This is a genomic window from Streptomyces sp. NPDC048504 (assembly GCF_043200035.1).
Lineage (GTDB): Bacteria > Actinomycetota > Actinomycetes > Streptomycetales > Streptomycetaceae > Streptomyces.
Genome location: NZ_JBICXA010000006.1, coordinates 100599 through 155830, shown reverse-complemented (window position 1 = coordinate 155830; position 55232 = coordinate 100599). Strand labels below are relative to the sequence as shown.

The following is a 55232-nucleotide window of genomic DNA, read 5'->3' as shown; positions in this document are numbered from 1 at the left end:
GCTCCGCGAGAGACATCATCACCGAGGCCGTACGGCAGTTGCAGCGCGACGCCGGAGTCGGCTCGGTCATGGCGGTCGTCGGCATCGCGCTGGCGGTGTGGTCGGCCTCCGGTTACGTGGCGGCGTTCATCCGCGCGGCGAACGCCGTCTACGACATGCCCGAAGGCCGACCGGTGTGGAAGATCCTCCCCGTCCGCGTCGCCCTGACGGTCGTACTGATGGTCCTGGCGGTGATCAGCGCGCTGATCGTGGTCTTCACCGGAGGCCTGGCCCGGCAGGCCGGCACGGCCCTCGGGGTCGGCGACGCCGCGCTGACGGTGTGGTCGATCGCCAAATGGCCCGTGCTGGTCGTCCTCGTCACGGTGATGATCGCGATCCTTTACTGGGCCAGCCCCAACGCGAAGGTGAAGGGCTTCCGGTGGATCACGCCCGGCAGCTTCACCGCCCTGGTGATCTGGCTGGCGGCCTCCGCCGGATTCGCCTTCTACGTCGCCGACTTCGCTTCCTACAACCGGACTTACGGTGCCATGGCCGGCGTCATCGTCTTCCTCGTCTGGCTGTGGATCACCAACCTGGCGCTTCTGCTCGGCCTGGAGATCGATGCCGAGACGGTGCGGCAGCGGGCCGTCGCGGGTGGCCTGCCGCCGGAGGCCGAGCCGTACACGCAGCCCCGCTCCACGCACACGTGGGACGAGGCGGACGTACGCAGGCTGAATGAGGAATGACGCATCCACGGCGCGGGCGCAGTAGGTCCGCCAGCGGGTGCCATCGGTACCGGCCAGAGGGCGCGCCGGTCGACTTCTCCGCTCTGAACTCGCCCGTCGAGGGTACTCGCGCAGTCATCGGGCAGTCGGGACGATGACGCGACCCGGCCCGGGAAACCCATATGGAGGGGAGATGACCGCTGTGTCGAACACACAGCCGCACGTCGCGGACTCCCGCAGCACGGACCGCCCAGGCCAGGAACCGGTGAGTGAGCTGGTGCAACGGGCCTCGCAGCAGTTGACCGAGCTGGTGCGGGGCGAACTGCGGCTGGCGCAGGCCGAGTTGAAGGAGAAGGGCCGGCACTACGGCAAAGGCGGCGGGCTGTTCGGCGGCGCGGGCGTCGTCGGCTTCCTGATGCTCCAGGCGCTGGTCGCCACCGCGATCGCCGCGCTGGCGGTGCCCCTGCCGGTGTGGGCGGCGGCGCTGATCGTCGCGGCGGTGCTGGCTCTGATCACCGGGGTGCTGGCCCTGAGGGGGAAGAAGCAGGTCGGCCGGGCCGCGCCGCCCGTGCCCGAGCAGACGATCGACAGTGTGAAGGCCGACGTGGCCGAGATCAAGGAGAGTGCCCAGCGATGACCAAGCCGTCCCACAACGAACCCACCCCGGCCGCGCCCGACGAACTGCGGGAGCAGGTCGAACAGGTCCGGACCGAGCTCGGGCAGACGGTCGAGGCGCTGGCGGCCAAGGCCGACGTCAAGGCGCGGGCCAAGGCGGAGGTCGCCGAGGTGAAGGAACAGGCCGCCGCCAAGGCCGGCGAACTCAAGGAACAGGCCGCCGTCAAGGCCGACGAGATCAAAGGCCAGGCCGCCGTCAAGGCCAGGGAACTGAAGGCGAAGAGCGCCGACCTGGCCCACCAGGCGCAGGACAAGCTCCCTGACCCGGTCAAGGAAAAAGCCGCTCAGGCTTCCGGGCAGGCCCGCGCCACCGCGGCCGAGGCCGGTCGCGTATGGCAGGAGAAAGCACCCGAGCCGGTGCGGCAGAAGACGGCCCAGGGAGCCCGGCTGGCGCGGGACAACCGCACCGCCCTGCTGGTCGCGGCCGGTGTCACCGTAGTGGTGTGGCTGTCCTACCGCCGGAGGGGGTGAACCGCGGTGAAGGCATCGAAGATCGCCTACAAGCCGGTCGGGCTGGTCCTCGGGGCGGTCAGCGGCATGGCCGCCGGAGCCGCGTTCAAGCAGGCGTGGAAAATACTCGGCCACGACAAGGACGCCCCGGACGCCACCGACGAGGAACGCTCCTGGGGCGAGGTGCTACTCGCCGCCGCGCTGCAAGGCGCGATCTTCTCCGCGGTCAAGGCAACCGTCGACCGCGCCGGCGCCGCCACCACCCGCCGCCTGACCGGAACCTGGCCCGGCTGACGCCCGGCAGAGCCCGGCAGAGGGGCGCGAGGGCGGTACGACACGGCGATGGCGCGGAGGCGGAACCTCATCGCAAGCCCTGCCGCGTTCCCGGCGGGCTTCTTCGCGGGACGAGCCCGAATGTGAACCGGAGTTCTCGCTCAGGAGTCCGCGCTCAGGCGCCGGCCCGGTGGGACAGCGCGGAGAGGTGGTCCCCGAAGCCGCCGCGGGCCCGGGCGCGCAGCCGTGCCGAGGTGAGCACCGGGTGCTGCGCGGTGCGCAGTACCCGGTGCTCCCGGCGTTCCAGGGCCTGGACGAGGGCCCGGTCCTCCCCGACGGCCAGCGGCGGGAACCCTCCCGCGTCCAGGTAGGCGGCGGCGCTCACGCCCAGGTTGGCGCCGTGGACATGGGGGTGGTGCCAGGCCGCCCCGTGAGCGGGCCTGGTCGCCTCGTACAGAGCCCGGTGCCGCGCGGCCAGAGGTGAAGGCGGCAGGACGACAGTGCCGACCACGGCCTCCCATCCCTCGTGGGCCCGGGCGAGCTGGTGGACCAGCCAGCCGGGCGGGACGACACTGTCGGCGTCCGTGGTGGCGATCCAGCCGGGCCCGCCGTCGCGCGCCTGCCGCTCCAGTGCGTGGCGGACACCCGCGTGCCGGGCGAGGCCGGGGTTGCGGCAGTCGGTGACGACGACGAGGGCTCCGGCGTCCCGGGCGAGGGCCGCCGTACGGTCCCGGCAGGCGTCCGCCACCACGACGGTCAGGACCCGTGTGCCGGTGAGCGCGGGGTGACGGGCGGCGGCGGTGATCGCCGCGAGGGCGTCCGGGAGCAGCGTCTCCTCGTCGTGGGCGGGGACGACGACCGCGATGTCCGGGCTCATACCAGGCCCTCCCCGGCCGCGACGGAGACAGGGCGTTCGCCGTCCGGTCCGGTGCGCCGGTGGACCTGGAGAACGAAGTCGTCCTCGCGGTGGTCGACGAGGAGGCCGAGACCGGGCAGCGTGCTCAGCCGACGGGCGATACCGGCACCGGTGGTGAGGTGTTCGGGCACGGGGTGGTCCCAGTGCACGGTGACCAGGGTCCCGCCGGGCTCCAGCACCGCCACCACGCGTTCGAGGAGCTGGTCGAGCGCGGTGGCGTCGAGGTAGTAGAGCAGCTCCGACAGGACGATGAGGTCGAAGGAGCCCTCCGGCCATTCCTCGGGCAGCAGCATGCGCCGTACCTCGACGTGCGCGAGGTCGCGGGTACGGTGCCGGGCCGTCTCGACCGCCGCCTCGACCCGGTCGCAGGCGAGGAGCGCGTCGCAGCGGGCGGCCAGCCGACGGGTGAGTTCGCCGACCGAGCAGCCGGGTTCGAACGCCCGCCGGTAGCGGGGCGACGGCAGTGACGCGACGGTCAGGTCGTATTTGCGCCGCTCGTACCAGCGTCGCGTCAGGCTCCACGGGTCTTCCGTGTCGCGGTACATGCCGTCGAAGTAGCCGGCGGGCGTACGCGGACGGGTCATCCGACCACCACCTCCCAGCCGCGCAGGTGGTGGTCGAGTTCCTCCGGTGGCAGTACGGGGGCGTCCTCCGGGGCGGGACCGAGCGGGTGGATCTGGCTGCCGAACCGGTCGACCGCTGCGCGCTTGCGGGCCTGTACCGCAGGCGGGAGCACGATCCGGGACGCCCGCTCCCAGGGCACCCGCGGGTCGCCGGGTTCGGCCCAGTGCCACAGCCACACCGGATAGAACCGGCACGGTACCGACGTCACGCGGGCGGCCTCCCGTGCCGCCCGACCGACCGCTTCGTGATCGCCGTGGACATCGCCGGTCCAGGGCGCCAGGCACAGCGCGGCACCCGGCAGCAGTTCCGCCAGCTCCGCGGCGAGCCGGGTCTCGTGCGCGGCGACCTGGGTGTCGGGCAGCCCCAGTCGTACGACCCTCGCCTCACCGGCGCCCAACTCCCCCAGCGCGTCGTCCAGTTCGCGGGCGCGCAGCTCGGCGAGCCGGGCCGGGGTGAGTCGGGTGGTGTGGGGGTGGGAGCCCTCCCCGTCCGTCACCGACACCACGGTGACCGCGACTTGGGCCGCCGTCATCAGGGCGATGGCGCCGCCCACGCCCAGCACTTCGTCGTCCGGGTGCGCGGCGACCACGACGACCCGGCCCCGGACCGGCGGCGCGTACGTGGGCATCCGTCTCCAGCCCGCCCAGGAACGCCAGCGCTTCTCATCGGTACCGGGTGCCTGGATCGGATCGGCGTACCTCTCGGCCGCCGCGGCGCGCGGGGCCTTCACCGGTCCGCTCCGGTGCCGCGCGCCACCTCCGCGCCCAGCGCGGCCAGGTCGCGTTCGGCGTGGTGCTGGCGGATGTAGACGGCGAGGTCGGCCGTCGCGCGGGCGTGCCGCTCGTCGTGGCAGAGGGGTCCCGCTCCGGTCGCGCGTCCGACATGGTCCAGCACTCCGGCGCATGCCTCGGCCACCAGGGAGCGCACCCGCAGGGCCCGCAGCCGCGCCGTTCCGCTCCGGTCCAGCGGGTCGGTGTCGATTTCCGCTGCGGCCCGCTGCAGTACCGTGCCCGCCGCGTGCAGACGCAGGTCCACGGCGCCCGCGTGCGCGTCGCCGAACGGGTCGTCGTGCTTCCCGGCCCGCTCGAACAGGATCCGCGCCACCGCCTGCGCGCCGCCGTACCAGCAAGCGGCCACACCGACCCCGCCGTGATGGAAGCCGGGCCGACGCACATACCCCTCCACATCGCCGACCGGGACAGCGGGCACCTCGGTGAACCGTATGTCCGGGCTGTCACTGGCGGCCATGCCGACCGCCTGCCATGTCCCGGGGACCGGCCGGCACCCGGGGCGGGTGACGGGGTCGGTCTCCGACCGGTCGGGCGGGAGGCCGGGGGCGCCGGTGCGGACGGCGAACAGCCGTCGGCCGTCCTCGGTGGAGGCGGTGACCAGGGCGTGCGTACAGGTGCGCGCCCCGGAGCAATACTTCTTGACGCCGTTGAGAATCCAGCCGTGTGGGGTACGGGTGCCGGTCAGCCCCGGGCCCGGCGGTTCGGCGGCCCACACGGCCCAGTACTCGCCGGGCCGGACGGGCTCGCCCCCGAGTTCGGCGAGGATCGCCACCGCGTCGAGATGGCCCTCCACCAGCCGGGCGGCGCACAGATCCTCCCGCGCGACCGCGCTCAGTTGCTCGAAGCGCGCGTCGGTACGTCCGCTGCCGGGCAGGGGGCAGTCGGCTGCGCCGGCCGCCTGCGCGTCGACGTAGCGCAGGAAACGCTCCGCCGCGGCAGACGGCGGAGGGACGGTTTCGGCCAACGGGCCGGGGTCGTCCGCGGCGCCACGACCGGACGCTCGGACGCGGCTGGGGATGCGTGGGGACGTCTGTTGCTGCATCGGTGGTGCTCCTCGCTGTGAGGGGGCCTGCGCCTGCGGGCGGGTGACGGCGTCAGGCCGTCCGGCGGCGGACGGGCGCGTAGGTGAACGCTTCGAAGAAACGCAGGTGGAGGATGGCCCGCTCACGCTCACGCTCAGGCAGCAGGTGCAGCCCCCGCTTGGCCGCATCCCGGCCAACGACGAGGTCGTACGAGAGGTCCGCCTCGCCCGGGGTGGGCACCGTCGACTGCTTTGGACGGGGTGTCGGCATGTCGGTCAGCATGCGTGTTCGCTCCCGAATCACTCAGGACGGGCGCGGACCCGGCACGGGGAACGGCCCGGACGAAATGGCCAAGGGCGCCGCACGGGACCACACGCATGCCGCCGAAGGTGCCTCGGCAGCCGGTGGTTTCCCGCTGGGCACGCGCCTCCGGTCCGAAGCACGACCTTCCGACTGCCCCTCCTTCCCCAGCACAAACTCCCTGTTGATCTCGCGTGGGCGGGACGAGAACGCGACTGCGTATCCCAGGCCCCTCGTCGCGACCCCGGGATGCCGCGCCGGGCAGTCCCGCACCCGTCCGCCCATGCCGGGGGCCGGCAAGACCCAGGGCCCCCTCTCGAACGGCGGCACCGGATCGCGCGGCCATGGCCCGACGTCCTGCGGCAGGTGCTCCCCCGCCCCCGCTGTCACCTCCGCCGACACAGGATTCGACCGATGCGGCGGCCGTCGACACCGTTACGCGGCGAGACCCGCCGTCGGCACGTCGGACAGCCGGATGGTGTCGCCCTGGTCCGCGGGTGCCGGGCGGGTCAGCCCGCTCCCGGCAGCCGGACCATGACCGAACCGTCGGCCTCGACCTTGGTGTCGAAGCGAGGCTGCGGGGCCGTGGCGGGGCCGGCCACGTTCCCGCCGTCCGAGAGACGGAAGACGCTTCCGTGCCACGGACATGTCACGCACCCGTCGGCTGTCTCGCCGCCGGACAGCGGGCCCGCCAAGTGGCTGCACTGATCGGCCAGTACGTGCACCTCGTCGGCCGTGGCGCGGTACACCAGCAACGGCACCTCGCCCAGCATGCGGCGCACCGGCGTCTTGGCCGGAAGGTCGTCGCGGTCCCCGATCCGGTGCCAGCCGGGTTTCACCAGATGCGGCACCGGTTCCGTCTTGTTGGCCCCCGCGCCCTGGCGGTAGGCGAGGTGGCCGCCGATCAGCCCGCCCGTTCCCGCCGCCGCCAGACCGGCGAGGCCGAGCGCCTTGCCCAGCCGCGGTCGGCGGGCGCGCGCGACCCAGGAAGCGGTGTACAAGGACACGGCCAGCGCGTTGCAGCCGGCGTGGACCAGCCCGGTCCGCATCTGCTGCTCGTGCTGCTCCGCCCAGTCCACCCAGCCCGCCAGGGCCGCCGGCACGGCGGCCACCGTACCGAGGCCGACCAGTACGCGGACACCACGGCCTGAGCCGGGCAGGACGTCCAGCACCGCGGACGACAGCCAGGCCCCGATCGGTATCTGGACCAGCGCCGGATGCAGAGGATGGCCCAGCTGCCTGCCGTGCAGAACGTCCCGTAGCGGACCCAGGGGCAGGGCGCGGACGGCCCGCTGCACCGGTGCGACGGCGGAGTCCAGGGACTGAGCCCGCTCCAGGGCGTAGAGAGCGCCCAGCAGCAGGGACTGGCCGCGGGCGGCGAGCCCTGCGGTGCCCGCGGAGGCCGGTACGGCTTCGGTCGGAATGACGCTGCTCGCTTTCATGTGTCCCGACTAGCCCGTTCCGCCGGACGGCAAACAGCCGGCTCGCCGGTTCCCTTCCCGGGCGCCTCCGAGGCCGGGGCCGGACCCCGCCGCGCTGGCCGGCGAAGGCCTGACCCCGGACCCGGCCGGTTCCGCGACTCGTCGGCATGCCGCCTCTGCCGGACGGGCGAGGGCACTGCACCGACATGGTCTTCCCGCCGGTCCCGTTCATCCCGTACGTGTGAAGGGCGCGAACGCCGGGGCCGCGTCGCCTCGCGGTGAGGGCACCGGGAGCCGCTCCCGTCCGTCCCACCTGCCGACCGCCCCGGTCGCGCTCCGGACCTGCCGCGTGGCGTTCCGGGCCTGTGCCGTCGCCGACGTGCCACTGCACGAGCCGGTCAGTCCCGGTCCGGTGAAGAAGCGTCCACGGGGGTACCCGGGCCACATGAACACTGGTGACTCCCACAGCAGCGACGATCACACGCCCGAGCCCGGCACTTCGGACGACGCGGTCGACGAGGCGTTGCGCGAACTGGCCGAACTTCACCGCGAGGACGACACACAGGACCCGGCGGAACAGGAGCAGGGAGTGGGGGACCCCCTGACCACCAGCCGGAACGCCAACCGGCGGATGTCCCCGCAAGATCCCTCCGACTGAGCCGCGCCGCTCCCTCTTCCCGGCCCGCCGACCAGAAGCGGGCGCGTCGCACGTGCCCCGCGCACCCGAGTGGAGTGGCCGGGGCCCGCCCCCAGGGCAACGCCCCCGCTCTCCGCACGGGGGCTCGCGGTGTCACCGGTCGGCGAAGACGCTGGAGTCGAGCTGTTCGAGGAGGTCGGCGGGATCCCGGTACACCGCGTGGGCGCCGGCCCTCTCCAGGTCCGCGCGAGGGATCCCGCCGGACAGCACCGCCACCGGGACCACTCCGTCCCGTACGGCGGCCTTCATGTCCCAGACGGTGTCGCCGACGAACACGGCGCGTTCGCTCGGAACGTCCGCGAGGTCCCTGGCCTGTCGGACGGGGTCGGGGGCGGGTTTGCCGTCGGCGACGTCGTCCGCGCTCGCCGCCCCGAGGATGACGTCGTCCGCGTCGATCGCACGGCGCAGCGCGGCCAGTTCCGCACCGCTCGCCGAGGTAGCCAGGACGATCGTCCAGCCCCGCCCGGCCAGGGCACGCAGCAGGTCGCCCGCCCCATCCAGGGCCGGCAGCCGGTCGAAGCAGGTGGCGTAGAGGGCGTGATGGGCCGCTTCGAGCTGCCCGTCGTCCTCACGGTCGCGGTCCTTGCCGAGGAGGTGCTCGATCAGGTCGTCGCTGCCCAGGCCCACGGCGCGGTGGATCTCCCGCATGGGGATGCGGTGTCCGCCCTGCCTGAACGCCTCCCACCAGGTGACGACGTGCAGGTGGTTGGTGTCGACGAGGGTTCCGTCGACGTCGAAGATCGCGGCGCGTCTCGTGCTCATCCCGGTGTCCTCTCCCGCTCACAGTTCGCGGAGGGCGGGGAGCAGTTTCTGTTCGGCCCATTCCAGGTAGGGCTCCTGGTGCTCGCCGCCGATCTGGACGAGCGCGACCTCGGTGAACCCCGCGTTCACGTAAGGCCGTACGGCCTCGACGACCGCCTCCACGTCGTCGCCGCACGGGATGGACTCGGCCACGTCCTCGGGCCGTACGAACCGGGTGGCACCGGCGAACGCGGTGGGGCCGGGCAGTTCGGAGTTGACCGGCCAGCCACTGCCGAACCAGCGGAACTGGTCGTGGGCGCGAGTGATCGCCGCGTCGCGGTCGGGGTCGTAACAGATGGGCAGCTGGCCGACCTTGGGCTTGCCCGCGCCGCCGTACCGGTCGAACGCGGAGGTCAACTCCGGCCTGGGTTCGGTGGCGATGAGCAGGTCGGCGAGGCGGCCCGCGAGTTCGCACGAGCTGTCGCCGGAGACAGCCACACCGATCGGGATGGGGGTGTCGGGCAGGTCCCACACCTTGGCGTTCTCCACGTCGAAGTGGGCGCCGTGGTGGTTGACGTTCTCCCCGGCGAGGAGTGCGCGGATGATCTCCACGGCCTCCTCCAGCCTCGCCAGGCGGACATGCGCGGCGGGCCAACCGCCGCCCACCACATGCTCGTTGAGGTTCTCCCCCGAGCCGAGACCGAGGCGGAAGCGTCCCTCGGAGAGGAGGTGCAGGGTGGCGGCCTTCTGGGCAACGACCGCCGGGTGATAGCGGGTTGTCGGGCACGTCACGTACGTCATCAGCGGAATGCGCTCGGTGGCCTGCGCGGCAGCGCCCAGCACGCTCCACGCGTAGGGGGCGTGGCCCTGGGACTCCAGCCAGGGGAAGTAGTGGTCGGACGTGACGGAGAAGTCGAAACCGGCCCGCTCGGCACCGACCACATGGCCCACCAGCTCCCGTGGACCGGCCTGCTCCGTCATCATCGTGTACCCGATCTGCACCATGCCGCTCATCTCCCTCACGCGTCACCTGCACGAATACGATCTTCAGCGGTGCGGGTACCCCTCTCATGACCTCCCGCACGGCCGAAGTTCCCGCGACATCGTCCAAGGGGTCAGGAGTCGGAGCCGGCTCCACCCTCGGGCTGCCTCGGCCGGTCGGACCTGCGGTGACTGGTGTCGCACCACGGGTAGGTGCGGCTCCGGCGGCAGGTGCACAGGGCCACGCAGAACCGGTCGGACGACACGATGGTGCCGTCCTCCAGCGTGACGTCCACCGGCCCTTCCACCAGGAGTGGCCCCGCGCGCCGGGCCACTATGCGGCGGCGCCGTTCATCCGAGTCGTACGGCACGAATGACCACCAGCTCTTCCTTCTCGGCGTCATCCTCGATCAGGCCGCGGTCGTGCAGCCAGCCGCTGCGGGAACGCAGGACCGGGCCGAAGGCGACACCGCGGCGTTCCACGATGTCGGCGCGCAGGCCCGCCGCCCGCAACCGCCGCAGCGATTCCTCCGGACGGCTCAGCGCGGACTGGACCACGAGGAGCGCCCCGCCGGGCTTCAGGAGTCCGGGCGCGTCCTGGCAGATCCGGTCCAGTACGAGGCGGCCGTCCTGCCCCGCGTCCCAGGCCCGGGCCATGCCCCGCCGGGGGCACGCGGCGGTGGGGGCCGGCACGTACGGCGGGTTGGACAGGATGAGGTCGAAGGAGCGGCCCGACACGGGAGCCAGCAGGTCGCCGCGTCTGACCCGGATCGGGAGGCGGGCCAGCAGCGCGTTGACCTTGGCGTTGAGAGCCGCTCGCCAGGAGATGTCGATCGCCGTGACGCGGGCGCCGAGCCGGGCCGCCGCCAGAGCGACGGCACCCGTTCCCGTGCCGACGTCGAGGACATCGGCCCGCGGGGGAAGGCGTTCGTCGCGCAGGAGTCGGACGAGCAGGTCGGTGTCGTCCTGCGGGGTGTAGACGCCGGGCAGAGTGACCGTGGTCATCGGGCCTCGTCTCTGGTTCTCGCGGGTACCGGAGAACCTGTTCGTGGTCGGAACGCCGGCCGGGCAGGTATGCGCAGCGACGACTCCCCCGCCCGCCACGCACCGAGCAGGCGTTCGGCGAGGCGGTCTTCGAGATAGGTGGTGGCGTCCGCGCCGAAGGCGACATCGCCGTCGAGGTGCGGTTCCTCTTCGAGCAGACCCGCTACGACGTCCCGGCGGACGACCTGTTCGTGCACGGCGTCGGCCTCGACGTGCTCGTCGTAGAAGTGCTCGGCGGCCGGTCCGGCGCCGGTGCGCCGCATGGCCTGGGCGAGACGCCGTGAACCCGGCGACGAGGTGATCTCGACGGCGGCGAAATGTCCCACCAGGGCGCCTCGCAGGGCGCGGTGCAGGCCGAGGAGGGACATCAGGTTCACGGTGGCGAGTGCCTCGGCACCGGTCGCGTCGAGGTAGTGCCCGTACGCCGTGTTCAGGTCCAGGTCGGCCATCAGCTCGGCGAACAGGCGGGCGTGCACGCGATCCGCGCGGCCTCCGCCGAACTCGTCGAACTCCACGGCCGCCATGCCCGCCTTCGCCCGTCCCCACAACCGGGGCAGCACCCATGCGTGCGGGTCGGCTTCCTTGAGGTGGTAGAGCGAGCGCTGAGCGGCGTACTCACGCACCTGCCACAGTTCTCCCTCGTCCCGGAGGAAGTGGCTGACGCCGCAACCGTCGACGGGTTCGACGAGCAGGTCGTCCAGTGCCTCGTCGGCGTGCCGGTGCACGGTCGCCGCGTCCCGGAGAGTGTCGAGAAACGGCTGTTCCAGTGCAGCCCGAACCTTGAGCAGGTCGGGGGCCCATTCCCGGTCGGCATGGACGTCGGCGAACCCCCGGTAATGCAGCTCGTAGCAGATGTAGAGGGCGAGCTGGAGATCGTCTCCGAGCGGGGCGGCGGCAGACATCGCCCCGTCGTCCGGAAGGGGTCCCGTGTTCCGCAGATATTCGATGATCGCCGCCGAGATCCGGCCACGAGGGGACGGCAGGCTCGGCTCTCGCGAGGTGACATCCATCGACGTGACATCCATGCGCGGCGAGTACCCGTGATCCAGAAGCTCTCACGTGAGCTGTTGTGGGTCGTTCGGGGTGCGATTTCTCTGGTGGGTCGAGGGCTCACCTGAGGGGACCGACTCTTCCCCGGCGGCCGGCGCCACCCGGGCAATCCCTGTGCGCGTCTCCGCCCGGGACGGCTGCCATCACGCTCGGCGCCCTGCGGGCGGACGACGCCGCCGGGGCTCTGGCCGTGTGCCTGATCGTCGCCCGGGTACACGGTCGGTTCCGTATCCCGACCCCTGGAGCCGTCCGTGAGTCCACGCCCCCGCAACGTATTCGTCGTCGGTCTCGACGAGGCCAATCTGCGGACCCTGCGGGCCGTTCCCCGCGCCGAAGAACTGCGCTTCCACCGCCTTCTGACCATCCGCGAGCTCCAGCACGGCGAGGTGACCGTACCGGACCTGATCGACCGGGCCCGGCACGTGCTGGACGACTTCGACGGGCCGGTCGACGCGATCGTCGGCTACTGGGACTTCCCGGTGAGCACGCTCGTCGCGCTGCTCGCGGAGGAGTACGCGACGCGCGCCACCAGTCTGGAGTCGGTGGTCAAGTGCGAGCACAAGTACTGGAGCCGTCTCGTGCAGCAGGAGGTGGCCACGGAACATCCGCGCTTCGGCCGGGTGGATCTCGACGCGGCCGACCCACGGCCGCCGGAGGGCGTGGGCTTCCCGATGTGGGTCAAGCCGGCCCTGTCGTACTCCTCCGAACTCGCTTACGGGGTGGGGGACTTGGAGGAGTTCCGCAAGGCCGTGGACCACGTCCGCCAGGGCATCCACCGTGTCGGCCGACCCTTCGAGTACATCCTGGACCAGCTCGATCTGCCCCAGGAGATGGCGGGCGTCGGCGGCCAGGTATGCCTCGCCGAGGAGACTCTCAGCGGCGTCCAGGTCGCCGTCGAGGGATACGAGCACGACGGCGAGATCACCGTGTACGGCGTCCTCGACTCCATCAACTACCCGGATTCCACCAGCTTCCTGCGCCACCAGTACCCCTCGGCCCTGCCGGATCCGGTACAGCGGCGGCTGCGCGAGGTGTCGAAACGGGTCATGCGGCACATCGGCTGGCGGCAGGCGACCTTCAGCATCGAGTTCTTCTACGACCCTGCCACCGACGGGATCTCGATCCTGGAGATCAACCCGCGTCACTCCCAGGCGCACGCGGAGCTCTTCGCCTTCGTCGACGGCGTGCCCAACCACCACTGCATGCTCGCCCTCGCCCTGGGCCGGGATCCCGCCATGCCGTTCCGGAAGGGTCCGTACGCCCTGGCCGCCAAGTGGTACCACCGCTGGTTCGCCGACGGAGTCGTCCGTGCGGTGCCGTCGCCCGAGGAAGTGGCCCGTATCGAGAAGGAGATACCCGGCGTCCGGATCGACATCGTGCCCGACGAGGGACAGCGCCTGTCGGACGTCGACCAGCAGGACAGTTACAGCTACGAGGTGGCGCACATCTTCACCGGCGGCGCCGACGAGCACGACCTGCGCGAGAAGTACGACCGCTGTGTCGCCGCGCTGCGCCTCGCCCTCGACCAGCCGGCCGACCGTAAGACCGACCGCACGGCCTGAGATACATACACGACCTGAGAGACGTATGCGATACATCGAGAACCTCCCCCACACCACCAAGCAGGAGGACCACGTCAGGATCCCGATGCCGGACGGCGTCCACCTCTCCGCGCGCGTCTGGCGCCCGGTGTCCTCGGACGACTCCCCCGTCCCCGCGATCCTGGAGTACATCCCGTACCGCAAGGGGGACTTGAGCTCGGTCCGCGACTCGATCCACCACCCCTACATCGCCGGGCACGGCTACGCCTGTGTCCGCGTAGACCTGCGCGGTACCGGTGACTCCGAGGGCGTACTCACCGACGAGTACCTGGAGATCGAGCAGAGCGACGCCGAGGCGGTGCTCGACTGGCTGGCCGCGCAGCCCTGGTGCGACGGCACCACCGGGATGATGGGCATCTCCTGGGGCGCGTTCGCCGCGCTCCAGGTGGCCGCCCGGCGGCCCGCGAGTCTGCGGGCGATCGTCATCTCCTCGTTCACCGACGACCGCTACGCCGACGACATGCACTACATGGGCGGCGCGATGCTGTCCGACAACCTCGCCGAGGCGGGCACCATGTTCGCCTACGCCACTTGCCCCCCGGACCCCTCGGCCGTGGGCGAGCGCTGGCGCGAGATGTGGCACGAAAGGCTCGAAGCCGCCGAACCGTGGGTCCTGAACTGGCTGCGCCACCAGCGCCGCGACAGCTACTGGCGGCACGCGTCGGTGTGCGAGGACTACACCGCCGTACGCTGCCCCGTCCTCGCCTCCAGCGGCTGGGCCGACGGCTACTCGAACGCGGTGACCCGTCTGCTCGCCCACCTGGACGTGCCGCGCAAGGGACTGATCGGGCCCTGGTCCCACAAGTACCCGCACCTGGGCGAGCCCGGACCCGCCATCGGCTACCTCCAGGAAGTGGTGCGCTGGTGGGACCACTGGCTGAAGGGGGCGGACAACGGGGCGATGGACGGTCCGATGCTCCGGGCGTGGATGCAGGACAGCGTCCCGCCCTCCACCTCGTACGAGGACCGCCCAGGCCGGTGGGTAGGCGAGCCCACCTGGCCCTCGGACCATGTGCGCGACACCGCGTACGCGCTGCGATCCCGCCACCTCAGCGCCGAGGACGAGGCCCCCGACGACGGAGAGAGCCGGACTCTCAAGTCCCCGCTGTCCGTGGGCCAGTTCGCCGGAAAATGGGCCTCCTACAACGCCCCGCCCGACCTGCCCTACGACCAGCGCGAGGAGGACGGCGGCTCCCTGGTCTACGAGACCGAGCCGCTGACGGACCGGCTGGAGATCCTCGGAGCGCCACGCGTCGAACTGGAGGTGAGCGCCGACCAGCCCGTGGCCATGGTGGCCGCCCGGCTGTCGGACGTGGCCCCGGACGGCAGCGCCACCCGGGTCACCTACGGCGTCCTCAACCTCACCCGCCGAGACGGCACGGACGAACCCGCCCTCGTGGAACCGGGTCAACTCCACCGAGCGACAGTGCACTTGAACGGTGTGGCGCAGGCGTTCCCCCCGGGCCACCGGGTCCGGCTCTCGCTGTCCACCTCGTATTGGCCGTTGGCCTGGCCACCGCCACGGCCCACACTCCTGACCGTCCACGAGCGGCCGTGCCGACTCGTCCTGCCGGTCCGCCCGGCCGACGAAACGGACACCCCAGCCCCCTTCGAGGCACCGGAAGGCGCGGCCCCCGTCACGACGACCCAGGTGACCCCGCCCGAGCAGCGCTGGGAGGTGAGCCGCGACCTGATCGACTACGGCGCGACGCTGAACATCGTCAAGGACCGCGGCACGGTCCACTACGACGCGATGGGCCTGGACGTCGGCTGCCGCGTCCACGAGCGGTACTCCTCGATCGCCGACGATTTCACCTCACCGGCCGGCGAGGCGACATGGACCATGAGTTTCCGGCGCGAGGAGTGGAACATCCAGGTCCGCACGAGCACGACGCTGACCTGCGACATCGAGGAATTCCACGTCAACGCCACGCTGGACGCCTACGAGGGCGGTCGCCGCGTCGCCTCCCGCACTTGGAACGAGTCGGTCCCCAGGGACGCGCTGTAGCAGGGCGCGCTGTGGACCGTGGCGGGCAGGCGGTTCAGATGTGGCTCCGCTCGCTCGGACACGACCCGACTCGCTCAGGACGGCAGGGTGGCGAAGAGTGCGATGAGCAGACAGAGAAGCAAGGGACCGGCGAAGGCAATGTGCGCGCCGAGGGGAAGCATGGCCGCGACCACGAAACCGGCCAGTCCATAGCCCGCGCCGTTGGCCGCGTACAGGGAGGAGAAACCCGCGCTCCAGGCGAATTCGGGCAGGTCACGCTGGAGGGTCAGAGCCCGCGCCGTGATCTGCGGCGCGGCGAACAGACCGGCCGCCACCACACTCACCGCGATCACCGGCAGGCTGGGCACGAGCGCGGCGGGCAGAAGTGCCGCGCACAGCAGCGCCAGACAGATGGCAGCCTGTCGATGGATCCGGCCGGGCCAGCGGCGCAGCCCGTAGGCCAGACCACCCAGCAGGCTGGTGATCGAATATCCGGTTAAGAGGACTCCCGCCAGGGATGCGGCGGAGCCGGAGGTGTCCAAAGCGGGTGGAATCGCCGTGTCGAGGACGCCACCGGCGAAGCCTCCGACCACGCCCAGGGCGGGTGACGGCACCGCCGCCCGCAGCAGAACTCGACGGGGTGCCCGCTCCGCCGGCCGCGCATCGTCCGGACGGGAGGGCGGGGCGGGCAGGCGCGCCGAGGCCAGAGCAGCTGTCGCGGCCAGTGCGGCCATCGTGGCGCGACCGCGAGCCTCGGGTCGCCCACGGCGACCAGACCGGCCACTGCGGCGGGTGCCACCGTCCACGCCAGTTACAGCAGGGTGGTGTCGAGGCTCATCGCCTGATGCAGCAGCGGCCGGGGCACACTGCGGGCGAGCAGGGCCCGTAGCTGACCCGGCACGCCGGCTCCGACGCCGCCCGCCGCAGCTGCCAGTACGACCAGTGCCAGCACGGGCATCATGGTGGCGGTGGCGGCCAACAGTGCGTAGAGGGCTGTGCGGGCGGTCAGGGCCACCCGGAGGTAGCGGTGCGCCGCCCAGCGGTCGACGAGCGCAGCCAGCCAGGGGGCCGGCGCCGCCTCGGTAATCGCGTGGGCGCCGGAGGCGAGACCGCCGACCGTGAACGAGCCCGCCTGATGGCCCAGCAGGACCAACGCGAGCGGCGCCATGGCGTCGGGGACCCGGCTCAGCAGAGTGGTCAGGCCCCAAGGCCGCCAGCCGCGTACCCTCACCACCTGCCGATAGCCGGTCGGCGGCGCACTCACCTCGACGTCCAACCGTCCTATCCCCTCTCCTCAGGACGCGCCAGTCCTCTCACACGGCAGGGGTGAAACGGCCCCAGGCCCGGTGTCCCCCGAGGAGACGTGTCACGGCCGGGAGCACCGAGGCCCCTGTCTCGCCGAACACCACCCCTACGGGGCCCTCGGGCAGACCGGCCGCCTCCAGCGCGCCGACTCCTTCGCCCCAGGCCCCGATGGCCTTGCCGTGGCGGTACGCCTCGGTGACCATCAGCAGCAGACGGGGATCGACGACGGTGGCCACGGCCGCGTCGTCGTCGGCCTTGGCGTCGCGAGCACCGTAGGCGTCAGCGGCCGGAGCCGGCGCCCCGGCCAGCACGATCGCGTCGAACTCGGTGGACCGGGCGGTGGCGAAGGTGCGCTGCACGGTGACCGGGTCGCCGCCCTCGTCCAGCACGCCGCCCGCCGGGGCGATGACCAGAGGGACCATGCCCGCGTCGAGGACCGCCCGGCGCACCTCGCGGACGCCGTCCAGGTCGTCCGCGCCGCTGGTGACGATGCCGATGATCCGGCCCTCGACCGGCCAGTCCCGCCCCAACTGGGAGAGCGCGGGGCTGGGTTGGACCGCAGTCGGCGGCAGGCTCGCCTCCGGGACCGGGAGGCCCAGACCGGCCGCGACCTGCGTGCAGAGTTCGGGGTCGATGTTGGCGAGCACCTTCAGTGCCCGTTCCTTGACGGCCTTCTCCCAGCACTTGCCGAGCTCGAAGGTGTAGGCGGCGACGATGTGTTCGCGCTCGGTGGGCGACATGCTGAGCCAGAACAGCCGGGCCTGGCTGAAGTGGTCGTCGAAGGACGCCGCCGCGTCCCGCACCTTGCGGGCGGCGGGGACCTCGACCGGGACCTCGATGTACGCCCCGGTGTCCGCGCCGGCGAGGAACGGGCAGCCGCCGTCGAGGGAGTTGGGCCGGTACGGGGCCACGCCCCGGTGCACCGCGGTCTGGTGCATGCCGTCCCGCAGCATGTCGTTCACGGGTGCGTGTGTGCGGTTGATGGGGAGCTGTCCGAAGTTGGGGCCGCCGAGCCTGCTGATCTGAGTGTCGAGGTAGGAGAAGAGACGCCCCTGCATCAGCGGGTCGTTGGTGACGTCGATGCCGGGGACCAGATGGCCGACGTGGAAGGCGACCTGCTCCGTCTCGGCGAAGTAGTTCGACGGGTTGGCGTTGAGGGTCATCAGTCCGATCGGGCGGACCGGGGCCAACTCCTCGGGGACGATCTTCGTCGGGTCGAGCAGGTCGATGCCCTCGAACATCTGGTCCTCGTTGTCCGGGAAGGTCTGCACCCCCAGTTCCCACTCGGGGAACGCCCCTGCCTCGATCGCGTCGGCGAGGTCGCGGCGGTGGAAGTCCGGGTCCACGCCCGCGGTGATCTGCGCTTCCTCCCACACCAGGGAGTGCACACCCAGCTTCGGCTTCCAGTGGAACTTCACCAGCGTGGTGGCGCCCTGGGCGTTGACCAGCCGGAAGGTGTGGACGCCGAAGCCCTCCATCATCCGGTAGGAACGCGGGATGCCCCGGTCTGACATGTTCCACAGCGTGTGGTGGGTCGCCTCCGTATGGAGCGTGACGAAGTCCCAGAACGTGTCGTGGGCGCTCTGCGCCTGCGGGATCTCCCGGTCCGGATGCGGCTTGCCCGCGTGGATGACATCGGGGAACTTGACCGCGTCCTGTATGAAGAACACCGGGATGTTGTTGCCGACCAGGTCGAAGACGCCCTCGTCGGTGTAGAACTTCGTCGCGAAGCCCCGGGTGTCGCGCACCGTGTCGGCCGAGCCGCGCGAGCCCAGGACGGTGGAGAAGCGGACGAACACCGGCGTCTCGACGCCCTCGGCGAGGAAGGCGGCCCTGGTGATTCCCGCGGCGGCGCCGTAGCCCTGGAACACGCCGTGTGCGGCGGCGCCGCGGGCGTGTACCACCCGCTCCGGGATGCGTTCGTGGTCGAAGTGGGTGATCTTCTCCCGCAGATGGTGGTCCTGGAGCAGCACCGGCCCGCGGGGCCCGGCCTTCAGCGAGTGGTCGGTGTCGTACAACCGTGCACCCTGTGCGGTGGTGAGGTTCGGACCGTCCTGGGCGACCCGGCTCTGGGAGGCGCCGGTGGGTTGGCCGGTCGGGCTGTACGTGTCCGGTCCGCGCTGGTCGGACTTGGGCGGAAGCGGCCCGCGGGGCTCGGTCGGCTCCTCGACCGGCGGGGCCTGGACACCCGGGACGCCGGGAATCTCGTTTCCGCCGCGAACCGCGTCCTGGACCTTCTCCACGACCTTGTCGGCGGCGGCCGCCACCGGATTCTTCTTCTCGCTCATGGGGTTCCGATCTTTGAGAGGGGCAGCGCCGCGCGCGAAACCATCAGCACTGCTCAGGCAGGGATGTCATCGACTGCCGCCCACGGGTGCCCTCGGACACATCGGCTGACACACGCGTCGCGCGAGCCGTGATCCCGTACCTGGGCGCTTCGGCGTTTCAGGGGCGCAGCAGGGTTTTGACCATGCCGTCCCGCTTGGCCTGGAAGGCCGCGTACGCCTTTGGCGCCTCCTCCAGCGGCAAGTGGTGGGTGGCGAAGCCGTCCACGCCGAAGGTGTCCGCCTCGGTGAGCAGCGGCAGGATCTCCGGGACCCAGCGCCACACGTTCGCCTGGCCCATCCGGAACTGGAGCTGCTTGTCGAACATGCGCAGCAGCGGCAGGGGGTCCGCGGCCCCGCCGTACACGCCGGAGAGCGAGACGGTGCCGCCGCGCCGTACGAGGTCGATCGCGGCGTAGAGCGCGCCGAGCCGGTCCACGCCTGCCTTCTCCATGAACGGCTGGGCCAGCGCGTCGGGCAGCAGCGCGGTCGCCCACTGGGCGGCCTTGGTCACCGGGTTGCCGTGCGCCTCCATGCCGACCGCGTCGATCACGGCGTCGGTGCCGCGCCCGTCGGTCAGTTCGCGCACCGCGCCCCCGAGGTCCTTCTCGTGACGGCGCAGGTCCAGGCAGGTCACTCCGTGCGCGGCGGCCCGGTCGAGGCGTTCGTCCACGAGGTCGACGCCGATGACGAGCCCGGCGCCCCGGTGCCGGGCGATGCGCGTGGCCATGTCGCCGATCGGGCCGAGCCCCAGGACGGTGAGCGATCCGCCGGGTGGCACCGCCGCGTACTCGACGGCTTGCCAGGCGGTCGGCAGCACGTCGGAGAGATAGACGAAACGGTCGTCGGGCGGCCCCTCGGGCACCTTGATCGGCAGGGCGTTGCCGAACGGCACCCGCAGGTACTCAGCCTGCCCGCCCGGCACCTGCCCGTACAGCTTGGTGTAGCCGAACAGCGAGGCCCCGGAGCCGTACTCCCGCACCTGTGTCGTCTCGCACTGCGAATGGAGTCCCTGGGAGCACATGAAGCAGGTGCCGCAGGAGACGTTGAACGGGATGACGACCCGGTCCCCGGGGGCGAAGGCACGCACCTCGGGGCCGACGGCCTCGACGACGCCCATGGACTCGTGGCCCAGGATGTCGCCCGGGTCCAGGAACGGCCCGAGAACTTCGTACAAGTGCAGGTCCGAACCGCAGATACCGGTGGAGGTGATCCGCACGATCACGTCGTCGGGCTGTTCGATCACCGGATCGGGAACCGTCTCCACCCGGACGTCCCGCCGACCCTGCCAGGTCAGAGCTCGCATACAGTCCGCCTCCTCGCTCGTCCTTCGACCAGTGACGCAGGAGGCCGGGTATCCGCGGCGGGCACCCTCAACCACGGCCGCGAACAGCGGCGGCCTGACGCCATCCCTTCCGCAGCGGAATTCCGGGCGGCGGCCGATGGGGAGTCGATGGTCCTCGTGCGGCCCGCGGTCGAGCGGGCTGGAGTGGCGCGCCTCCCCGACTCCAGCCCCTGCCGCCGGATCGGCGCGAGGGCGTCGTGGCCCGGGCGTGGCCAGGCGGTGGCATTCAGGGTGCGCTGCCATTCCTCAACGCGGTAGCGAAGTCGTCCTCCGGGTACCGATCGGCACGTGGGCGTGCGCGCTCGTAGCCCGGTGTGATTCACAAGGATTGAACGGGCCCTCTCCACGCAGACGGCCACGGCCTGCCGACGGAAGAAATCGTCGCGGTATCCGGTACGCGTATCGACATGATCTCAGATGTGGAGTGGACGACCTTCTTCCCTGCGGCTCTGCTGATTGCCGCTTCACCGGGGGCAAATCAGTTACTGGCCTTGCGCAATGGTTTGCGTTATGGATGGGGTTCTGCCATCAGTGCCTCCTTGGGGCGCTTTACTGCGTTCGCATTGATGGTGGGAGGGGTCGCGGCGGGTTTGGGGGCGGTCCTCGCGGCCTCCGAACTCGCGTTCAATGTGATCAAGTGGTGCGGGGTTGTATACCTGGCGTGGTTGGGGCTGAGGACCGCGCTCACCGCGGTGCGCCACGGCGGGGGCCGGCCGGATCGGGGAACCGCCGGGCTTTCCACGGAGGACGGCGACAGGCGGCGGCACGACGGTCCGTCGGCGTGGCGTCGGGCGCGGCAGGAATTCGTGGTCGCAGCGTCGAATCCGAAGGCCCTCATTTTGTTCACCGTTTTTTTGCCGCAGTTCCTGACGCGCGGCGCCGACGGCGCAGCTACTCCCTTGCTGGCCCTCGGCGCCGCCTATATCGGTGTCGAGTTCTGTTGTGCCTTCGGTTATGCCGCGCTGGGGAGCCGTCTGAAGAACATGGGGATCAGTCGGCGGGCTCGGCGGCTGTTGGATGTGGTGACGGGGGTGGCCATGCTGGGGCTGGCCGGCTGGCCGGCTGGCCGGCAACCGAGCAGCACTGAGGCGAGTTCCGTCAGTGGTTGCCGAGCGGGAGGATGGGGATGGCTTCCCGGCGACAGTAGGTGGCGGGACGCCGGACCGCTCGGCGCAGGGAACGCCAGTTGCTGATGGTGCGCAGCAGCCCGTCGTCGGGCGCGCTGTGCCAGAAGCGGTTCTCGTCCTGGTTGCCGAGGACGGGGCAGAACAGGGATACGGCCAGGGTGACGCGGTGGCCGCGGGTGACGGGGGTGACCGCGTGATACACACGGCTACCCGGGTGAACATGGTGTCTCCGACGCGCTGGAACGGGGCGGTGTACACGTCTGGGTGGGCCGATCCCTTTGCGGTGATCTCCTCGCGGCGGGCCTCGAACTGGCTCGGATGGCCTCGGTAGTAGATGTAGTCACCGCCTTCGTGTTCCTCGTGGTCGGTGAGGGTCATGGTGAAGACGTAGTTCATGCCGTCGAGGTGCCACTTCGCGACGATCGGAGCCTGTGAGGGGGCGGGCGGCCCGTAGTAATTGATCTGGACTGCCGCGTCGCGTATGGGGTGGGGGATCAGGGGGACTCCGACCAGGCGTGAGGCGGCGTTGAGGAACGCGGGGTCACGGACCATGGCGTGGACGAACGGGGAGATGGTCTCCACGCCGCGCAGTCGGTGGGAGACGACCTAGTCGTTGTGCACGGCGCAGGTCTTCAGTTCGTGGCAGATCTCCCTGAGCGCCTGCGCCCCCTCCGGGCTGAGCAGGCGGATGGGGCCGGCCATGGCCAGGTCGTCGCGGTCCCCCTCGCGGCCGTGTAATTCATGGTCGGAGTAGCCGAAGTCGGCCATGCGCAGCGTGACGGCGGGCTTGGGCGCGGAGCGTGCGACGAACCGCGTCTCCCAGCGCGGCTCGGAGAAGTGGTAGGCGGAAGCGGCGCGCTCACCGGCATGCAGCGAGCGCCGGAAACGCTCCAGTCCGGTGGTGATCGCGGCGACGCGCGTCTCTTCGGAAGTGGGGGCGTGCATCACGTGCTCCTTGTTCCTTGTCCTTGGGATCAGTGGGCGGCTGTTCGGTAGCGGTCTGCTTGGTACTGCTGGTCGTTGATCCATTCCTCGCGGACGGCCTCGATCGGATCGTCGAGCAGCAGGCGGGCCAGGCTGTTGCCGTCCTTCCAGGGCTCGGCCGCAGAGCGCATCACCAGGACCAGGGTGATGCGCTCGCCGTCGTCGAGCGGCTCGGCGGTGTGCAGCAGGCGTCGCCCCTGCGTCAGCACACCGTGTCCGGTGCGTTGCGCAACGCGTGCGTGATCGTCCAGGTTCAGGGCGCGGCCCCGTTTCAGCTCCCACCGGCCCTCTTCGGGCGGCCCCGGGTGGATCAGGGTGGCGCCGCCATCGGAGTTGCCGCTGGTGTACAGAGGGATCAGCTCGACCATGGCGGCCCCCTCGGTGTGATGCTCGATCGGGATCTCCTGAGGCCGGTAGAAGTTGATGTGCGATGCGGCCCGGGAGATGGGGTATGGCTCCAGGTCGGCCTGGGCGAGGTCGTAGATGTCGAAAGGGCTCTCGGGCAGATCGGTGCGGATGTCACCGTGCCAGAACTGGGCGTCGTCCTCGTCGAGGTCCAGGCCCCGGTAGGTGATGCGCGGCAGGTTCGGGAGACTGCGCGTGGCCCGTAAGGCCCGTAAGAGGCGCAGGCCCTCCCCGGCGCCGCAGCCGATGTCCATCACACTCAGCTTGCCGCTCCGGGGTAACTGAGCGAGGGCACTCTGCAGGATGGAGAAGGTGACCGGCTCCTCCCAGAGCACCTTGACGGCGTCGCGGCGCTGGGACGAGGCGTAGTGATCCGCTCCGGGTGCACAAGCCCGTGCCGGGGCGGACGAGTTCTGCGAGCTGACAGTGCTCTGCATGATTCTCCTCGTGGCTCAGATTGCGAGTGCGTGTGCCACACATCTACTCGTTGAACCACCGCAAGCACGCAAACAGGACTCTGTGCCGAGGCGCAGGGGATGACTCAGCCGCAGGCCAGAGCCGAGCAACATCTCAGCCTCCTTTCCTTTGAGGCATCTGTGGACGTCCGGGGCGGTTGAAATCCGCGTTGAGGTCATCCGAAACCATGCGCCCCATCGAGAGGGTGAGAACGCTTCCGGTTTTCCGAACGTGATCGTTCGGTTCGGTGCCTTCTGTGCGTGTGGGTGCGCGAGGCACGCGTACCAGGGCAAGCCGTACGAAGACTCCGTCCCGGCCGCCGGCAGGCATCGGTCGGCTTTCGCGGGGCACTCGTCCCGTCATCAGCACCGAGGACTCCCGCGCCGACCCGGAGCGGAGCGGTCCCGTGCCACAGCCCGGGAGAATGAGGTACTCACCGTGGAAAGCCGCAACAACCCCGACGACGTCGCGCTGACGTCGCACGAACGCCTCGCCCTGTGGCGTATCGAAGCGGATCTCAGCGAGGACCGACGTCTCGCCCGGCGGATGCGCCGCCCGGGCGCCCGGCCGTGGCTGCCCGTGTCGGTGGCCGCCCTGACGTGTGCGTCGCTGCTCCTCCTCGTCGTGGGGATCCTCAGCTCCAACTCCGTCGTCCTGTGGTGCCTCACCGCGCTGTGGCCGGCCACCATCCTGCTGGCTTTCCGGATGCTGCGCCGTCCGGCCGACGCCGAGGACCGCATCAGGTCATGGCGGTGAACTCCGCGCCGTCGCAAGGCAGTTCACGGCGGCAGGTCCGGTTGCGCGACAGCGACATCCACCGGCCGGGCATCACCCGGATCCGCTGCGGGCGGGGGTTCCGCTACGTCGACCCCGACGGCCGCCCCATCTCCGACGGGGTCGAGCGGCAACGCCTGCGCGAGCTGGCCGTACCGCCCGCGTGGACGGACGTGTGGATCTGCCCCGAGCCCAACGGACACATCCAGGCGACCGGCACCGACGCCGCGGGACGTCGCCAGTACCTCTACCACCCACGATTCCGGGAGCGGCAGGAGGCGGCCAAGCACGAGCACGTGCTCGAAGTGGCCCCCGCCCTGCCCCTGCTGCGAAAGCACACCGCCGAGGATCTCAAGGCCCGGGGACTGTGCCGGGACCGTGTGCTGGCCTGCGCGGCGCGCCTGCTCGACCTGGGGTTCTTCCGGATCGGGAACGAGTCGTACCGCCGCGACAACGAGACGCACGGTCTCACCACGCTGCTCCGCGAGCACGCCTCGTGCCGCCACGGCGAGGTGCGGTTCGCCTATCCGGCCAAGGGCGCGAAGGAGGTGTCGCAGGCGCTGGCCGAGGAGTCCGTGTGCCGGGCCCTGCGCGCGCTGCTGCGCCGCCGTGACGACGGCGAGCGCCTCTTCGCCTACTGGCAGTCCGGTGCCTGGCACGACGTGCACGCGGACGATCTCAACGCGTATCTGCGCGAGCGCACGGACACCGACCTCACGGCCAAGGACTTCCGCACCTGGCACGCCACCGTCCTCGCGGCCGTCGCCCTCGCCGTGGCGGAGCCCGTCGCCGCAGCACGCGTCACCGCCCGCAGACGCGCGGTGACGCGTGCCGTCCGTGAGGTGGCCGGCTACCTGGGAAACACGCCGACGATCTGCCGCGCCTCGTACATCAATCCCAGGGTCGTCGAACTCTTCGAGGAGGGCCGGACCATCGCCCCGGCCCTCGACGACCTGGGCGCGGGCGTCCGCTTCGGCGAACCGGCCACGCAGGGTGCCGTGGAGGAAGCCGTGCTGCGGCTGCTGGCGTAGCTTCGCGTATCCCGTCGCCACAGGGGCACCCGGCCGCCATGAACGCCACGGCAGGAACCAATGGGTCGTACTGGCTGGAGACCGCACCACCCGGCGAGCCCGCTCCCCCGCTCTCCCATGACCTCTCCGTCGACGTCGCGGTGATCGGCGGCGGCATGGCGGGACTCAGTACGGCCTGGGAACTGGCCGGGCAGGGACGCGAGGTGGCCGTACTGGAGGCCGGGCGGCTCGCCGCCGGGGTCACCGGCCGCACGACGGCCAAGCTGACCGCCCTGCACACGCTGGTCTACGACCGTCTCCGCCGCACCCGTGGCCCCGAGGGCGCGAGGCTGTACGCGCGCTCGCAGTCCGCCGCGATCCGCCACGCCGCCGAGATCGTCGAGGATCTGGGCATCGACTGCGAGTGGGAGGAGGCGGAGGCCTTCACCTACGCCGAGGACCCCCGAGGCGTGGCGGAATTGCGGACCGAGGCGGAGGCGGCCCGCGAGGCGGGGCTGCCGGCCGACCTCGTCACCGAGACCGATCTGCCCTTTCCGGTGGCCGGCGCGGTCCGGGTGACGGGGCAGGCCCAGTTCCATCCCCGGAAGTACCTGCTGGGGCTCGCGGGCGACCTGCGACGACGCGGCGGCGCCGTGTACGAGGGCACACGGGTCGTGGGCCTCAGTGAAGGCGAACCCTGCGTGCTGACGACCGACGCCGGCGTGTCGATCCGCGCCGCCGAGGTCGTGATCGCCACGCACTACCCCGTGTTCGACCGGGCCCTGCTCTTCGCCAGGCTGTCCCCCAGGAGGGAGCTCGTGGTGGCCGGCACCGTCGACGAGGCGATCGCCCCACGCGGCATGTACATCACGCCCGAGCAGGCCACACGGTCGGTGCGCAGCGCACCGTACGGCGACGGCAAACGCCTGCTGATCGTCACCGGGGAGCACTTCACGCCCGGCGCCGCCGACGTCGAGGAACGCTTCGCCCGGCTGTCCGCCTGGGCCCAGGACCACTTCCCGGGTCTCACGCTCACGCACCGCTGGGCCACCCAGGACAACGACTCCACCGACTCCGTGCCCCTCGTCGGTCCGCTCCACGTCGGCAGCCGCCACACCTATGTGGCCACCGGGTTCGGCGGCTGGGGCCTGAGCGGCGGCATCATGGCGGGCGGCCTGATCGGGGACCTCGTCGGCGGACGCGCGTGCGAGTGGGGCGGCCTCTACGATCCGCGCCGAGTGGCCTCCGTGATCCGCGAGGGCGGGACCTTCCTGAAGCACCAGGCGCACGTGGCCCGGCACTTCGTGGGTGACCGGCTGCCACCGCTGACGAGTCCGGCGGTGGAGGACATCCCTCGCGGCGAGGGTGCCGTGGTGCGAAGCGGCGGGCGGCAGTGCGCCGTTCACCGCGACGAGAACGGCCAGCTGCACGCCGTCTCCGCCCGCTGCACCCACCTGGGCTGCATCGTGGCCTTCAACCGCGCGGAACAGGCCTGGGAATGCCCGTGCCACGGTTCCCGTTTCGCGCCGGACGGACAGATCCTCCAGGGGCCCGCCGTCCGGCCGTTGGAGAAACGCGACATCTGAACGGCGTGGAGGCGGTGCCGACACCGCCGGCCCGCATGATCGCCTCACCGCGGGGAACCCGGCCGCCATGGGTGCGAACCAGGCCGAGGCCCCGATTCTCGAAGCGCTCGCCCGCTACGCGGACGCGGACGAACTGGGATTCACTCCCCCGGGCCACAAACGGGCACGCGGGGCTGACCCCCGCGCACGCGCGGTCCTGGGTGACGCCGTCTTCTACGGTGACGTCCTGGCCAACGGCGGCCTGGACGACCGGCTCACCCGAGGTCGCGTGCTGGAGCGGGCCGAGAACCTCATGGCCGACGCGGTGCACGCGGACCACACGTTCTTCTCGACCTGCGGCAGCTCCCTGTCGGTGAAGGCCGCCATGCTGGCGGTCACCTGCCCCGGCCACCGGCTCCTCGTCGGACGCGACGCCCACAAGTCGGTGGTGGCCGGGCTCATCCTCTCCGGTGTCGAGCCCGTGTGGGTGGAACCCCAGTGGGACACCTCCCGCCACCTCGCCCATCCCCCCTCGGCGGCGGCCTACGCGAAGGCGTTCGCGGAGCATCCGGACGCGGATGGTGCCCTGGTCACCAGCCCCACCCCGTACGGAGCCGCCGCCGACCTCACAGGCATCGCGGACGTCTGCCACCGGCTCGGCAAACCGCTCGTCGTGGACGAGGCATGGGGAGCGCACCTCCCCTTCCACGACGACCTGCCGTCATGGGCCATGGACGCCGGCGCCGACATCTGTGTGACCAGCATCCACAAGATGGGCAGCGGCCTGGAACAGGGCTCGGTGTTCCACCTCCAGGGCGACCTCGTCGATCCCGCCGAACTGGCCTCGCGGGCCGACCTCCTCGGCACGACGAGCCCGAACGTCCTGATCTACGCCGGCATCGACGCCTGGCGCCGGCAGATGGTCCAGCACGGTCGTCAACTCCTCGGCCGGGCACTGGAGTTGGCGGCCCGCACCCGCATAGCCGTCGAAGCGATCGACGGCTTCCACGTCAACGACGCGAAGGACTTCCGCGGCCCCGACCTCGCCCACGACTTCGACCCGCTCCCGGTCGTCATGGACATCGGCGAACTCGGCACCACCGGCTACCGCGCCGCCGACTGGCTGCGCACCCACCACCACATCGACGCCCACCTCTTCGATCACCGCCGGATCAGCGCACAGCTCACCCACGCCGACGACGAGCAGACCACCACCCGTCTCCTGACGGCCCTGCGCGACCTCGCCGACCACACCGCCGACCTGCGCGACGCCCCCCAGGTCGCCGTCCCGTCACCCGACGAACTGCGGATGGACCAGGCCCGCCCGCCCCGGGACGCCTACTTCGCCCGGCAAGCGAAGGTCCCCGCGGCGGAAGCCGTCGGCAGGATCGCCGCCGAGATGATCACCCCCTACCCGCCCGGCATCCCCGTGGCCCTGCCCGGCGAACGCCTCACCGAGCCCGTACTGACCTACCTGGTCACAGGGGTCGAGGCCGGCATGTTCCTGCCGGACCCAGCCGACCAGCGACTGAAGACCGTACGGGTCGTCGAGGACTGACCCGCGCCGCGGTTCCAGGACGAAAGGATCCGACACCCTTGCGTAGCGAAGCCGCGTCCGGGGTACCCGGGCTCGCGCCAGGGTCCGGCCGAGAGAGGGAGAGCGCCGTGAGCGACCACCGTCCGGGGAGTCACGGGGACGACGAACCGCGGGAGACGCAGCCCGTGCCGAGGGACATGCCCGACCAGCAGGCGGGTGCCGACGGGGACCCCTGGGAGCCCGACGGCGACGCGCCGCGGTCGGCTGAGGGCGAGGGCCCGGAATCCCCCGACGAAGAGATCCCCGACACGGACGAGGCCGGCACGGGTCGGCGCGGCTCTCCGCAGTCCGGTAGCCCCCGGCCGGAGCACCCGGTGCCCGACGAACCGTCCGGCTGACGCTCCGCGCGCCATCCCCACCCCGGTGGGCGAATCTGGAAGTGACGACCACCACGCGACGCCGTAGACCCCAGCCGCCGAAAGGACACGACCATGGGGGTACGCACCTGGATCAGTGACTGGCCCGCCTTCCGTCAGCTCACCGGTTCCGACCCGCTGGGCCGGGGCCGGGCCGCCATGTCGGCGCGCACCGAGCAGCTCAGGCCGCGCACGGACACCGCCGACCGGGTGGTGGCTTCCGTGTGCCCCTACTGCGCGGTGGGCTGCGGCCAGCAGATCTACGTCAAGGACGACAAGGTCGTCCAGATCGAGGGCGATCCCGACTCGCCCGTCAGCCGGGGCCGCCTGTGTCCCAAGGGCTCGGCCACACTCCAGCTCACCACCGGCTCGGCCCGTCGCCACGAGGTGCTGTACCGGCGGCCGTACGCCGCCGACTGGGAGCCCCTCGATCTGGAGACCGCCATGGACATGGTGGCCGACCGGGTGGTCGAGACCCGGCGCCGGACCTGGGAGTGGGAGTCCGAGGGGCTGCGCACCGCGCGCACCCTCGGTATCGCCAGCCTCGGCGGCGCGACGCTCGACAACGAGGAGAACTACCTCATCAAGAAGCTGCTGACCGGTCTCGGCGTGGTCCAGGTGGAGAACCAGGCCCGGGTCTGCCACAGCTCCACGGTCGCCGGGCTCGGCACCTCCTTCGGGCGGGGCGGCGCCACCACCTTCATGCAGGACCTCCAGCACGCCGACTGCATCGTCATCCAGGGCTCCAACTTCGCCGAGGCGCACCCGGTCGGTTTCCAGTGGGTGATGGAGGCGAAGGCGCGCGGCGCCCGGATCATCCACGTCGACCCGCGCTTCACCCGCACCAGCGCGCTGGCCGACCTGCACGTCCCGATCCGGGCCGGCAGCGACATCGCGTTCCTCGGCGGGATCATCAACCACGTCCTGACCGAGGAGAAGGACTTCCGCGAGTACGTCCTCGCCTACACCAACGCCGCCACCTTGGTGAGCGAGGACTTCCGCGACACCGAGGACCTCGACGGCGTCTTCTCCGGCCTGGACGAGGACAAGCACCACTACGACCCCTCCAGCTGGCAGTACGAGGGCGTCGAGGTGCAGCAGCCCACCGGCGAGGTCGACGAGCAGTACGAGGAGCGCGTCCACGGCTCCGGCAGCTCCGAGTCGCACGGCTCGGGCGGTGCGCAGACCACGAGCAGGCCACCCCGCGACGAGACGCTGCGGCACCCGCGCTGCGTCTACCAGATCCTCAAGCGCCACTACGCCCGCTACACCCCGGAGTTGGTGGAGGACGTCTGCGGGATACCGCGCGAGACGTTCCTCCAGGTGTGCGAAGCCCTGACCGCCAACTCGGGGCGCGAGCGGACGAGCGCGTTCGCGTACGCGGTCGGCTGGACCCAGCACTCGGTCGGCGCCCAGTACATCCGCGCCGCGAGCGTGCTCCAGCTGCTGCTCGGCAACATCGGCCGCCCCGGCGGCGGCATCCAGGCGCTGCGCGGCCACGCCTCCATCCAGGGCTCCAGCGACATCCCCACCCTGTTCAACCTGCTGCCCGGCTACCTCCCCATGCCGCACGCCCACGCGCATGAGACTCTCGACGCGTTCATCGAGGCCAGCCGTACCGACAAGGGCTTCTGGGGCAACATGCGGGCCTACTTCGTGAGCCTCCTGAAGGCGTACTACGGCGACGCGGCCACCCCGGCCAACGACTTCTGCTTCGACCACCTGCCGCGCCTGACCGGCTCCCACTCCACCTACGACACGGTGATGGCCCAGCTGGACGGCGCGTGCAAGGGCTACTTCCTGATGGGCGAGAACCCTGCCGTCGGCTCCGCCAACACACGACTCCAACGGCTCGGCATGGCCAACCTGGAGTGGCTCGTCGTCCGCGACTTCTCCCTCATCGAGTCGGCGACCTGGTGGCAGGACGGCCCGGAGATCGAGACCGGCGAGTTGCGCACCGAGGACATCGGCACCGAGGTGTTCTTCTTCCCGGCCGCCTCCCACACCGAGAAGAACGGCTCCTTCACCAACACCAACCGCTGGCTCCAGTGGCACCACGCCGCTGTGGAGCCCGAGGGCGACGCCCGCAGCGACCTGTGGTTCATGTACCACCTGGGCCGCCGCATCAAGGAGCGGCTGGCCGCGTCGACCGACCCGATGGACCGGCCCGTACAGGATCTGACCTGGGACTACCCGGTGGACGGCCCGCTGCGGGAGCCGGTCGCCGCCGCCGTGCTCGCCGAGATCAACGGCCACGGCCCGGACGGCGCGCCCCTCTCGGCGTACACCGAGCTCAAGGACGACGGCTCGACCAGGTGCGGCTGCTGGATCTACTGCGGGGTCTACGCGGACGGCGTCAACCAGGCCGCCCGCCGCAAGCCGGGAAGCGAACAGGACTGGGTGGCCGCCGAGTGGGCCTGGGCCTGGCCCGCCAACCGGCGCATCCTCTACAACCGGGCCTCGGCCGCCCCGGACGGCACACCGTGGAGCGAGCGCAAGGCGTACGTCTGGTGGGACGAGGACGCCCACAGATGGACCGGGCACGACGTCCCGGACTTCGTGCCCGACCGCGCCCCCGACTTCGTACCGGACGAGAACGCGACCGGCCCCGACGCGCTGCGCGGCGACGACCCGTTCATCATGCAGGCCGACGGCAAGGGCTGGCTGTACGCGCCCGCTGGCCTGGAGGACGGCCCGCTCCCCACGCACTACGAACCGCAGGACTCGCCCTTCGCCAATGCCCTCCACCCCTCCACACCACGTTCCCCCGTACGCCAGTTGCTGCCCCGGGAGGGCAACCGCTACCACCCGAGCGGCGACGAGAAGGGTGCCGAGGTCTTCCCCTATGTCGTCACCACGCACCGCCTCACCGAGCACTTCACGGCGGGCGGCATGAGCCGCTGGTCGCCGTATCTCTCCGAGCTCCAGCCGGAGTTCTTCTGCGAGGTCTCCCCGCAACTGGCCGCAGAACGCGGCCTGGAGCACATGGGCTGGGCCACCATCGTCACGGCCCGCAACGCGATCGAGGCCCGCGTCATGGTCACCGCACGGATCACCCCGCTGACGGTGCACGGCCGTACGGTCCACCAGATCGGACTGCCGTTCCACTGGGGCCCCAACGGCGTGGCCACCGGCGACGCGGCCAACGAACTCGTCGCCATCGCCCTCGACCCCAACGCACATATCCAGGAGGACAAGGCGCTGACCGCCGACATCCGCCCGGGCCGCCGGCCGCGCGGCCCCGACCTGCCGAAGCTGGTCGCCGAGTACCGCAGGCGCGCGGGCATCACCGCCAACACAGGGACGGAGACCAGGACATGACGGACCGTCACCTTCTGAGCGGTACAGAACCCGACCCGGCCCGCGACGCCGGACACCCCCAACCCCCGCCCCGCGTCGGCTTCTTCACCGACACCTCCGTCTGCATCGGCTGCAAGGCCTGCGAGGTGGCGTGCAAGGAGTGGAACGCCATCCCGGAGGACGGCCTCTCCCTCACCGGCATGAGCTACGACAACACCCAGGGACTCGGCGCCTCCACCTGGCGCCATGTCGCCTTCATCGAACAGCAGGTACCGGTGGCGGACGGCCGCACCCAACTGCCCCTGGTGCAGACCGAGTCCGGGCCGCCCGCCGATACCGGGGAACTGCGCTGGCTGATGTCCTCCGACGTGTGCAAGCACTGCACCCACGCCGCCTGCCTCGACGTCTGCCCCACCGGCTCCCTCTTCCGCACCGAGTTCGGTACGGTCGTCGTCCAGGAGGACATCTGCAACGGCTGCGGCTACTGCGTGCCCGCCTGCCCGTACGGCGTCATCGAGCAACGCCCCGACGACGGCCGGGCGTTCAAGTGCACGATGTGCTATGACCGGCTCGGCGCCGGGCAGGAACCCGCTTGCGCCAAGGCCTGCCCGACCGAGTCCATCCAGTTCGGCCCGCTGGACGAACTGCGCGAACGCGCCGCACTCCGCGTTGACCAGTTGCACGAGGCGGGCGTGGAGGGCGCCCGGCTCTACGGCCACGAGCCCGACGACGGGGTCGGCGGCGACGGCGCGTTCTTCCTGCTCCTGGACGAACCCGAGGTCTACGGACTGCCCCCGAACCCGGTCGTCACCACCCGCGACCTCCCCACGATGTGGAAGCACGCAGGTGCGGCCGCCCTGTCGCTCGTCGGCGGCTTCGCGCTCTCCTTCGCACTGCCCGCCCTCCGTGGAAGGAAGGGAACACGATGACGGCGACGGGGCGGAACGGGCAGCGCGGTCCGGGTGGACGTGGTGGGCGTCGCGGTCGTCGGGGAGAGCAACTCATGGTCCCCCGCGCCGAGTTCGAGTCGTACTACGGCCGGCCGGTCATCAAGGCCCCGTCCTGGGCCGCCCGGGACATCGCCGGGTATTTCTTCCTCGGCGGGCTGGCCGGTGCGGGTTCCGTGCTCGCGGCGGGCGCCCAGCTCACGGGACGTACGACCACCGCCACAGCGATGAAGGTGTCCTCGCTCGCGGCGGTCTCGCTGTCCGCCGCCGCGCTCGTGCACGACCTCGGGGTACCGAGCCGGTTCCCGAACATGCTGCGGGTCCTCAAGCCGACCTCACCGATGAGCGTGGGTTCGTGGCTGCTCGCCGGCTACGGTCCGGCCGCCGGTGCGGCTGCCGTCAGCGCCGTCACCGGGCGCCTACCCCGGGCGGGCGCGGCGGCGACCGCGGCGGCTGCCCTGCTGGGCCCGGCGGTCGCCTCGTACACGGCCGTCCTGGCGGCGGACACCGCCGTGCCGGCCTGGCACGGCGCGCACCGCGAACTCCCCTACGTCTTCGCCGCGTCCGCCACGGCCGCCGCCTCCGGCATGGCCCTGGTCCTCGGTCCCTCACCCGAGTCCGGGCCCGCCCGCTGCGCCGCGGTCCTGGCCGCCGGGGCCGAGGAGGTCGCCACCCGGGCGGCCGAGCGGCGTCTGGGCATGGTCGCGGAGACCTACCGCCAGGGCCGGGCCCCTACTCCGGACCGCCCGGGTGCTCACCGCCTCCGGTGCCACGACCGCACTGCTCCTCGGCCGCCGCAGCCGCTCGGCGGCCGTCGTCGCAGGTCTCGCCCTTCTCGCGGGCTCGGCATGCACGCGCTTCGGCATCTTCGCGGCCGGAGTCGCCTCGGCGGAGGACCCGAAATACACCGTGGTGCCCCAACGGGCCGCCGACCCGCCTGACAAGGACTGAGGGGGCTGATGGGCCGAGGGCAGGGTTCCGGACGCGGGCTCTGATGCACCCCATGCTCATGCGCCCTGTCCCTCTGGCACCGGCGCGCCCGAGTGGCGACCATGTACTCGAAGAACGACGGCACAGCACCGGGATCGCGACCTCGGAGAAAACAATGACTTCGGACACCCCTTCGGTAAACGGCGTGCCTCACGACGTCCCGACAGAGCCTTCCGTGCCCGCGGAGGTCATGGAAGAGATCGTCGAACTGCGGGAAGAGGTCGGCCAGTTCAAGGAGGCCGTCACCTCGCACGCCACGGTGGACCAGGCCATCGGCATGATGGTCGCCCTCGGTCGTGTCACTCCGGACGAGGGGTGGGCCGTGCTTCGCGAGGTCTCCCAGCTCACGAACATCAAGCTGCGCAACATCGCGGAACTGATCCTCATCTGGGGACGCAACGGAGACCTCCCGTCCGACGTCCGGGCACCACTGGAAGAGGCCCTCGACAAGTACGGGCCCACCCAGATTCCCGGAACTCCGCCCCACCCGTGATCCCCGGTTGTCGTTTGCGGCGGGCCCAGCCCGGTAGTCGCAAGAGAGGCGGACACCTGTCCAACCGCTCCCGGGAGGGTTCGGCAGTGAGCCCGCCACCGGCCGCCCCCGGGAGAAGTCCCCCAGGGCGGCCGGCCCGCCTCTCCCGCTGCGGTTCGGCAGCGCCCCGTAGGGGCGCGGGGAACTGCGCGACCAGCCACAATGGCGCCGGAGCCGAACAACAACCCATCCCGGCACTCCGGCGGAACGCTCACGCGGCGTCGGCCAGCACGCGTTCGCGCACCTGGGCGCAGGAGGTGCTGATCAGCCGGGAGACGTGCATCTGGGAGACGCCGAGCTGCTCCGCTATGCGGCTCTGGGTCATGCCCCGGAAGAAGCGGAGGTAGAGGATGGTGCGCTCGCGCTCGGGAAGCCTCTGAAGGGCGGGCTTGACCCCCTCGCGGTCGACGACCAGGTCGAACCCGGTATCCCGCTCCCCCAGCATGCCGGCGAGTGTCATGTTCCCCTCCTCACCCGGCGCCTCGGCGTCCAGCGAGAGCGCGGCGAAGCTGTCCAGCGCTTCCAGACCGGCGCGCACGTCCTCCTCGCTCAGCTGTGCGTACTCGGCGATCTCGGTGACGGTCGGGCGCCGGTCGGGGCCCGCCGCGGACAGGTCCCGCAGGGCGACGCGCACCCTGTTGCGGAGTTCCTGGACGCGCCGGGGCACGTGCAGGGCCCACATGTGGTCGCGGAAGTGGCGCTTGATCTCCCCGGTGACCGTCGGGACGGCGTAACTCTCGAAGGCATGGCCGCGGTCGGGGTCGTAACCGTCAACGGCCTTGACCAGACCGAGTGCCGCGACCTGACGCAGATCCTCGAAGTCCTCGCCCTTGCCCCGGTAGCGGCCGGCGATGCGGTCCGCCATGGGCAGCCAGGCCCTGACGAGTTGGTCGCGCAGATCGTCCCGCTCGGGTCCGTCGGGCAGGTCCGAGAGGCGGGCGAAGGCAGCAGCGGTGTCCGGAGCGTCGTCGTGCGGATGGCGCTTCCTGGTGATGGTGTCCATGGTGCTCACAACTCCCTCACGGGGGTTCGACTGGACGGTCCCCATGGGAGCGAGCACGCGCTGAACAGGTAGAACACACCCGCAAACCCGGCGTACACCGGCTCCCACGGACGTGCCTCCTGTCCGAAGCACTCAATCTCCGCGTTCCCGCGCGGAGACCCCCGAAACAGATTCACGCACACGATCGCACCGAGCCAGAGAAGACCAACAAATCGTGACGAAAGGCGTGAGGGCAACGGTCGTGGAGCTGAGGTTCAGCCGTGCCGCAACCGGGCGGGTGGGCCCGTGGGGCTGCGGATCGCTTCTCGCCGTACGGGCGGGGGAGGCTCCGCAGCCCCACTCCCCTTGACCACCCAGCACCGGCCGGGTCCCCCTTGCCGCACGCTTCAAACAGCGGCGCGCGCTCAAGTCCCCCGCAGTCACCTGGCGGATTCGGAATCACGCTCACGCGGCCGTACGGTCCGTGAACGCTGCGACTGCCCATCACGCTGATCGTCGTGCCGCGCGAGGGCGGACAGCAGCGCTTCGACCGTCATCCCCGCCTCGGCCGGATGCCGCAGGATGGTCCCCGGCTGGATCCGATACGCGTTGGTCCGACCCTCCCGCGTGTGGGTCAGATAGCCGTCCTCCTCCAGATCCGAAATGATCTTCTGGACAGCCCTCTCGGTGAGCCTGCAGCGCGCGGCGATATCACGGATACGGATGCGGTGATCCTCGGCGATCGCGGCCAGCACCCTGGCATGGCTGGTGAGAAACGTCCATCCGGCATGTGTCTCGGATACTTCACCCATGCGTCCCAGCCTAGGGCGTAACATTCGCGTATTCAAAGGCGCGAAATAGATTTCCTGCATCTCTTGACGTGTTTCACACGACGGACAAAACTTGTAGCGGCAGAGGACAGGCGAACGCTTCAGGAGCGAGTGCCATGTCAGAGCACGACTTCTCCGCTCCACCCACGAGCAGCGGCCGGACCGCCTGCGCAACGGCGCGCGCCCCGGCCGTGGCTGAGCCGTCGCCTTACCTGGAGATCGTGACGCATGCGGCCGGGAACCGGACGGTCGTGACGGTCTCCGGAGAGATCGACATCGACACGGAACAGACACTGCAGCACGCCCTGCGCCTGGCGCTGGCCCGGTCGCCCTCAGGCGTGGACCTGGACCTGACCGGGGTCGGCTTCTGCGACTGTTCCGGCCTCAACGTCCTCCTGCGCGTCCGGCGAATCGCCCTGACGGACGGCAAGACACTCGGCGTGCGGGCTCTCAGTCCGTGGGTCGAGAGACTGCTCGCCCTCACCGACACGTCATCGCTGTTCGCCCGCGCCCGTGTGCCCGTCAACGCGGTGGTCAATGGCTGGCGCGGACATCGCGATCATTCCGCTGCGGCACACGACCTGATGAAGGAGAACGGCGTGTCCGACGAGGCCGAGGAGTTGCGCGTCGAAGTCGTGCAGCTCAAGCGCGCGATGCTGACCCGGCCGGTCATCGACCTGGCCCGCGGAGTCCTGATGGCCTCCTTCGGCCTCAGCCCCGACGACGCCTGGAACGTCCTGGTCGACGTCTCCCAGCACACCAACACCAAACTCCACCTGCTCGCAGAAGAACTCGTCGACTCGGTCAACGGGCCGCCACTGCCCGACCACCTGCACCAGCGGATCACCACGGCGATCACCGAGATGTCACGCCCGGCGTAGGACGGACGTTTCCCGCCACGTTCCACGGCCACCCGGAGGGCGGACGATCCACCAGCCGTGAGAGAGCGCCATGACGGAGTTCGGTGCCCGTGCAGACCGCCGTGACCTGCCCCCTCGTCCGCATCCACCCGGCCCTCGTCGCCCCAGGCCGCGACCACCAGCGCCGCACAGCTGGACGGCCGCTTCCGGCTCGGCATCGGCAGCGTCCACGTGATGCGCCAGGTGTTCACCAGGGAACAGATCAGCCACCGCGGCAAGCACTACACCGGTGGAGAACGTGCTGGGCAACGGACAAGGACGAAGCCGTCCGTACGGCACACCACCTCTGGGCCAACGACCAGCTCCCTACGTCAACCAGATCGGACCCGACCAACAGGGCTTCTTCGACTTCTACCGCACCAAGGTGCTGCCCCAGCTCGGCGACTGACGAGGCCCCTACTGGCACGTTACGAGCCCCCGCGAAGGGGCACCCGTGGATCAATTCAGGAGAGGCAATTCAGGAGAGGCAGGAGAGGAGCAACGCGATGCCGGCAGGATCGAGCAAGAAGCGGGAGCGTCAGTACGAGCACGTAAAGGAGAGCGCCGAGCAGCGGGGCGAGTCAACTCGCCGGGCGAAGGAGATCGCGGCCCGCACGGTGAACAAGGAACGTGCCCGCGCCGGAGAGTCGAAGACGGCGAGCAAGACCTCCACGCGCGACCCGAAGTCCGCCTCCGAACGCGGCGGGCAGCGCTCGCACAGCGGCTCCGAGGGGCCCACGAAGGACCAGCTCTACGCCGAGGCGAAGAAGCGCAACATCCACGGCCGCTCCTCCATGGACAAGGGGCAGTTGCAGAAGGCACTCGGCCGCTGATCACGACGCCCGGCCCGCGGCGACGTTTCCCGGCGGCGCCCCCGCCCCTCTCCACAGGGCGCGCGGGCGCCGTCGCCGACGCAGGGTGGAAGGCATGGCACAGAGCGCACTCATCGTCATCGACATGATCAACACGTACGACCACGACGACGCCGCCCGGCTGATCCCCTCGGTGCAAGAGTCCCTGCCCGCCGTGACCGGACTGCTGCACCGCGCGCGCGAACTCGACGTCGCCGTCATCTACGTCAACGACAACTTCGGGCAGTGGCGGTCCCACCACGGCGAGATCCTGGAGACGGCCCTGAAGGGACCGCACGCCGACCTCGTCCGGCCCGTCGCACCCGACGACGCGTCGCTCTTCGTCGTCAAGGCACGGCACTCCGCCTTCTACGAGACGCCGCTCGGCTATCTGCTGACCCAGCAGGGTGTCGACCACGTCGTGCTGTGCGGGCAGGTCACCGAGCAGTGTGTGCTGTACTCGGCGCTCGACGCCCACATCCGGCATCTGAGGGTGACGGTGGCCCGCGACGCCGTGGCCCATATCCACCCGGATCTGGCCGAGGCCGCCCTGCGGATGATGGAACGCAACATGGGGGCTCGTATCTCCCCCGCTGAGGACGTACGGTTCTGACCGCGACACCTGCGCGACGCCTGCCGCGTCGATGCGTCTAGCGCGGTCCCCTGCGCCGTATCACCGCTCCCAGGCCCATGGCCACCGCTCCCGTCGCTCCGGCCAGTACGAGCCCGGGGTGTCGTGCGAGCGCCGCCTGGACCGATCGGGAGTGGGACCGCTCGTCGAAGGTGCCGTGTGCTCCGTAGTCGTGTTCCGGGGCTTCGTCCGCCGGTTGCCAGAGGTTGGGCTCGCGGGTGCCGGGTCCGCCGGCGTCGGTCTGCTGCGAGGCGTAGCCCGTGCGGGCGAGGTAGCGGTCGAGCAGGGCGGGTGCCAGTTTGTTGGCGAGGACGGTCGCGGCGGTGGACGCGCCCACGTAGTACTGCTTGCGGTGCGGGTGGTCGGCCGCGTTGACCACGGCCCGGGCGGCCACCTCCGGCTGGTAGATGGGCGGTACGGGCTGGGGGTGCTTCGGCAGCCGGGACAACACCCAGGAAAACTGCGGGGTGTTGACGGCCGGCATCTGCACCACGGTGACGTGCACGTGGCTGCCCCGGTGCATGAGTTCGGTGCGCACGCTCGACGTGAAGCCGTTGACGGCGTGCTTGGCACCGCAGTAGGCGGACTGCAGGGGGATGGACCGGTCGCCGAGGGCCGAGCCGACCTGCACGACGACGCCGGCGTCCCGGGGGATCATGCGCTGGAGCGCGGCCCGGGTGCCGTTCACGAAACCCAGATAGCTCACTTCGGTGACCCGTTTGTACTCGTCGGGCTCGATCTCCATGAACGGCGCGAACACCGACGTGAAGGCGTTGTTGACCCAGACGTCGATCGGCCCGAAGGCCTCCTCGGCGGCCACGGCCGCGGCCTCGACCTGTGCGGGGTCGGCCATGTCGGTGGACACCGCGAGGGCTAGTCCGCCCCTCTCCTCCACGTCGGCTACGGCTGCGTCGAGGCCCGCCTTGCCCCGCGCGAGAAGAACCACGTTGGCGCCCCGCTCGGCGAAGAGCCGTGCGCTGGCCCGGCCGATGCCGGCGCTGGCCCCGGTGATGACAACGGTCTGCTGGTTCATGCTCGTCCTTTTCGTTCCGGCGTATGCGTGGTGGCTCCGTTCCTCTCCTGTCCCGGCCTATCCCGTCCGGTACTTCTCCGCATGTTCGGCGCGGAGGGTCAGGCCGTGGCCGGGTGCGTCGTCGGCACCGGGACGGATGCTGCCGCCCTGCGGGTCGAGGGCCCCGTCGAAGAAGAGGTCCTCGATGCGGGTGTGGTCGTGGAACCACTCCAGATGGCGCAGGTTGGGGATCGCGGCGGCCGCGTGCGCGTGGACGTGCGGGGCGCAGTGGCCGGAGAGTTCCAGTCCGGCAGCTTCCGCGAGGGCGGCCGCGCGCAGCCAGACGGTGATGCCGCCGCAGCGAGTGACATCGGCCTGGAGGCAGTCCACGGCTCCGGCGCCGAGCATGTGCCCGAAGTAGGCGAGGGTGTAGCCGTACTCCCCGGCGGTCACCTCGGGCGCTACGGCCGCTCGGATCTCTGCCAGCCCGGCCAGGTCGTCGCTGGAGACGGGCTCTTCCAACCACGTCACGCCCTGCTCGTCGAGGTGTCGGGCCATCCGGATCGCCTGTTTGCGGGTGTAGCCGCCGTTGGCGTCGACGTAGAGTTCCGGCGCGTCGCCGATGCTCCGGCGGGCCCGCGCGACCCGTTCCCGGTCCCGCCGCTCGGCCCGGCCCCAGGACTCCCCGATCTTGATCTTCACCCGGGGGATGGCCAACTCCTCGGTCCAGCCACGCAGTTGACGATCCAACTGGTGCTCGTCGTACGTCGTGAAGCCGCCGCTGCCGTACACGGGCACGTCGGTGCGGCTCGCGCCGAGCAGCTGTACCAGAGGCAGATCCAGGAGGCGGGCCTTCAGGTCCCACAGGGCGATGTCGACGGCCGAGACGGCGCCGGCGATCAGACCGGGCCGGCCGGCGTTGCGGACCGCCCTGTTCATCGCCTCGTTGGCGGCGGGCACGTCCCAGACACTCAACCCCGTTACGACGTCGGCGAGTTGCTGCTCGACGACCTGAGCGGTCGCCGCCGCGCCGTAGGTGTACCCAAGCCCCGTGACGCCGCCCCCGCCGACCTGGACCACGACCATGGTCGTCGAGTCCCAGGTCAGCGTGCCGTCGCCCTCCGGGGCGTCGGTGGGGACGGTGTAGACGGCTGTCCCGACCCGGTCCACGAGCGGCTCGTCAGCGCCGCCGGTGCGCGGTGTCATCACTTCTCCGGCTCGTCCTGACGCTGCTTGCCGCCGGGGAGCATCTCCTGCACCTTCGCCTTCAGGCCCTGGCGGATCATGCCGGTCCGGTCGCTGTCGCCCTTGATCACGGCCGAGGCGGCGGCCTCGATCTGGTCGAGACTGGCGTGCGGCGGGATGGGCGGTACGGCGGGGTCGGTCCGGAAGTCGATGACGAACGGCCGGTCGGCGCCGAGCGCCCGCTGCCAGGCCTCCTCCACGTCCCCCGGCTTCTCCACCCGCACCCCGCCGAGGCCGATCGAGCGGGCGAAGTCGGCGTACGGCACGTCCGGGATCGCCTGGGAGGGCAGGAACTGCGGGGCGCCGGACATGGCACGCATCTCCCACGTCACCTGGTTGAGGTCCTGGTTGTTGAGGACCGCGACGATCAACCGCGGGTCCTCCCACTCGGGCCAGTACTTGGCGGCGGTGATGAGTTCGGCCATGCCGTTCATCTGCATCGCCCCGTCCCCGACGATCGCCAGCGCCGGGCGGCCGGGGTGCGCGAACTTGGCACCGATGACGTACGGCACCCCCGGCCCCATGGTGGCGAGCGTGCCGGAGAGCGAGCCGCGCATGGAGCCGCGCATGCGCAGGTGCCGTGCGTACCAGTTGGCGGCGGAGCCGGAGTCGGCGGCCAGGATCACGTCGTCCGGCAGCAGGACGTCCAGGCTGTGCACGACGTACTCGGGGTTGATCGGGTCCGCGTCGACGGCCGCCCGGCGCTCCATGACCTCCCACCAGCGGGCCGTGTTCTTCTCGATCTCCTGGCGCCACTTGCCGTGCTTCTTCCGGTTCAGCTGCGGCAGCAGGGCCTTGAGCGTCTCCTTGGCGTCCCCGACGAGGTTGACCTCGAAGGGGTAGCGCAGCCCGATCATGAACGGGTCGATGTCGATCTGCACGGCGCGGGCCTTGCCGAACTCCGGCAGGAACTGGGTGTACGGGAAGCTGGAGCCGATGACGAGCAGGGTGTCGCACTCCTGCATCAGCTCGTAGGACGGTCGGGTGCCGAGCAGGCCGATCGAGCCGGTGACGTACGGCAGGTCGTCCGGCAGGGCGTCCTTGCCCAGCAGGGCCTTGGCCACCCCGGCACCGAGTACGTCGGCGATCTCCTCCACCTCGGCGCGGGCGCCGCGCGCGCCCTGCCCGACCAGGATCGCGACCTTCTCGCCCGCGTCGAGGATCTCGGCGGCACGCGCGAGGTCCGAAGCCGCCGGGATGGGCGCGGAGTGCGTCAGGCCGAGGCTGGACGGCACCATCTTGAAGGCGTGCGTCGGCGCCGAGTAGTCGAGTTCCTGTACGTCCGCGGGGATGATGACGGCGGTCACAGTGCGCTTGGCGTAGGCGGTGCGCATCGCGCGGTCGATGACGTTGGGCAGTTGCTCGGGGACGGTCACCATCTCGCAGTACTCGGAGGCGACGTCCTTGTAGAGGCTCAGCAGGTCGACCTCCTGCTGGTAACTGCCGCCCATGGCACTGCGGTTGGTCTGCCCGACGATCGCGACGACCGGGACGTGGTCGAGCTTGGCGTCGTAGAGACCGTTGAGGAGATGGATCGCACCGGGGCCCGAAGTCGCCGCGCACACCCCGACCTTGCCGGAGAACTTGGCGTAGCCGACGGCCTCGAACGCGGACATCTCCTCGTGCCGCGACTGGACGAACTTCGGCTTGTTGTCGGATCGGCCCCAGGCGGCGAGCAGGCCGTTGATGCCGTCGCCCGCGTAGGCGAAGACATGGTCGACGTCCCATTCGCGGAGCCGCTGGAGTACGTAGTCGGACACCTTGGTGGACACGGGAGTTCCTCTCATCTCATCGGGCTGATTGCCTGGTACGGAGCCGCCGGGTCCCGACGGCCGCCGCTGCCCCGAGCACGGCGGCGACCGCGCCCCCGGCCAGCAGGCGCCCGTCACGGGCGGAACCCTCGGGCCGGTCGGCGAGCTTCTCGGGGTGATCGGCGGGCAGGTGTTGTCCGTCCATGGCGAGCGCCAGGGCCTCGGCCAGGTGCAGGGCGCGCCGGCCGGTGCCGCCCTGCTCGATCTGCGTACGGCAGCTGAAGCCGTCGGCGAGGACCAGCGCGCCAGGGGCGGTCTCCCGTACAGCGGGCAGCACCCCTTGCTCGGCCACGGTCATGGACAGGTCGTAATGGCCTTGTTCGAAGCCGAAGTTGCCGGCCAGGCCGCAGCAGCCGGCGTCCAGGACACGGGCGTCGATCCCGGCGCGCCGCATCAGTTCGCGGTCGGCGTCGTCCTTGGTCACCGCGTGCTGGTGGCAGTGGGTCTGCACGGTCGCCGACCTGGTGAGGGACGGGGGCTGCCAGCCGTCCGGGGCGTGGTTGAGGAGTTGCTCGGCGAAGGTGCGGAACTGTCCTGCCAGGCGCCGCACGTCCTGGTCGTCGGGCAGCAGCTCGGGGGCGTCGGCGCGGAAGACGGCCGTACAGGACGGTTCGAGGCCGATGACGGGTGTGCCGGCCTCCAGCCAGGGCCGCAGGACGTCGAGCGTACGGCGCAACACCCGCTCGGCGGTGGCGAGTTGGCCGGTGGAGATCCAGGTGAGGCCGCAGCACACGGCCCGGGTGGGGACGGCGACCTTGAAGCCGGCGTCTTCCAGGACCCGGACCGCGGACTTCGCGACGCCGGGGTGGAAGTAGGTGCTGAACGTGTCGGGCCACAGCAGGACGGTGCGCGGGTCGGCCGGATCGGGTTCCTCGCTCCCCCGCGCTCGCCACCACTCGACGAAGGACTCCTCGGCGAAGACTGGCGCGTCGCGTTCGGGAGCGACGCCAGCGAGGCGTTTGCCGAGGCGGGCGATGCCGGGTGCGCCGAGCGCGGCATTGACCAGGCGGGGTGCTGTACGCGACAGCCGCGCCCATACCGGAAGCCAGCCCATGGAGTAGTGCGCCGCCGGCCGCAGCCGTCCCTCGTAGTGGTGGGAGAGGAACTCGGCCTTGTAGGTGGCCATGTCGACGCCGACCGGGCAGTCGGACTTGCAGCCCTTGCAGGCGAGGCAGAGATCCAGGGCGTCGCGGACCTCGGTGGAGCGCCAGCCGTCCGTGACGGCCGAGTCCGCGTGTCCGCCGAGCATCTCGAACAGCAGGCGCGCCCGCCCACGGGTGGAGTGCTCCTCCTCGCCGGTCGCCCGGTAGGAGGGGCACATCACGCCGCCTTCGTGCGTACGGCAGTTGCCGATGCCGACGCAGCGCATCACCGCCCGGTCGAAGGAGTGGTCGTCGTCCGGGTAACTGAAGTGCGTGTCATGGCTGTCGGGGCGCCACAGGGGTCCCAGGCGCAGGTTCTCGTCGACGCGGTAGGGGTCGACGACCTTGCCGGGGTTCATCCGGTTGTCCGGGTCGAACAGGGCCTTCACCTGCCCGAAGGCGGCCACCACATCCTCCCCGAACATGCGCGGCAGCAGTTCGCCGCGCGCCTGCCCGTCGCCGTGCTCGCCGGAGAGCGAACCGCCGTAGGAGGCCACCAGGTCGGCGGCCCGGAAGAGGAACTCCCGGAAGCTGGTGACCCCTTCGGCAGTGGTGAGTTCGAAGGGGATACGGGTGTGTACGCAACCCTGCCCGAAGTGCCCGTACAGGGAAGGGTGGTCGTAGCCGAAGTCGGCGAACAGCTTCTTCAGATCGCGCAGATAGTCGCCGAGCACCTCGGGCGCCACGGCCGAGTCCTCCCAGCCCTCCCAGGTCTCCCGGCCGTCCGGCGGCCGTGCGGTGACCCCGAGTCCTGCTTCGCGGGCCTTGAGCATCTTGCGTTCGCGGGCCGGGTCGTCGGAGAAGGCGACCGTCGGATCGTCCTCGGTGCGTCCGAGCGCGCGGATCAACTGGCGGCCCTGCTCGTCGACTTGGTCCTGACTGTCCCCGGTGAACTGGACCAGGAGCCAGCTCTCCCCCTCCGGAAGTTCGCTCAACGAGTCGAGATAGGCGCCCTCTTCACGCATCAACTGGGCCATCCGCCCGTCGAGCGCCTCCAGTTGGGTCGGAGTGCTGTGCTTCAGCAGCCGGGGTACGTCGTCGGCGGCCGTGCAGATGTCGTCGTAGCCGAGGACGAGGAGGGCTTCGTACGGCGGCACCGGCACGAGGTCCAGTTCGGCGCGCAGGACGGTGACGAGGGTGCCCTCACTGCCGACGAGCGCGCGGGCCACGTCGAAGCCGTTCTCGGGCAGCAGCGAGTCGAGGTTGTAGCCGGAGACGCGGCGCGGGATGCGCGGAAATCCGCGCCGTACGTCCGCCATGGTGCGGTCGATGATCTGCCGCAGCCCCTGGTGGATCTCGGCGACCCGTCCGCCCGCGGCGATGATCTCGGCGTACTCGTCGTCGGAGGTGGGCCCGACCCAGCAGCGGGTGCCGTCGTAGGTCAGGATCTCCAGGCGCCGGACGTTGTCGACGGTCTTGCCGTAGGCCTGGGCGGAGCCGCCGCACGAGTTGTTGCCGATCATGCCGCCGAGCGAGCAGTGGCTGTGGGTGGACGGCTTGGGGCCGAACTGGAGGTGGTGGTCGGCGAGTTGGCGGTTGAGTTCGTCGAGCACGATGCCCGGTTCTACGACGCAGGTGCGCCGGTCGGCGTCGACCGACAGCAGCCTGTGGCAGTACTTCGTCCAGTCGATGACCACGGCGGTGTTGGTGCACTGGCCGCCCAGGCTGGTGCCGCCGCCCCGGGAGAGCACCGGCGCCCCGAACTCGGCGCACACCGCCACCGCGTCGGCGCCGGCGTCGATCGTGCGCGGGACCACGACCCCGATCGGGACCTGCCGGTAGTTCGAGCCGTCCGTGGCGTAGGCGCCCCGGCTGCCCGCGTCGAACCGCACCTCGGCGTCCACGCGGTCACGGAGCGTCTCCTCCAGGGCACGGGTGTCCAGTGCCGTCTCCGATCCACGTGCCTCGACCACCGTCGACTCCCCTCTGTTGTGTCCTCTGTGAGCGCCCCGACGCGGTGGGCCCGCCCCGATGCGTTGGACGGGTTCCCGGTGATCGAGGGGGCTAACGTCGGGTCTGCGTGAACGCGGCCACGGAGTCGTGGCGCTGGTCCTGCCAGAGCTTGGGCCGAAAGTGGCTGGTTGTGGCTCTGTGGCCTGTGTTTCGATTCCGGAGTGAACACCGAGAGTTCCGGAGTTTCTGATGAGAGGCCGAACCTCCGCGTCCGGCCGAGGGCTGATGGTGATGTCGAGGAGTGCGTGCGGGTCCTCGCGGAGGTCCATCGGCTTGACGGCTATCCGGTGAACTGGCCCGACCGGCCCGGCGACTGGCTGTCACACGGTCCCCTGCTGGGCTCCTGGGTCGCCGAACTGGAAGGGCGCCTGGTCGGGCATGTGACGTTGGCGCCAGGCGGCGAAAACGACCTGGCCCCGATGCTGTGGAGCGAGCGGAACGGGGCGACACGGGACATGACCGCGGTGGTCGGCAGACTGTTCGTTTCCCCGGAGGCGAGGGGACGGCGGATCGGTGCACTGCTGATCGGCCGAGCAGTGGAGGAGGCGCGGCGTCATGGCCTGCATCCGGTACTCGACGTCGTCGCCTCCGACACCGCCGCGGCAGCCCTGTACGAGCGGCTGGGCTGGGAGCTGATGGCCGCGGTCGAGCAACAGTGGAGCCCGCACCAGAGGGTGGTCATCCGTTGTTACGCGGCGCCGTCGTGAGGGGCCGGTCATGGCCACCCTCTGATGGCCGCAACGAGGACGGTGGTTAGAGGCAGCCGGTCAACGGACTGCCTTCCTCGCCTTGGCGAACTCGGTGAGGAGTGCTCCGCAGAACGCCTTCATGTCGTCGGGCCTACGGCTGGTGACCAGCGTGTTGGGCCCCTGGTCGCAGACGTGTACCTGTTCGTCGACCCAGGTCCCGCCCGCGTTGCGGATGTCCGTGCGCAGACTCGGCCACGAGGTCAGCGTGCGGCCGGAGACCACGCCCGCCTCCACCAGCGTCCACGGAGCGTGACAGATCGCGGCGACCGGACGACCCCGGTCGAAGAAGTCCCGTACGAACGACACGGCGTCCTCGTCGGTGCGCAGCAGGTCGGGGTTGGCGACGCCACCGGGGAGGACCAGGCCGTCGAACGTCCCTGCCGACACCTCACGGGCCACCAGCTGCACCGGGAACACGTCCCCCTTGTCCAGATGGTTGAACGCCTGGATCTGTCCCGGCTCCGTCGACACGAGGGCGGTCTCGTGGCCCTGGTCGGTGACCGCCTGCCACGGCTCGGTCAGTTCGATCTGTTCGACGCCTTCGGGCGCCATCAGGAAGGCGATGCGCATGGTGGTCAACCTCCTTGTGTGGCTTGCCATGTGGTCTCGTCCCGGGCCGGCTTTCCCCGTGTCCGGGCCGCCCTGCGGCAGCGCAGCAACTCCTCTCCGTACGGCAGCAGCACGCACGCGCCGATCCCAGCCGCGATGCCCGCGAGATAGCCGCGCGACAGCGGCCGTCGGCGTGGCACGAACCGCCAGGCGTCCGGGTCCGAACGTCCGCCGTCCAGAAGGGACTTGACCTGATCGCTGTGCAGGCACATCAGGGAGGTGAGGGCGGCGAAGGGCAGGGATTCGAGGAAGCTGTGGATGTGCTGCTCGATCGGCTTGACCTCCCGCTCGCTGCGCACCGCGGTCCGTACGTCCCACAGCGCGGTCGCCTCGTGGACCGCGGCACCGCCCAACTGGACGGTGAGGAGCAGGGGGTTGATCTCATAGCGCAGGGTCAGCGCGATCGGGATCCCCACCTCGGTCATCATCAGCGCGTGGATCAGGGATTCCTTCGTCCCGGAGGTGTCCTCGATCCGGGTCCGCCGGTGCATCACCCAGTCAGCAAGACCCGGCACGAACCAGCCGGGAAGAAGCCCGTACAGGAGATAGCGGGTGGTCGCGTCGCCGACGTCGTCTCCCGTACGCGGGACAAGGGGCCTGGCGGGCAGGCCGCGACGGAGACTCATGCCCTCACCTCCCGAGGGAGGATCTGTTCGGCCGGTTCGGTGACGGTGCGGAGCGAGGTCACACGGTTCTCCTCGGCGTCGGAACGTCAGGGCGGGGTCCGGACGGGCGGCGGTGCCCGGCCCTTCGGACGTTCAGAGATCCCGCCCAGATCTTCAGGGCTCCCGCGTACCCGAGGACCGGACACCCACACGGAGGTTTGTCCCCTCGCTCCACGGACACCCGAATGCCGCCCCGCGCACCTTTCCGGAGAAAGGGCATGCCATGGCAGTGCTCGCGGTGCTCGTCCCGCCCCTGATGCTGGGCCTGGTGCTCGCCTTGGGCAGATACGAGGAACTGCTGCTCCCGGAGCCCGAGGCGGCCCGGCCCGCACCGGCTGCCGCTCCGACCGACGCCGCACCCTCGCCGATCCCGGCGGGGAGCCCCGCGTCCTCACCCCGAATCCCCGTCCCGTCGATCGACTACGGCTCTCCGCGGATCCCCCACTCCGGCCTGCCGCGGGTCTGACCGGTTTCCTTTCGTCCGCTCCGGGCACTTCGGTTGCCAGGTCATCGCGCGTCGCCACCCGGCGGAGGAGCGGCGATGCTTGGATGACGTACCGGAAAAAGCCACTCAAACAGGGCGAGTTGGTCTCGTCGGCGGAGGTGCCAGGTGAACCGGCGTACGACGCTCCTCGGTGTGGCCGAGGTTCTGGCGTGGTGGGCGGTCCTCGCCCTGCTGTGGCTGGTCTTCATCAGCGCGGTGGACACACTGGAACTCGTCGTGGGGGCCTTGGCCGCCCTGGTCGGCGCGTTCGCCGCGTGGGGTGCGCGCCGGGCGGTGAGCGGGTGGTGAACGGCTGGACCCTCTCCGCCACAGCCGCGCTCGCCGCGGGGGTCGGGGCCGCGGTCTGGGGTGTCGCGACGGGCCCGCTGCGACGCCGGGTGGTGGCACAGAACCTCTCCACCTCGCTGGCCTGCCCCGCGCTGCTGCTCCTGTCCCAGGGCTACGACCGCCCGTCGTACGTCGATCTCGCGCTGCTCCTGGCCCTGTTGGGCCCGGTCGGCACCCTCGTCTTCGCGCGCCTGCTCGCGGAGGACCTGGCGGAGGACCCGCCGCGCGCATGGGGGCTCACCTACGCGGTCGCGGCGTTCGGCGCCGTCGTCGTCATCGCCGTGTGTGTGGCCACGGGCCCCAGCCGGGCGCTGGTGAAACTCCTGTTCGTCGGCGCCCTGTTGACCGGCGGGAACCTCACCGCCTCCCGCGCCCTGTCCTGCGGTTTCGCGGGGAGCCGACGTGGATGATCCGCTGATCGTCGTGGCACTGCTACTGGTCGCCGCGACCGCGACCGCCGCCGTCGCCGTCCGTGACCCCGCACGACAGGCGCTCGTCCTGGCCGTCCTCGGCACGGTCCTGGCCGTCCTGTTCACCGTGCTCCAGGCCCCCGACGTGGCGCTCTCCCAACTGGCCGTCGGCTCCGCCCTCACTCCCCTGCTGATCATGCTGTCCGTGCGCAAGGTCCGACGGCCGCGGCGGAAGAAGGAGACGCAACGATGACCCGGCGGGTACGGCTGCTCGTCGCGACCCTCGGCGCGACCGGCCTCGCGGCCCTGCTGGTCGCCGCCTGCTTCGACCTGCCGGGCTTCGGCGGGGACCGACACCCGTACGGGGACCGGGTGGTGCGCGCCTCCCTCGCCCGGCACACCGCGAACACGATCGCCTCCGTCAACTTCGACCAGCGCGCCTTCGACACCCTCGGCGAGATGAGCATCCTCTTCGCGTCGGTCCTCGGCACTGTCGTCCTGCTGCGCCAGACCCGCGACGAACACCGCGCCGCACCCGAACCCGAGCGAGTCGCCCGCCCCGTACGCCGGTACGCCCTCCTCGTCCTGCCCGTCGCCGTCGTCACCGGCCTGTACGTGATCGCGCACGGCCAACTCAGCCCGGGCGGCGGTTTCCAGGGCGGTGTCGTCGTGGCGACCGCACTGCACCTGCTCTACCTCGGCGCCGACTACCGCGCCCTGGAACGCATCCGCCCGGTCGGCTCCTACGAGATCGCCGACGCCCTCGCGGCCTCCGCCTACCTCGTGCTGGGCCTCGCCGGACTCGTCGCCGGCACCGCCTTCCTCGCCGACTTCCTTCCCTACGGCACCTTCAACACCCTTTCCTCGGGCGGCACCGTCCCCCTCCTGAACGCGGCCATCGGCATGGAGGTCGCCTGCGCGGTCGTCGTCCTCCTCGCCCGTTTCCTCGACCAGGCCGTGGAGATCGAGAAGGGAGGCGGGAAGTGATGTCGGTGCTGCCGTACCTCGTCGCCGCCTGGGTGTTCCTCGTGGGCTGCTACGGGCTGGTGACCAGCCGGAACCTCATCCACGCCGTGGGCTGCCTGGCGGTGTGCCAGTCCGCCACCTACGTCCTGCTGCTGGCCGTCGGCTACCGCGACGGCGCCACCGCCCCCGTCTTCTCCGACCTGAAGCCCCACTCCCGCCCCGTCGTCGACCCGGTGGTCCAGGCCCTCGCCCTCACCGACGTCGTCGTGGGCGCCACGGTGACCGCCGTACTGCTCGCCCTCGTCCTGCAGATCTCCAAACTCCACGGCACGGTCGACCCGGACGAACTCTCGGAGCTGCGCGGCTGATGCATCACCTGCTTCCCGTCCTCGTGACCGTCCCCCTGCTCGGAGCCACCCTCCTCGTCGCCGCCGGACGCCACCTCTCCCGCATGGCCGCCGAAGCGGTGGGCTGTGTCTTCGCCGCAGGCACGGCAGGACTCGCGATCGTGCTGCTCCTCAACTCCTCGCCGCCGATGACCGATTGGGTGGGCGGCTGGACTCCCCGGGGCGGCGAGAGCGTCGGGATCGTCCTCGTCGGCGACGGACCGGGACTCGGCATGGCCGCGCTCGCCTCACTGCTGACGGTGGCGGCCCTGGCGTACTCCTGGCACTACTTCGACGAACCGCCCCGCCGCCACGCGGGCTCCTTCCCCGCCCTCATGCTGCTCTTCCAGGGCGGCATGTGCGGCTTCGCGATCGCGGGGGACCTGTTCGACGCCTTCGTGTTCTTCGAGTTGATGAGCGTCGTGGCGTACGTGTTGACCGGACACCGCGTCGAGGAACCCAAGGCCGTCCAGGGCGCGTTGTCGTTCGGGGTCCTCAACTCCCTCGGCGCGTACGCCATGTTGATGGGCATCGGCCTGCTGTACGCGCGCACCGGCGAACTCGCCATGACGAAGATCGGCGAGGGCCTCGACCGGCACGGCTCCCCCGACGCCCTCACCCTGGCGGCCTTCGCCCTGGTCCTGACCGGCCTGTTGGTGAAGGCCGCGGCCGTACCGTTCCACTTCTGGTTGCCGGACGCGCACGCGGTCGCGCCGACACCCGTGTGCATGCTGCTGTCCGGCGTCATGGTCGAACTCGGCGCCTACGGCGTCTGGCGGGTGTACCGGACGGTCTTCTCGGGCCCGGGAGGCATCCCGGCGGCGGACCTCGACCGTGCCCTCGTCGTCCTCGGCGTGCTGACAGCCCTGGTCGGCGCGGTCATGTGTTGGTACCAGCGACACATCAAACGACTGCTGGCCTACTCCACGGTCGCCCACATGGGGCTCTTCCTCATCGGCATCGGCACCCTCACTCCCGAGGCAGACGACGGAGTCGCCCTGTACATCCTGGGCCACGCCGGTGTGAAGGCCGCCCTGTTCGCCTGCACCGGCGTACTCCTCGACCGCTACGGCTCGGTGGACGAACACGCCCTGCACGGACGCGCCCGCGAGCTGCGCGGAGTCGCTGTCCTGTACGTCGTCGGCGCGTTGAGCCTCGCCGGTCTGCCGCCCTTCGGCACCGGTCTCGGGAAGGCCGTGCTGGAGGAGGCGGTCGGCGCCCCGCTGACCGTGCTGTTCATCGCCGTGTCAGCGGTGACCGCGGGCGCGGTGCTCCGGGTCGCCGCACGGGTGTTCTTCAGCGTCGGCCCCCAGCCCGGCAACGAGTCGTCGTACGAGACCAGCGGCACCGACGAGGAACCGGAAACCCGGCAGCGGCTGAGCCGGGTACCGGACACCATGACCACGGTCCCCGCCGTGCTGCTCGCCGCGTCCCTCGCCCTGGGCGCGGTACCCGACTTCGCCACCGCGGTCGGACACGCGGTGTCCGGCGGGGCCGCCCCCTCACCGCACTGGACTCTCATCGGCGTGCTCCTCGGCCTCACCTCGACGCTGCTGGCCCTCGCCCTGGCCACGCTCGCCGTGACCCGCCCGAAAATGCTCGGCTCCCGGTCGTGGACGGCTCCGCTACGGCGGCTGCAGTCCGGCCACATCGGCGACTACGTGGCGTGGACGCTGGCGGGCACGACGCTGCTGGCGGCACTGGCCCTGCCGGGCATCCTCAACGGCTGGCACCGCTGAGTGCCCGATGCCGCCCCTGGTACCCGTTACCCCACATCCACCCAAGCCGTAGATCCTGGAGGTCTTCATGGAGCGTCGCGTTCCGCGCACTGACGACCGCCTGGCGGCTTGTTGGAAGCCGGGGGTAAATCTAACCACTCTCACGCGCCATGACTGGTTAGAAAAGACCCCAGCGCCGGGCCGGCCCACTGCTCCGCACCGGACGCGGCGCACTCCTGGCAGTCGACTCCGGCCACCGAGGCACCCACCACATGGTTCGGCACGGCGCGAGATGACCAGTCCCACTCGCTGTCCCAAGCGAGTTGCCCCCAGACTCGCCCAATGCCGTCCACGCCACCAGAGCGCAGGACTAGTCGCGCGATGCTGTCACCTCGCTACGACAGACCCGCGGAGCGCTGCGTGGGGCATTCGGGCTGCAGCGCCCGCCAACGCGTCCCGCGCACCTGGGGCTCACCATGGCTTCGGCCCACTCGGACGAGCCACGACAGCGACCCCAATTCGCCGTCACCGACATGTAATTCATGAATCGTCGAAGTTCAGATCGCCTTCCAAGCCGGCGTGCACACCGACGTCCACCTGAGCACATCCCTGATCCGGCAGCACTCGCTCCTCCACTCCCCGCAAGACAACGGCCGTCAACTGATCTGCGTACGGCAGGACAACCGTGGCCGGGGCTGTTCCGCCGCCATGCACCGCGACATCACGGTTGGACAGCGACTGCGCGACTCGGCCCCACGCAATCTCTTCCCGCTCCCAGCCCGTGACCTTCGCTGCCGCAAGGTCGATACTTGTCGCAAGGGCGATCCAGTCACCCTCGCCCGGCCGACTCCAGAGTCCTGACGACTCGTCACCAAAGTCAGCATTAGGTCAGCATCAGCCCCGCCAGAACCCGCTTCCGACCGCCGAGAACCGCCGAGATCGATAACCGATACAGCCTCTCTCCTCCCAGCAAAGGTGCAGGTCAGAGGCACATCTGCTAGCTTTGCCAGGAGGTACCGATGAGGATGCTGATCAACGTCGCCGAGACCGTGGTCACGGACGCGCTGCGAGGCATGGCGGCCGCCCATCCCGAGTTGACCGTGGACGTCGAGAACCGGGTGATCGTGCGGCGGGACGCTCCCGTGGCCGGGCAGGTGGGGCTTGTTTCCGGTGGGGGGTCGGGGCATGAGCCGTTGCACGGCGGGTTCGTCGGGCCGGGGATGTTGTCGGCGGCCTGTCCTGGTGAGGTCTTCACGTCGCCGGTGCCCGATCAGATGGTGCGGGCCGCGGCCGCTGTGGACAGTGGCGCCGGGGTCCTCTTTATCGTGAAGAACTACACGGGGGACGTCCTCAACTTCGACATGGCGGCCGAGCTCGCCGAGGACGAGGGAATCCAGACCGCCAAGGTGCTGGTCAATGACGATGTCGCCGTGACCGACAGCCTCTACACCGCGGGGCGGCGCGGCACCGGTGCGACGCTGTTCGTGGAGAAGATCGCCGGGGCCGCCGCGGCCGAGGGGCAGCCGTTGGACCGGGTGGCGGCGATCGCCCGGCAGGTCAATGAGAACTCGCGGAGTTTCGGTGTCGCGCTCAGCGCCTGCACCACCCCCGCCAAGGGCAGCCCCACCTTCGATCTGCCGCCGGGCGAGCTGGAGTTGGGCGTCGGCATCCACGGCGAGCCGGGCCGGGAGCGGCGGGCGATGATGACCTCCGGTGAGATCGCCGACTTCTCCGTCCACGCGATCCTTGAGGACATGTCGCCGCGCAACCCGGTCCTGGTCCTGGTCAACGGCATGGGCGCGACCCCGCTCCTTGAGCTCTACGGCTTCAACGCCGAGGTCCACCGCGTGCTCGCCGAGCGCGGCGTCGCCGTCGCCCGCACACTGGTCGGCAACTACGTCACGTCCCTCGACATGGCGGGGGCCTCGGTCACCCTGTGCCAGATCGACGAGGAACTGCTACGGCTGTGGGACGCGCCGGTGAAGACACCGGGACTGCGCTGGGGCATGTGACCCGGCGGCACACCCGGTCAACTCACCCACCACGCAAGGAGATCCCGTGCTCGACGCCGACTTCTTCCGCCGTTGGATGACGGCGACCGCCGCCTCCGTCGCCCGTGAGGCGGGACGGCTCACCGACCTCGACTCACCCATCGGCGACGCCGACCACGGCGCGAACCTGCAACGCGGGTTCACCGCCGTGACGGCCACCCTGGAGAAGGAGGCACCGGACACCCCGGGCGCCGTCCTCATGCTCGCCGGACGCACGCTCGTCTCGACGGTCGGCGGCGCGTCGGGGCCGCTCTACGGCACGCTGCTGCGCCGTACCGGCAAGGCGCTCGGGGACGCCGCCGAGGTGAGCGAGGAGGACTTCGCCCTCGCGCTGCGCACCGGAGTGGACGCGGTCATGACCCTCGGCGGTGCCGCGCCCGGCGACAAGACCATGATCGACGCGCTCGTCCCGGCGGTCGACGCGCTCCCGGACGGCTTCGGCGCGGCGCGGGCCGCAGCCGAGGAGGGCGCCGTGGCCACCACACCCTTGCAGGCCCACAAGGGCCGGGCGAGCTACCTCGGGGAGCGGAGCATCGGGCACCAGGACCCGGGCGCCACGTCCTCGGCGCTGCTGATCGCCGCACTCCAGGAAGCCGCGACCGCGGAGGCCACCGGTGAGTGACGAGAAGCTGGTGGGCATCGTGCTGGTGTCGCACAGTGCGCAAGTCGCCGCCTCCGTGGCCGAGTTGGCGCGCGGGCTGTCCGGCTCGGGTGCCTCGGTACCGCTCGCCGCCGCCGGCGGCACCGAGGGCGGCGGGCTCGGCACCAGTTCCGAACTCATCGCCGCGGCGGCCGCGTCCGTCGACCGCGGCGCCGGGGTCGCCGTCCTCACCGATCTCGGCAGCGCCGTACTCACCGTGAAGGCCCTGCTCGCCGAAGGCGACGAACTCCCGGCCGGCACCCGTCTGGTCGACGCCCCGTTCGTCGAGGGCGCGGTGGCCGCCGTCGTCACGGCGTCGACGGGAGCGGACCTGGACGCGGTGGAGGCGGCGGCCGCGGAGGCGTACACCTATCGGAAGGCGTGAGGTGAGGTCGGCGCCGTAGCGGAGGGTGTCAGGCGGGGACCGTAGCTGAAGGCGGAGAGCAGCCGGCGCTCGGCTCTCGGCTCTCGGCTCTCGGCTCTCGGCTCTCGGCTCTCGGCTCTCGGCTCTCGGCTCTCGGCTCTCGGCTCTCGGCTCTCGGCTCTCGGCTCTCGG

At 70.9% G+C, this 55232-nt stretch carries 55 protein-coding genes and 2 pseudogenes (1 of these 57 only partly in view); 32 read left to right on the top strand and 25 right to left on the bottom strand.

Annotated features, from left to right (window positions below; translation table 11 throughout):
- From ACGFY9_RS16710 to ACGFY9_RS16695, 4 genes are all read left to right on the top strand, one after another.
- Nucleotides 1-725, top strand: partial view of a YihY/virulence factor BrkB family protein gene (locus ACGFY9_RS16710; RefSeq protein ID WP_393754758.1) — the 3' portion only. It extends 340 nt beyond the left edge of the window; the window shows 725 of its 1065 coding nt (coding positions 341-1065); the start codon falls outside the window, past its left edge; its stop codon occupies nucleotides 723-725.
- Between the two features lie 172 nt (nucleotides 726-897).
- Nucleotides 898-1341 (top strand): phage holin family protein, encoded by a 444-nt coding sequence (locus tag ACGFY9_RS16705; RefSeq protein ID WP_393754756.1) that lies wholly within the window; start codon nucleotides 898-900, stop codon nucleotides 1339-1341.
- Nucleotides 1338-1850, top strand: coding sequence for a DUF3618 domain-containing protein (locus ACGFY9_RS16700; protein ID WP_393754754.1), 513 nt, complete (start codon nucleotides 1338-1340; stop codon nucleotides 1848-1850). The genes ACGFY9_RS16705 and ACGFY9_RS16700 overlap by 4 nt, the downstream gene beginning before the upstream one ends.
- A 6-nt stretch (nucleotides 1851-1856) precedes the next feature.
- Nucleotides 1857-2123: a DUF4235 domain-containing protein gene (locus ACGFY9_RS16695; RefSeq protein WP_393754752.1), complete on the top strand. Its 267-nt coding sequence runs from the start codon at nucleotides 1857-1859 to the stop codon at nucleotides 2121-2123.
- Nucleotides 2124-2277: 154 nt separating this feature from the next.
- Here the strand turns inward: ACGFY9_RS16695 and ACGFY9_RS16690 are convergent, their stop codons facing one another.
- The 6 genes from ACGFY9_RS16690 to ACGFY9_RS16665 form a co-directional block, all read right to left on the bottom strand.
- On the bottom strand, nucleotides 2278-2979 hold the full coding sequence (locus tag ACGFY9_RS16690) for a glycosyltransferase (protein ID WP_393754750.1): 702 nt from the start codon (nucleotides 2977-2979) through the stop codon (nucleotides 2278-2280).
- Nucleotides 2976-3602, bottom strand: coding sequence for a class I SAM-dependent methyltransferase (locus ACGFY9_RS16685; protein WP_393754748.1), 627 nt, complete (start codon nucleotides 3600-3602; stop codon nucleotides 2976-2978). The genes ACGFY9_RS16690 and ACGFY9_RS16685 overlap by 4 nt, the downstream gene beginning before the upstream one ends.
- Nucleotides 3599-4372 (bottom strand): PIG-L deacetylase family protein, encoded by a 774-nt coding sequence (locus ACGFY9_RS16680; RefSeq protein ID WP_393754746.1) that lies wholly within the window; start codon nucleotides 4370-4372, stop codon nucleotides 3599-3601. The genes ACGFY9_RS16685 and ACGFY9_RS16680 overlap by 4 nt, the downstream gene beginning before the upstream one ends.
- Nucleotides 4369-5475 carry an acyl-CoA dehydrogenase gene (locus tag ACGFY9_RS16675; RefSeq protein WP_393754744.1) on the bottom strand — a complete coding sequence of 369 codons (1107 nt, stop codon included), beginning with the start codon at nucleotides 5473-5475 and terminating at the stop codon, nucleotides 4369-4371. The genes ACGFY9_RS16680 and ACGFY9_RS16675 overlap by 4 nt, the downstream gene beginning before the upstream one ends.
- Nucleotides 5476-5527: 52 nt before the next feature.
- Nucleotides 5528-5737, bottom strand: a complete 210-nt coding sequence (locus tag ACGFY9_RS16670) for a hypothetical protein (protein WP_393754742.1) — start codon at nucleotides 5735-5737, stop codon at nucleotides 5528-5530.
- Nucleotides 5738-6264: 527 nt separating this feature from the next.
- A complete protein-coding gene (locus ACGFY9_RS16665) occupies nucleotides 6265-7197 on the bottom strand; it encodes a Rieske 2Fe-2S domain-containing protein (RefSeq protein ID WP_393754740.1) in 933 nt (310 codons plus the stop codon).
- 424 nt (nucleotides 7198-7621) lie between these two features.
- Between ACGFY9_RS16665 and ACGFY9_RS16660 the strand changes: the two genes are divergently transcribed.
- Nucleotides 7622-7834: a hypothetical protein gene (locus ACGFY9_RS16660; RefSeq protein WP_393754738.1), complete on the top strand. Its 213-nt coding sequence runs from the start codon at nucleotides 7622-7624 to the stop codon at nucleotides 7832-7834.
- Between the two features lie 132 nt (nucleotides 7835-7966).
- Here the strand turns inward: ACGFY9_RS16660 and ACGFY9_RS16655 are convergent, their stop codons facing one another.
- The 5 genes from ACGFY9_RS16655 to ACGFY9_RS16635 all read right to left on the bottom strand — a co-directional run bounded on the left by ACGFY9_RS16655 (nucleotide 7967) and on the right by ACGFY9_RS16635 (nucleotide 11664).
- On the bottom strand, nucleotides 7967-8635 hold the full coding sequence (locus ACGFY9_RS16655; RefSeq protein WP_393754737.1) for an HAD family hydrolase: 669 nt from the start codon (nucleotides 8633-8635) through the stop codon (nucleotides 7967-7969).
- Between the two features lie 18 nt (nucleotides 8636-8653).
- On the bottom strand, nucleotides 8654-9619 hold the full coding sequence (locus ACGFY9_RS16650; protein WP_393754735.1) for an LLM class F420-dependent oxidoreductase: 966 nt from the start codon (nucleotides 9617-9619) through the stop codon (nucleotides 8654-8656).
- A 110-nt stretch (nucleotides 9620-9729) separates the two neighbouring features.
- Entirely contained in the window at nucleotides 9730-9999 is a 270-nt protein-coding gene (locus tag ACGFY9_RS16645) for a CDGSH iron-sulfur domain-containing protein (protein ID WP_393754734.1), read from the bottom strand.
- Complete coding sequence (locus ACGFY9_RS16640; RefSeq protein WP_393754732.1) at nucleotides 9947-10600, bottom strand: HemK2/MTQ2 family protein methyltransferase; 654 nt, start codon at nucleotides 10598-10600, stop codon at nucleotides 9947-9949. The genes ACGFY9_RS16645 and ACGFY9_RS16640 overlap by 53 nt, the downstream gene beginning before the upstream one ends.
- Nucleotides 10597-11664, bottom strand: a complete 1068-nt coding sequence (locus tag ACGFY9_RS16635) for an iron-containing redox enzyme family protein (RefSeq protein WP_393754731.1) — start codon at nucleotides 11662-11664, stop codon at nucleotides 10597-10599. The genes ACGFY9_RS16640 and ACGFY9_RS16635 overlap by 4 nt, the downstream gene beginning before the upstream one ends.
- A 276-nt stretch (nucleotides 11665-11940) precedes the next feature.
- Here ACGFY9_RS16635 and ACGFY9_RS16630 point away from each other — a divergent pair, with 276 nt between their 5' ends.
- A complete protein-coding gene (locus tag ACGFY9_RS16630; protein ID WP_393754729.1) occupies nucleotides 11941-13251 on the top strand; it encodes an acetyl-CoA carboxylase biotin carboxylase subunit family protein in 1311 nt (436 codons plus the stop codon).
- A gap of 25 nt (nucleotides 13252-13276) precedes the next feature.
- Entirely contained in the window at nucleotides 13277-15298 is a 2022-nt protein-coding gene (locus ACGFY9_RS16625) for a CocE/NonD family hydrolase (RefSeq protein ID WP_393754728.1), read from the top strand.
- A 74-nt stretch (nucleotides 15299-15372) separates the two neighbouring features.
- Here ACGFY9_RS16625 and ACGFY9_RS16620 read toward each other — a convergent pair whose 3' ends face one another.
- The 4 genes from ACGFY9_RS16620 to ACGFY9_RS16605 form a co-directional block, all read right to left on the bottom strand.
- Nucleotides 15373-16011 carry a hypothetical protein gene (locus tag ACGFY9_RS16620; RefSeq protein WP_393754726.1) on the bottom strand — a complete coding sequence of 213 codons (639 nt, stop codon included), beginning with the start codon at nucleotides 16009-16011 and terminating at the stop codon, nucleotides 15373-15375.
- 77 nt (nucleotides 16012-16088) lie between these two features.
- On the bottom strand, nucleotides 16089-16553 hold the full coding sequence (locus ACGFY9_RS16615) for a hypothetical protein (RefSeq protein ID WP_393754725.1): 465 nt from the start codon (nucleotides 16551-16553) through the stop codon (nucleotides 16089-16091).
- A 37-nt stretch (nucleotides 16554-16590) separates the two neighbouring features.
- Entirely contained in the window at nucleotides 16591-18870 is a 2280-nt protein-coding gene (locus tag ACGFY9_RS16610) for a catalase (RefSeq protein ID WP_393754724.1), read from the bottom strand.
- 157 nt (nucleotides 18871-19027) lie between these two features.
- On the bottom strand, nucleotides 19028-20212 hold the full coding sequence (locus tag ACGFY9_RS16605) for a zinc-dependent alcohol dehydrogenase (protein ID WP_393754722.1): 1185 nt from the start codon (nucleotides 20210-20212) through the stop codon (nucleotides 19028-19030).
- A gap of 446 nt (nucleotides 20213-20658) precedes the next feature.
- Between ACGFY9_RS16605 and ACGFY9_RS16600 the strand changes: the two genes are divergently transcribed.
- Nucleotides 20659-21444, top strand: coding sequence for a LysE family translocator (locus ACGFY9_RS16600; protein ID WP_393754721.1), 786 nt, complete (start codon nucleotides 20659-20661; stop codon nucleotides 21442-21444).
- A 540-nt stretch (nucleotides 21445-21984) separates the two neighbouring features.
- Here ACGFY9_RS16600 and ACGFY9_RS16595 read toward each other — a convergent pair.
- Together ACGFY9_RS16595 and ACGFY9_RS16590 are read right to left on the bottom strand one after the other, a co-directional pair.
- Nucleotides 21985-22323: a hypothetical protein gene (locus tag ACGFY9_RS16595; protein ID WP_393754719.1), complete on the bottom strand. Its 339-nt coding sequence runs from the start codon at nucleotides 22321-22323 to the stop codon at nucleotides 21985-21987.
- Between the two features lie 29 nt (nucleotides 22324-22352).
- On the bottom strand, nucleotides 22353-23204 hold the full coding sequence (locus ACGFY9_RS16590) for a hypothetical protein (protein ID WP_393754718.1): 852 nt from the start codon (nucleotides 23202-23204) through the stop codon (nucleotides 22353-22355).
- 457 nt (nucleotides 23205-23661) lie between these two features.
- Here ACGFY9_RS16590 and ACGFY9_RS16585 point away from each other — a divergent pair, with 457 nt between their 5' ends.
- From ACGFY9_RS16585 to ACGFY9_RS16545, 9 genes and pseudogenes are all read left to right on the top strand, one after another.
- Nucleotides 23662-23979: a DUF3040 domain-containing protein gene (locus ACGFY9_RS16585; protein WP_393754716.1), complete on the top strand. Its 318-nt coding sequence runs from the start codon at nucleotides 23662-23664 to the stop codon at nucleotides 23977-23979.
- Nucleotides 23970-25028 (top strand): DNA topoisomerase IB, encoded by a 1059-nt coding sequence (locus ACGFY9_RS16580; RefSeq protein ID WP_393754715.1) that lies wholly within the window; start codon nucleotides 23970-23972, stop codon nucleotides 25026-25028. Before ACGFY9_RS16585 ends, ACGFY9_RS16580 begins: the two co-directional genes overlap by 10 nt.
- 38 nt (nucleotides 25029-25066) lie before the next feature.
- Complete coding sequence (locus ACGFY9_RS16575; protein ID WP_393754713.1) at nucleotides 25067-26593, top strand: FAD-dependent oxidoreductase; 1527 nt, start codon at nucleotides 25067-25069, stop codon at nucleotides 26591-26593.
- A 67-nt stretch (nucleotides 26594-26660) separates the two neighbouring features.
- Nucleotides 26661-28130: an aminotransferase class I/II-fold pyridoxal phosphate-dependent enzyme gene (locus tag ACGFY9_RS16570; RefSeq protein WP_393754711.1), complete on the top strand. Its 1470-nt coding sequence runs from the start codon at nucleotides 26661-26663 to the stop codon at nucleotides 28128-28130.
- 107 nt (nucleotides 28131-28237) lie between these two features.
- A complete protein-coding gene (locus tag ACGFY9_RS16565; RefSeq protein ID WP_393754709.1) occupies nucleotides 28238-28507 on the top strand; it encodes a hypothetical protein in 270 nt (89 codons plus the stop codon).
- A gap of 93 nt (nucleotides 28508-28600) precedes the next feature.
- Nucleotides 28601-31846: a formate dehydrogenase gene (fdh, locus tag ACGFY9_RS16560; RefSeq protein ID WP_393754707.1), complete on the top strand. Its 3246-nt coding sequence runs from the start codon at nucleotides 28601-28603 to the stop codon at nucleotides 31844-31846.
- Nucleotides 31843-32754 carry a 4Fe-4S dicluster domain-containing protein gene (locus ACGFY9_RS16555; RefSeq protein ID WP_393754705.1) on the top strand — a complete coding sequence of 304 codons (912 nt, stop codon included), beginning with the start codon at nucleotides 31843-31845 and terminating at the stop codon, nucleotides 32752-32754. The genes fdh and ACGFY9_RS16555 overlap by 4 nt, the downstream gene beginning before the upstream one ends.
- A 74-nt stretch (nucleotides 32755-32828) precedes the next feature.
- A pseudogene (nrfD, locus tag ACGFY9_RS16550) lies at nucleotides 32829-33723 on the top strand (NrfD/PsrC family molybdoenzyme membrane anchor subunit).
- A 229-nt stretch (nucleotides 33724-33952) separates the two neighbouring features.
- A complete protein-coding gene (locus ACGFY9_RS16545) occupies nucleotides 33953-34255 on the top strand; it encodes an ANTAR domain-containing protein (protein ID WP_393755258.1) in 303 nt (100 codons plus the stop codon).
- Between the two features lie 250 nt (nucleotides 34256-34505).
- On the opposite strand, the gene ACGFY9_RS16540 is transcribed toward ACGFY9_RS16545, so the two are convergent.
- Nucleotides 34506-35297 carry a SigB/SigF/SigG family RNA polymerase sigma factor gene (locus ACGFY9_RS16540; RefSeq protein WP_393754703.1) on the bottom strand — a complete coding sequence of 264 codons (792 nt, stop codon included), beginning with the start codon at nucleotides 35295-35297 and terminating at the stop codon, nucleotides 34506-34508.
- Between the two features lie 419 nt (nucleotides 35298-35716).
- Nucleotides 35717-36088 (bottom strand): helix-turn-helix transcriptional regulator, encoded by a 372-nt coding sequence (locus tag ACGFY9_RS16535; protein WP_393754701.1) that lies wholly within the window; start codon nucleotides 36086-36088, stop codon nucleotides 35717-35719.
- Between the two features lie 134 nt (nucleotides 36089-36222).
- Between ACGFY9_RS16535 and ACGFY9_RS16530 the strand changes: the two genes are divergently transcribed.
- The 4 genes and pseudogenes from ACGFY9_RS16530 to ACGFY9_RS16515 all read left to right on the top strand — a co-directional run bounded on the left by ACGFY9_RS16530 (nucleotide 36223) and on the right by ACGFY9_RS16515 (nucleotide 38469).
- Entirely contained in the window at nucleotides 36223-36987 is a 765-nt protein-coding gene (locus ACGFY9_RS16530) for an STAS domain-containing protein (protein WP_393754699.1), read from the top strand.
- A gap of 80 nt (nucleotides 36988-37067) precedes the next feature.
- A pseudogene (locus tag ACGFY9_RS16525) lies at nucleotides 37068-37414 on the top strand (hypothetical protein); the annotation flags it as partial.
- A 97-nt stretch (nucleotides 37415-37511) separates the two neighbouring features.
- Nucleotides 37512-37838, top strand: coding sequence for a plasmid stabilization protein (locus tag ACGFY9_RS16520; RefSeq protein ID WP_393754697.1), 327 nt, complete (start codon nucleotides 37512-37514; stop codon nucleotides 37836-37838).
- A 94-nt stretch (nucleotides 37839-37932) separates the two neighbouring features.
- Nucleotides 37933-38469 carry an isochorismatase family cysteine hydrolase gene (locus tag ACGFY9_RS16515; protein WP_393754695.1) on the top strand — a complete coding sequence of 179 codons (537 nt, stop codon included), beginning with the start codon at nucleotides 37933-37935 and terminating at the stop codon, nucleotides 38467-38469.
- Between the two features lie 37 nt (nucleotides 38470-38506).
- On the opposite strand, the gene ACGFY9_RS16510 is transcribed toward ACGFY9_RS16515, so the two are convergent.
- Genes ACGFY9_RS16510 through ACGFY9_RS16495 form a run of 4 tightly spaced genes read right to left on the bottom strand, consistent with a single transcriptional unit; the run spans nucleotide 38507 to nucleotide 45610 of the window.
- Nucleotides 38507-39520, bottom strand: a complete 1014-nt coding sequence (locus tag ACGFY9_RS16510; protein ID WP_393754693.1) for an SDR family oxidoreductase — start codon at nucleotides 39518-39520, stop codon at nucleotides 38507-38509.
- Between the two features lie 57 nt (nucleotides 39521-39577).
- Nucleotides 39578-40705 carry an enolase C-terminal domain-like protein gene (locus ACGFY9_RS16505; protein WP_393754691.1) on the bottom strand — a complete coding sequence of 376 codons (1128 nt, stop codon included), beginning with the start codon at nucleotides 40703-40705 and terminating at the stop codon, nucleotides 39578-39580.
- A complete protein-coding gene (locus ACGFY9_RS16500) occupies nucleotides 40705-42531 on the bottom strand; it encodes a thiamine pyrophosphate-requiring protein (protein ID WP_393754689.1) in 1827 nt (608 codons plus the stop codon). Before ACGFY9_RS16500 ends, ACGFY9_RS16505 begins: the two co-directional genes overlap by 1 nt.
- A 1-nt stretch (nucleotide 42532) precedes the next feature.
- Entirely contained in the window at nucleotides 42533-45610 is a 3078-nt protein-coding gene (locus ACGFY9_RS16495; protein ID WP_393754687.1) for an FAD-binding and (Fe-S)-binding domain-containing protein, read from the bottom strand.
- Nucleotides 45611-45895: 285 nt separating this feature from the next.
- On the opposite strand from ACGFY9_RS16495, the gene ACGFY9_RS16490 reads away from it, so the two are divergent.
- Nucleotides 45896-46357 (top strand): GNAT family N-acetyltransferase, encoded by a 462-nt coding sequence (locus ACGFY9_RS16490; RefSeq protein WP_393754685.1) that lies wholly within the window; start codon nucleotides 45896-45898, stop codon nucleotides 46355-46357.
- A gap of 60 nt (nucleotides 46358-46417) precedes the next feature.
- Here the strand turns inward: ACGFY9_RS16490 and ACGFY9_RS16485 are convergent, their stop codons facing one another.
- Both ACGFY9_RS16485 and ACGFY9_RS16480 read right to left on the bottom strand, forming a co-directional pair.
- Nucleotides 46418-46969 (bottom strand): type 1 glutamine amidotransferase domain-containing protein, encoded by a 552-nt coding sequence (locus ACGFY9_RS16485; protein WP_393754683.1) that lies wholly within the window; start codon nucleotides 46967-46969, stop codon nucleotides 46418-46420.
- Between the two features lie 5 nt (nucleotides 46970-46974).
- Nucleotides 46975-47634: a diguanylate cyclase gene (locus ACGFY9_RS16480; RefSeq protein ID WP_393754682.1), complete on the bottom strand. Its 660-nt coding sequence runs from the start codon at nucleotides 47632-47634 to the stop codon at nucleotides 46975-46977.
- 262 nt (nucleotides 47635-47896) lie between these two features.
- Between ACGFY9_RS16480 and ACGFY9_RS16475 the strand changes: the two genes are divergently transcribed.
- From ACGFY9_RS16475 to ACGFY9_RS16430, 10 genes are all read left to right on the top strand, one after another.
- Nucleotides 47897-48139: a hypothetical protein gene (locus ACGFY9_RS16475; RefSeq protein WP_393754680.1), complete on the top strand. Its 243-nt coding sequence runs from the start codon at nucleotides 47897-47899 to the stop codon at nucleotides 48137-48139.
- Between the two features lie 144 nt (nucleotides 48140-48283).
- Nucleotides 48284-48466: a hypothetical protein gene (locus tag ACGFY9_RS16470; RefSeq protein ID WP_393754678.1), complete on the top strand. Its 183-nt coding sequence runs from the start codon at nucleotides 48284-48286 to the stop codon at nucleotides 48464-48466.
- Nucleotides 48463-48915 (top strand): MrpF/PhaF family protein, encoded by a 453-nt coding sequence (locus ACGFY9_RS16465; protein ID WP_393754676.1) that lies wholly within the window; start codon nucleotides 48463-48465, stop codon nucleotides 48913-48915. Before ACGFY9_RS16470 ends, ACGFY9_RS16465 begins: the two co-directional genes overlap by 4 nt.
- Entirely contained in the window at nucleotides 48908-49168 is a 261-nt protein-coding gene (locus ACGFY9_RS16460) for a Na(+)/H(+) antiporter subunit B (RefSeq protein ID WP_393754674.1), read from the top strand. Before ACGFY9_RS16465 ends, ACGFY9_RS16460 begins: the two co-directional genes overlap by 8 nt.
- A complete protein-coding gene (locus ACGFY9_RS16455; RefSeq protein WP_393754672.1) occupies nucleotides 49165-49902 on the top strand; it encodes an MnhB domain-containing protein in 738 nt (245 codons plus the stop codon). Before ACGFY9_RS16460 ends, ACGFY9_RS16455 begins: the two co-directional genes overlap by 4 nt.
- Nucleotides 49902-50249, top strand: a complete 348-nt coding sequence (locus tag ACGFY9_RS16450; protein WP_393754670.1) for a sodium:proton antiporter — start codon at nucleotides 49902-49904, stop codon at nucleotides 50247-50249. Before ACGFY9_RS16455 ends, ACGFY9_RS16450 begins: the two co-directional genes overlap by 1 nt.
- A complete protein-coding gene (locus ACGFY9_RS16445; RefSeq protein WP_393754668.1) occupies nucleotides 50249-52006 on the top strand; it encodes a complex I subunit 5 family protein in 1758 nt (585 codons plus the stop codon). The genes ACGFY9_RS16450 and ACGFY9_RS16445 overlap by 1 nt, the downstream gene beginning before the upstream one ends.
- A 998-nt stretch (nucleotides 52007-53004) precedes the next feature.
- A complete protein-coding gene (dhaK, locus tag ACGFY9_RS16440; RefSeq protein WP_393754666.1) occupies nucleotides 53005-53997 on the top strand; it encodes a dihydroxyacetone kinase subunit DhaK in 993 nt (330 codons plus the stop codon).
- A gap of 46 nt (nucleotides 53998-54043) precedes the next feature.
- Nucleotides 54044-54658, top strand: coding sequence for a dihydroxyacetone kinase subunit DhaL (gene dhaL, locus ACGFY9_RS16435; RefSeq protein ID WP_393754664.1), 615 nt, complete (start codon nucleotides 54044-54046; stop codon nucleotides 54656-54658).
- Complete coding sequence (locus ACGFY9_RS16430; RefSeq protein WP_393754662.1) at nucleotides 54651-55061, top strand: PTS-dependent dihydroxyacetone kinase phosphotransferase subunit DhaM; 411 nt, start codon at nucleotides 54651-54653, stop codon at nucleotides 55059-55061. The genes dhaL and ACGFY9_RS16430 overlap by 8 nt, the downstream gene beginning before the upstream one ends.
- The last annotated feature ends 171 nt before the right edge of the window (nucleotides 55062-55232 follow it).

Excerpts from the sequence above, each read along its gene's own strand:
- ACGFY9_RS16705 (WP_393754756.1), top strand. The coding sequence starts at position 898 with ATGACCGCTGTGTCGAACACACAGCCGCACGTCGCGGACTCCCGCAGC.
- ACGFY9_RS16700 (WP_393754754.1), top strand. The coding sequence starts at position 1,338 with ATGACCAAGCCGTCCCACAACGAACCCACCCCGGCCGCGCCCGACGAA.
- ACGFY9_RS16690 (WP_393754750.1), bottom strand. The coding sequence starts at position 2,979 with ATGAGCCCGGACATCGCGGTCGTCGTCCCCGCCCACGACGAGGAGACG.
- ACGFY9_RS16685 (WP_393754748.1), bottom strand. The coding sequence starts at position 3,602 with ATGACCCGTCCGCGTACGCCCGCCGGCTACTTCGACGGCATGTACCGC.
- ACGFY9_RS16675 (WP_393754744.1), bottom strand. The coding sequence starts at position 5,475 with ATGCAGCAACAGACGTCCCCACGCATCCCCAGCCGCGTCCGAGCGTCC.
- ACGFY9_RS16670 (WP_393754742.1), bottom strand. The coding sequence starts at position 5,737 with ATGCTGACCGACATGCCGACACCCCGTCCAAAGCAGTCGACGGTGCCC.
- ACGFY9_RS16665 (WP_393754740.1), bottom strand. The coding sequence starts at position 7,197 with ATGAAAGCGAGCAGCGTCATTCCGACCGAAGCCGTACCGGCCTCCGCG.
- ACGFY9_RS16660 (WP_393754738.1), top strand. The coding sequence starts at position 7,622 with ATGAACACTGGTGACTCCCACAGCAGCGACGATCACACGCCCGAGCCC.
- ACGFY9_RS16655 (WP_393754737.1), bottom strand. The coding sequence starts at position 8,635 with ATGAGCACGAGACGCGCCGCGATCTTCGACGTCGACGGAACCCTCGTC.
- ACGFY9_RS16650 (WP_393754735.1), bottom strand. The coding sequence starts at position 9,619 with ATGGTGCAGATCGGGTACACGATGATGACGGAGCAGGCCGGTCCACGG.
- ACGFY9_RS16645 (WP_393754734.1), bottom strand. The coding sequence starts at position 9,999 with ATGACGCCGAGAAGGAAGAGCTGGTGGTCATTCGTGCCGTACGACTCG.
- ACGFY9_RS16640 (WP_393754732.1), bottom strand. The coding sequence starts at position 10,600 with ATGACCACGGTCACTCTGCCCGGCGTCTACACCCCGCAGGACGACACC.
- ACGFY9_RS16635 (WP_393754731.1), bottom strand. The coding sequence starts at position 11,664 with ATGGATGTCACGTCGATGGATGTCACCTCGCGAGAGCCGAGCCTGCCG.
- ACGFY9_RS16625 (WP_393754728.1), top strand. The coding sequence starts at position 13,277 with ATGCGATACATCGAGAACCTCCCCCACACCACCAAGCAGGAGGACCAC.
- ACGFY9_RS16620 (WP_393754726.1), bottom strand. The coding sequence starts at position 16,011 with ATGGCCGCACTGGCCGCGACAGCTGCTCTGGCCTCGGCGCGCCTGCCC.
- ACGFY9_RS16610 (WP_393754724.1), bottom strand. The coding sequence starts at position 18,870 with ATGAGCGAGAAGAAGAATCCGGTGGCGGCCGCCGCCGACAAGGTCGTG.
- ACGFY9_RS16605 (WP_393754722.1), bottom strand. The coding sequence starts at position 20,212 with ATGCGAGCTCTGACCTGGCAGGGTCGGCGGGACGTCCGGGTGGAGACG.
- ACGFY9_RS16600 (WP_393754721.1), top strand. The coding sequence starts at position 20,659 with ATGATCTCAGATGTGGAGTGGACGACCTTCTTCCCTGCGGCTCTGCTG.
- ACGFY9_RS16595 (WP_393754719.1), bottom strand. The coding sequence starts at position 22,323 with ATGCACGCCCCCACTTCCGAAGAGACGCGCGTCGCCGCGATCACCACC.
- ACGFY9_RS16590 (WP_393754718.1), bottom strand. The coding sequence starts at position 23,204 with ATGCAGAGCACTGTCAGCTCGCAGAACTCGTCCGCCCCGGCACGGGCT.
- ACGFY9_RS16580 (WP_393754715.1), top strand. The coding sequence starts at position 23,970 with ATGGCGGTGAACTCCGCGCCGTCGCAAGGCAGTTCACGGCGGCAGGTC.
- ACGFY9_RS16575 (WP_393754713.1), top strand. The coding sequence starts at position 25,067 with ATGAACGCCACGGCAGGAACCAATGGGTCGTACTGGCTGGAGACCGCA.
- ACGFY9_RS16570 (WP_393754711.1), top strand. The coding sequence starts at position 26,661 with ATGGGTGCGAACCAGGCCGAGGCCCCGATTCTCGAAGCGCTCGCCCGC.
- fdh (WP_393754707.1), top strand. The coding sequence starts at position 28,601 with ATGGGGGTACGCACCTGGATCAGTGACTGGCCCGCCTTCCGTCAGCTC.
- ACGFY9_RS16555 (WP_393754705.1), top strand. The coding sequence starts at position 31,843 with ATGACGGACCGTCACCTTCTGAGCGGTACAGAACCCGACCCGGCCCGC.
- ACGFY9_RS16545 (WP_393755258.1), top strand. The coding sequence starts at position 33,953 with ATGGAAGAGATCGTCGAACTGCGGGAAGAGGTCGGCCAGTTCAAGGAG.
- ACGFY9_RS16540 (WP_393754703.1), bottom strand. The coding sequence starts at position 35,297 with ATGGACACCATCACCAGGAAGCGCCATCCGCACGACGACGCTCCGGAC.
- ACGFY9_RS16535 (WP_393754701.1), bottom strand. The coding sequence starts at position 36,088 with ATGGGTGAAGTATCCGAGACACATGCCGGATGGACGTTTCTCACCAGC.
- ACGFY9_RS16530 (WP_393754699.1), top strand. The coding sequence starts at position 36,223 with ATGTCAGAGCACGACTTCTCCGCTCCACCCACGAGCAGCGGCCGGACC.
- ACGFY9_RS16520 (WP_393754697.1), top strand. The coding sequence starts at position 37,512 with ATGCCGGCAGGATCGAGCAAGAAGCGGGAGCGTCAGTACGAGCACGTA.
- ACGFY9_RS16515 (WP_393754695.1), top strand. The coding sequence starts at position 37,933 with ATGGCACAGAGCGCACTCATCGTCATCGACATGATCAACACGTACGAC.
- ACGFY9_RS16510 (WP_393754693.1), bottom strand. The coding sequence starts at position 39,520 with ATGAACCAGCAGACCGTTGTCATCACCGGGGCCAGCGCCGGCATCGGC.
- ACGFY9_RS16505 (WP_393754691.1), bottom strand. The coding sequence starts at position 40,705 with ATGACACCGCGCACCGGCGGCGCTGACGAGCCGCTCGTGGACCGGGTC.
- ACGFY9_RS16500 (WP_393754689.1), bottom strand. The coding sequence starts at position 42,531 with ATGAGAGGAACTCCCGTGTCCACCAAGGTGTCCGACTACGTACTCCAG.
- ACGFY9_RS16485 (WP_393754683.1), bottom strand. The coding sequence starts at position 46,969 with ATGCGCATCGCCTTCCTGATGGCGCCCGAAGGCGTCGAACAGATCGAA.
- ACGFY9_RS16480 (WP_393754682.1), bottom strand. The coding sequence starts at position 47,634 with ATGAGTCTCCGTCGCGGCCTGCCCGCCAGGCCCCTTGTCCCGCGTACG.
- ACGFY9_RS16475 (WP_393754680.1), top strand. The coding sequence starts at position 47,897 with ATGGCAGTGCTCGCGGTGCTCGTCCCGCCCCTGATGCTGGGCCTGGTG.
- ACGFY9_RS16455 (WP_393754672.1), top strand. The coding sequence starts at position 49,165 with ATGACCCGGCGGGTACGGCTGCTCGTCGCGACCCTCGGCGCGACCGGC.
- ACGFY9_RS16450 (WP_393754670.1), top strand. The coding sequence starts at position 49,902 with ATGTCGGTGCTGCCGTACCTCGTCGCCGCCTGGGTGTTCCTCGTGGGC.
- ACGFY9_RS16445 (WP_393754668.1), top strand. The coding sequence starts at position 50,249 with ATGCATCACCTGCTTCCCGTCCTCGTGACCGTCCCCCTGCTCGGAGCC.
- dhaK (WP_393754666.1), top strand. The coding sequence starts at position 53,005 with ATGAGGATGCTGATCAACGTCGCCGAGACCGTGGTCACGGACGCGCTG.